The sequence below is a fragment of the Streptomyces sp. SD15 genome, assembly GCF_054462255.1.
Window position 1 is genome coordinate 1 of the sequence record NZ_JBTLMO010000004.1, and the last position, 57,671, is coordinate 57,671.

The 57,671-nt window shown below is 70.0% G+C and carries 41 protein-coding genes, 7 tRNA genes, 2 pseudogenes and 1 riboswitch; of the genes and pseudogenes, 22 read left to right on the forward strand and 28 right to left on the reverse strand.

Annotated features, from left to right (window positions below):
• Positions 1–469: 469 nt before the first annotated feature.
• A complete protein-coding gene (locus ACX28W_RS05005; RefSeq protein WP_458997536.1) occupies positions 470–1,018 on the reverse strand; it encodes a MarR family winged helix-turn-helix transcriptional regulator in 549 nt (182 codons plus the stop codon).
• A 151-nt stretch (positions 1,019–1,169) separates the two neighbouring features.
• On the opposite strand from ACX28W_RS05005, the gene ACX28W_RS05010 reads away from it, so the two are divergent.
• A complete protein-coding gene (locus ACX28W_RS05010) occupies positions 1,170–2,444 on the forward strand; it encodes an MFS transporter (protein ID WP_458997537.1) in 1,275 nt (424 codons plus the stop codon).
• 279 nt (positions 2,445–2,723) lie between these two features.
• Here the strand turns inward: ACX28W_RS05010 and ACX28W_RS05015 are convergent, their stop codons facing one another.
• Positions 2,724–4,385 carry an ATP-binding SpoIIE family protein phosphatase gene (locus ACX28W_RS05015; RefSeq protein WP_458997538.1) on the reverse strand — a complete coding sequence of 554 codons (1,662 nt, stop codon included), beginning with the start codon at positions 4,383–4,385 and terminating at the stop codon, positions 2,724–2,726.
• 276 nt (positions 4,386–4,661) lie between these two features.
• Positions 4,662–6,041, reverse strand: a complete 1,380-nt coding sequence (locus ACX28W_RS05020; protein ID WP_458997539.1) for an NAD(P)/FAD-dependent oxidoreductase — start codon at positions 6,039–6,041, stop codon at positions 4,662–4,664.
• Between the two features lie 374 nt (positions 6,042–6,415).
• Between ACX28W_RS05020 and ACX28W_RS05025 the strand changes: the two genes are divergently transcribed.
• Positions 6,416–7,195: a TetR/AcrR family transcriptional regulator gene (locus ACX28W_RS05025; protein WP_458997540.1), complete on the forward strand. Its 780-nt coding sequence runs from the start codon at positions 6,416–6,418 to the stop codon at positions 7,193–7,195.
• 398 nt (positions 7,196–7,593) lie between these two features.
• Positions 7,594–9,615 carry a sigma-70 family RNA polymerase sigma factor gene (locus ACX28W_RS05030; protein WP_458997541.1) on the forward strand — a complete coding sequence of 674 codons (2,022 nt, stop codon included), beginning with the start codon at positions 7,594–7,596 and terminating at the stop codon, positions 9,613–9,615.
• A gap of 15 nt (positions 9,616–9,630) precedes the next feature.
• Here ACX28W_RS05030 and ACX28W_RS05035 read toward each other — a convergent pair whose 3' ends face one another.
• Together ACX28W_RS05035 and ACX28W_RS05040 are read right to left on the reverse strand one after the other, a co-directional pair.
• Positions 9,631–13,044, reverse strand: coding sequence for an AfsR/SARP family transcriptional regulator (locus ACX28W_RS05035; protein ID WP_458997542.1), 3,414 nt, complete (start codon positions 13,042–13,044; stop codon positions 9,631–9,633).
• A 376-nt stretch (positions 13,045–13,420) separates the two neighbouring features.
• On the reverse strand, positions 13,421–15,517 hold the full coding sequence (locus ACX28W_RS05040) for an asparagine synthase-related protein (protein WP_458997543.1): 2,097 nt from the start codon (positions 15,515–15,517) through the stop codon (positions 13,421–13,423).
• A gap of 759 nt (positions 15,518–16,276) precedes the next feature.
• On the opposite strand from ACX28W_RS05040, the gene ACX28W_RS05045 reads away from it, so the two are divergent.
• From ACX28W_RS05045 to ACX28W_RS05060, 4 genes are all read left to right on the forward strand, one after another.
• Positions 16,277–17,701 carry an MFS transporter gene (locus ACX28W_RS05045; RefSeq protein ID WP_458997544.1) on the forward strand — a complete coding sequence of 475 codons (1,425 nt, stop codon included), beginning with the start codon at positions 16,277–16,279 and terminating at the stop codon, positions 17,699–17,701.
• 108 nt (positions 17,702–17,809) lie between these two features.
• A complete protein-coding gene (lhgO, locus tag ACX28W_RS05050) occupies positions 17,810–19,045 on the forward strand; it encodes an L-2-hydroxyglutarate oxidase (RefSeq protein ID WP_458997545.1) in 1,236 nt (411 codons plus the stop codon).
• Positions 19,046–19,195: 150 nt separating this feature from the next.
• Positions 19,196–20,044, forward strand: a complete 849-nt coding sequence (gene trmB / locus ACX28W_RS05055) for a tRNA (guanosine(46)-N7)-methyltransferase TrmB (RefSeq protein WP_458997546.1) — start codon at positions 19,196–19,198, stop codon at positions 20,042–20,044.
• A gap of 63 nt (positions 20,045–20,107) precedes the next feature.
• On the forward strand, positions 20,108–21,469 hold the full coding sequence (locus ACX28W_RS05060; RefSeq protein ID WP_458997547.1) for a PrsW family intramembrane metalloprotease: 1,362 nt from the start codon (positions 20,108–20,110) through the stop codon (positions 21,467–21,469).
• A 31-nt stretch (positions 21,470–21,500) separates the two neighbouring features.
• Here the strand turns inward: ACX28W_RS05060 and ACX28W_RS05065 are convergent, their stop codons facing one another.
• The 5 genes from ACX28W_RS05065 to ACX28W_RS05085 all read right to left on the reverse strand — a co-directional run bounded on the left by ACX28W_RS05065 (position 21,501) and on the right by ACX28W_RS05085 (position 27,092).
• Positions 21,501–22,445, reverse strand: coding sequence for an aldo/keto reductase (locus ACX28W_RS05065; protein WP_458997548.1), 945 nt, complete (start codon positions 22,443–22,445; stop codon positions 21,501–21,503).
• Positions 22,446–22,561: 116 nt separating this feature from the next.
• A complete protein-coding gene (locus tag ACX28W_RS05070) occupies positions 22,562–23,605 on the reverse strand; it encodes a M23 family metallopeptidase (protein WP_458997549.1) in 1,044 nt (347 codons plus the stop codon).
• 11 nt (positions 23,606–23,616) lie between these two features.
• Positions 23,617–23,772: riboswitch (cyclic di-AMP (ydaO/yuaA leader) on the reverse strand.
• A 254-nt stretch (positions 23,773–24,026) separates the two neighbouring features.
• Entirely contained in the window at positions 24,027–25,154 is a 1,128-nt protein-coding gene (locus ACX28W_RS05075; RefSeq protein WP_458997550.1) for a PP2C family protein-serine/threonine phosphatase, read from the reverse strand.
• 635 nt (positions 25,155–25,789) lie between these two features.
• Positions 25,790–25,863: transfer RNA gene (locus ACX28W_RS05080), tRNA-Met, on the reverse strand.
• Positions 25,864–25,949: 86 nt separating this feature from the next.
• A complete protein-coding gene (locus ACX28W_RS05085; protein ID WP_458997551.1) occupies positions 25,950–27,092 on the reverse strand; it encodes a dihydrofolate reductase family protein in 1,143 nt (380 codons plus the stop codon).
• A 69-nt stretch (positions 27,093–27,161) separates the two neighbouring features.
• Between ACX28W_RS05085 and ACX28W_RS05090 the strand changes: the two genes are divergently transcribed.
• The 3 genes from ACX28W_RS05090 to ACX28W_RS05100 all read left to right on the forward strand — a co-directional run bounded on the left by ACX28W_RS05090 (position 27,162) and on the right by ACX28W_RS05100 (position 29,529).
• The gene (locus ACX28W_RS05090) at positions 27,162–27,671 is read left to right on the forward strand and encodes a MarR family winged helix-turn-helix transcriptional regulator (RefSeq protein ID WP_458997552.1); all 510 of its coding nucleotides are present in this window, start codon (positions 27,162–27,164) and stop codon (positions 27,669–27,671) included.
• Between the two features lie 143 nt (positions 27,672–27,814).
• Entirely contained in the window at positions 27,815–28,441 is a 627-nt protein-coding gene (locus tag ACX28W_RS05095) for a GTP cyclohydrolase II (RefSeq protein ID WP_458997553.1), read from the forward strand.
• A 689-nt stretch (positions 28,442–29,130) separates the two neighbouring features.
• A complete protein-coding gene (locus ACX28W_RS05100) occupies positions 29,131–29,529 on the forward strand; it encodes a hypothetical protein (protein ID WP_458997554.1) in 399 nt (132 codons plus the stop codon).
• 239 nt (positions 29,530–29,768) lie between these two features.
• On the opposite strand, the gene ACX28W_RS05105 is transcribed toward ACX28W_RS05100, so the two are convergent.
• The 8 genes and pseudogenes from ACX28W_RS05105 to ACX28W_RS05140 all read right to left on the reverse strand — a co-directional run bounded on the left by ACX28W_RS05105 (position 29,769) and on the right by ACX28W_RS05140 (position 36,851).
• Complete coding sequence (locus tag ACX28W_RS05105) at positions 29,769–30,647, reverse strand: GNAT family N-acetyltransferase (protein WP_458997555.1); 879 nt, start codon at positions 30,645–30,647, stop codon at positions 29,769–29,771.
• Positions 30,634–31,062: a hypothetical protein gene (locus tag ACX28W_RS05110; protein WP_458997556.1), complete on the reverse strand. Its 429-nt coding sequence runs from the start codon at positions 31,060–31,062 to the stop codon at positions 30,634–30,636. The genes ACX28W_RS05105 and ACX28W_RS05110 overlap by 14 nt, the downstream gene beginning before the upstream one ends.
• 104 nt (positions 31,063–31,166) lie before the next feature.
• Positions 31,167–31,239 (reverse strand) — tRNA-Lys (locus ACX28W_RS05115).
• Positions 31,240–31,348: 109 nt separating this feature from the next.
• Positions 31,349–32,929: an amino acid permease gene (locus ACX28W_RS05120; protein WP_458997557.1), complete on the reverse strand. Its 1,581-nt coding sequence runs from the start codon at positions 32,927–32,929 to the stop codon at positions 31,349–31,351.
• Between the two features lie 48 nt (positions 32,930–32,977).
• Positions 32,978–33,202: a hypothetical protein gene (locus ACX28W_RS05125; protein ID WP_458997558.1), complete on the reverse strand. Its 225-nt coding sequence runs from the start codon at positions 33,200–33,202 to the stop codon at positions 32,978–32,980.
• Between the two features lie 43 nt (positions 33,203–33,245).
• Positions 33,246–35,235 (reverse strand): annotated as a pseudogene (locus ACX28W_RS05130) (DEAD/DEAH box helicase).
• A 607-nt stretch (positions 35,236–35,842) separates the two neighbouring features.
• Complete coding sequence (locus ACX28W_RS05135) at positions 35,843–36,367, reverse strand: hypothetical protein (protein WP_458997559.1); 525 nt, start codon at positions 36,365–36,367, stop codon at positions 35,843–35,845.
• A gap of 133 nt (positions 36,368–36,500) precedes the next feature.
• Complete coding sequence (locus ACX28W_RS05140) at positions 36,501–36,851, reverse strand: metallopeptidase family protein (protein WP_458997560.1); 351 nt, start codon at positions 36,849–36,851, stop codon at positions 36,501–36,503.
• A gap of 105 nt (positions 36,852–36,956) precedes the next feature.
• Here ACX28W_RS05140 and ACX28W_RS05145 point away from each other — a divergent pair, with 105 nt between their 5' ends.
• From ACX28W_RS05145 to ACX28W_RS05180, 8 genes are all read left to right on the forward strand, one after another.
• The gene (locus ACX28W_RS05145; RefSeq protein WP_458997561.1) at positions 36,957–38,576 is read left to right on the forward strand and encodes a metallophosphoesterase family protein; all 1,620 of its coding nucleotides are present in this window, start codon (positions 36,957–36,959) and stop codon (positions 38,574–38,576) included.
• 80 nt (positions 38,577–38,656) lie between these two features.
• Positions 38,657–38,729: transfer RNA gene (locus ACX28W_RS05150), tRNA-Glu, on the forward strand.
• Positions 38,730–38,775: 46 nt separating this feature from the next.
• Positions 38,776–38,850, forward strand: a tRNA-Asp gene (locus tag ACX28W_RS05155).
• A 24-nt stretch (positions 38,851–38,874) separates the two neighbouring features.
• Positions 38,875–38,948, forward strand: a tRNA-Phe gene (locus ACX28W_RS05160).
• Between the two features lie 142 nt (positions 38,949–39,090).
• Positions 39,091–39,504: a hypothetical protein gene (locus ACX28W_RS05165; protein ID WP_458997562.1), complete on the forward strand. Its 414-nt coding sequence runs from the start codon at positions 39,091–39,093 to the stop codon at positions 39,502–39,504.
• Positions 39,505–39,593: 89 nt separating this feature from the next.
• Positions 39,594–43,562, forward strand: coding sequence for an ATP-dependent RNA helicase HrpA (hrpA, locus tag ACX28W_RS05170; protein WP_458997563.1), 3,969 nt, complete (start codon positions 39,594–39,596; stop codon positions 43,560–43,562).
• A 95-nt stretch (positions 43,563–43,657) separates the two neighbouring features.
• A tRNA-Asp gene (locus ACX28W_RS05175) sits at positions 43,658–43,732 on the forward strand.
• Positions 43,733–44,040: 308 nt separating this feature from the next.
• Positions 44,041–44,241, forward strand: coding sequence for a DUF6274 family protein (locus tag ACX28W_RS05180; RefSeq protein ID WP_458997564.1), 201 nt, complete (start codon positions 44,041–44,043; stop codon positions 44,239–44,241).
• A gap of 530 nt (positions 44,242–44,771) precedes the next feature.
• Here ACX28W_RS05180 and bldC read toward each other — a convergent pair.
• Positions 44,772–44,978: a developmental transcriptional regulator BldC gene (gene bldC, locus ACX28W_RS05185; protein WP_003949541.1), complete on the reverse strand. Its 207-nt coding sequence runs from the start codon at positions 44,976–44,978 to the stop codon at positions 44,772–44,774.
• 592 nt (positions 44,979–45,570) lie between these two features.
• The gene (locus ACX28W_RS05190; RefSeq protein WP_458997565.1) at positions 45,571–46,419 is read right to left on the reverse strand and encodes a hypothetical protein; all 849 of its coding nucleotides are present in this window, start codon (positions 46,417–46,419) and stop codon (positions 45,571–45,573) included.
• A 246-nt stretch (positions 46,420–46,665) separates the two neighbouring features.
• Between ACX28W_RS05190 and ACX28W_RS05195 the strand changes: the two genes are divergently transcribed.
• Together ACX28W_RS05195 and ACX28W_RS05200 are read left to right on the forward strand one after the other, a co-directional pair.
• Complete coding sequence (locus ACX28W_RS05195; protein WP_458997566.1) at positions 46,666–47,760, forward strand: Leu/Phe/Val dehydrogenase; 1,095 nt, start codon at positions 46,666–46,668, stop codon at positions 47,758–47,760.
• 322 nt (positions 47,761–48,082) lie between these two features.
• Positions 48,083–48,340, forward strand: coding sequence for a DUF3073 domain-containing protein (locus tag ACX28W_RS05200; RefSeq protein WP_458997567.1), 258 nt, complete (start codon positions 48,083–48,085; stop codon positions 48,338–48,340).
• A 213-nt stretch (positions 48,341–48,553) separates the two neighbouring features.
• Here ACX28W_RS05200 and purM read toward each other — a convergent pair whose 3' ends face one another.
• The 8 genes and pseudogenes from purM to purS all read right to left on the reverse strand — a co-directional run bounded on the left by purM (position 48,554) and on the right by purS (position 56,695).
• Positions 48,554–49,651, reverse strand: coding sequence for a phosphoribosylformylglycinamidine cyclo-ligase (purM, locus tag ACX28W_RS05205; protein ID WP_458997568.1), 1,098 nt, complete (start codon positions 49,649–49,651; stop codon positions 48,554–48,556).
• A 35-nt stretch (positions 49,652–49,686) separates the two neighbouring features.
• Positions 49,687–51,213 carry an amidophosphoribosyltransferase gene (gene purF / locus ACX28W_RS05210; RefSeq protein ID WP_458997569.1) on the reverse strand — a complete coding sequence of 509 codons (1,527 nt, stop codon included), beginning with the start codon at positions 51,211–51,213 and terminating at the stop codon, positions 49,687–49,689.
• Positions 51,214–51,274: 61 nt separating this feature from the next.
• Positions 51,275–52,066 carry an META domain-containing protein gene (locus ACX28W_RS05215; RefSeq protein WP_458997570.1) on the reverse strand — a complete coding sequence of 264 codons (792 nt, stop codon included), beginning with the start codon at positions 52,064–52,066 and terminating at the stop codon, positions 51,275–51,277.
• A gap of 87 nt (positions 52,067–52,153) precedes the next feature.
• Positions 52,154–52,951, reverse strand: coding sequence for a maleylpyruvate isomerase family mycothiol-dependent enzyme (locus ACX28W_RS05220; protein WP_458997571.1), 798 nt, complete (start codon positions 52,949–52,951; stop codon positions 52,154–52,156).
• A 10-nt stretch (positions 52,952–52,961) separates the two neighbouring features.
• Positions 52,962–53,159: pseudogene (locus ACX28W_RS05225) on the reverse strand (M23 family peptidase); the annotation flags it as partial.
• Between the two features lie 289 nt (positions 53,160–53,448).
• Positions 53,449–55,725, reverse strand: a complete 2,277-nt coding sequence (gene purL / locus ACX28W_RS05230; RefSeq protein WP_458997572.1) for a phosphoribosylformylglycinamidine synthase subunit PurL — start codon at positions 55,723–55,725, stop codon at positions 53,449–53,451.
• The gene (gene purQ / locus ACX28W_RS05235) at positions 55,722–56,435 is read right to left on the reverse strand and encodes a phosphoribosylformylglycinamidine synthase subunit PurQ (protein WP_458997573.1); all 714 of its coding nucleotides are present in this window, start codon (positions 56,433–56,435) and stop codon (positions 55,722–55,724) included. The genes purL and purQ overlap by 4 nt, the downstream gene beginning before the upstream one ends.
• Entirely contained in the window at positions 56,432–56,695 is a 264-nt protein-coding gene (gene purS / locus ACX28W_RS05240; RefSeq protein WP_005482678.1) for a phosphoribosylformylglycinamidine synthase subunit PurS, read from the reverse strand. The genes purQ and purS overlap by 4 nt, the downstream gene beginning before the upstream one ends.
• A 362-nt stretch (positions 56,696–57,057) precedes the next feature.
• Between purS and ACX28W_RS05245 the strand changes: the two genes are divergently transcribed.
• Entirely contained in the window at positions 57,058–57,375 is a 318-nt protein-coding gene (locus ACX28W_RS05245) for a histone-like nucleoid-structuring protein Lsr2 (RefSeq protein ID WP_362071803.1), read from the forward strand.
• A 194-nt stretch (positions 57,376–57,569) separates the two neighbouring features.
• Positions 57,570–57,641: transfer RNA gene (locus ACX28W_RS05250), tRNA-Gly, on the forward strand.
• The last annotated feature ends 30 nt before the right edge of the window (positions 57,642–57,671 follow it).

A 57,671-nucleotide genomic window follows, 5' to 3' on the forward strand; every position in this document is an offset into this window, starting at 1 on the left:
TTCTCAAGGAACGGACGCTTCCTTTGTACTCACCCGAGAGACTCTCTCAGGCTTTCCTCCGGGCGCTTCCCTTCGGTCTTGCGTTTCCGACTCTATCAGACCGTTTCCCGATCCGATTTCCTCGGCGCTTTCCAGGTTTCCGCTTTCGCGTTTCCCTTTCCGGCGGTTCCGACTCTATCAGATCCTTTCGGGCCTGATTCCCAGTCAGCGGGAGTTGTCTTCGCGGCTGTTGGGCCGTTCCGACGTTTCAAACTTTAGCGGATCCTCTCGGCAGTTCCCAATCGGACTGCCGTGTCCCAATCGAATTGAATCCGGACGCGCCGAATTTACCCCGTTTGGGTGATCGTGCTGATGGTTTGGGTGCCGCTACTGCGGCGGAGGTGCTACTGCAGAACCGTTACGGCTCTGTGGCAACTCGAAGAACTTTACGGATCCCGTAGGGGGATGTCAATCCATCCTGTCAAGATCTTTAATCGAGGTCGCTGAGTCGGCCGCTCGCGTCCGGCTGGGCGTGCTCCACGCGTCGGAGGAGGCGGGTCAGGACGTCACCCAGGACGCCCCGTTCGTCCGCGGAGAGGTCCTGGAGGAGGTCCTCCTCGAACACCATGGCGAGGCGCATCGCTTCCAGCCACTTCTCACGGCCCTCGTCGGTCAGCTCGACGATGACGCGTACGCGATTCGACTCATCGCGTTCGCGCGTGACGAGGCCCTCCGCCACCATGCGGTCGATCCGGTGGGTCATCGCGGCCGGCGTCAGGCCCAGCCGCTTGGCGAGGTCGCTCGGGCCCATGCGATACGGAGAGCCGGACAGGACGAGGGCCTTGAGGACCTCCCACTCGGCGTTGCTGATGCCGAGGGTGGCGGTCTGGCGGCCGTAGGCGACGTTCATACGGCGGTTGAGACGGCCGAGGGCCGACACGATCTTCTCGACCTGGGGGTCGAGGTCCTGGAATTCGCGCTGGTAGGCGGCGATCTGTTCTTCGAGTGTCGGCTCACTGACGCCGGGGGTGTCGCCCATGGCCGCAGTATGGCACGGCCTCGCTTGGCATCGAAGTCCTTCACCATGTAGAGTTCAACTTCTAACTTTAGCTTCGAAATCTTCGGGCCTGCATCATTGAATCTCGCGCCTGAAGGCTTCACGACCAAGGCAGGTGAAAGTGACCAGGGCGATGGGCGCAGCGATGCGCCGGATCCACGTGGGCAACGCACTCGGCGCGTTCGGGCTCGGCTTTACCGTCCCCTTCCTCTACGTCTATGTGGCGCAGGTGCGGGGACTCGGCTCCATGACGGCGGGCGTCGTGCTCGCCGTCTTCGCCGTGGCCGCTCTCGTCGTACTGCCGTTCGCCGGGCGAGTCATCGTCCGGCGCGGTCCGCTGCCGGTCCTGCTCACGGCTCTGGTCACCGCCGCCGTCGGAGCGCTGAGCCTGGGGCTCGCGAACAACGCGACGACGGTGCTGCTGTCGGCGGCGGCGCTCGGCGCCGGACAGGCCGTGATGCAGCCGGCCCTGGCGACGATGATCGTGGACTGCTCCTCGGCCGAGACGCGGTCGCGCGCCTTCGCCACCCAGTTCTTCCTGCAGAACCTTGGGCTCGGTGTCGGAGGTCTGATCGGCGGACACATCGTCGACACGAGCCGGGCGAGCTCCTTCACTCTGTTGTTCGCGATCGAGGCGGCGATGTTCCTGCTGCTCGTCGTGATCATGGCGACCGTGCGAATGCCGCACGCGCCGCGGATCCACGGTGACACGCCGCAGGCCAAGGGCGGCAGCTGGAAGCAGCTGCTTGGAAACCGGGCCATGGTGCAGCTGTCCGTGCTGGGCTTCGTACTGTTCTTCGCCTGCTACGGACAGTTCGAGTCGGGCCTCTCCGCGTACGGTGTCGAGGCCGCCGGGATCTCCACCTCCGCACTGGGTACGGCGATGGCGGCGAACACCGCGATGATCGTGGTCGCTCAGTTCGCGGTGCTCAAGTTCGTCGAGCGCCGGAAGCGGTCCCGGGTGATCGCCTCGGTGGGGCTCATCTGGGCCGTCGCGTGGTTTGCGGCCGGGTATGCGGGGCTCGGGCACGGAAGCCGGACCATGGCGACCGCCGCGTTCATCTCTACGTACGCGCTCTTCGGGCTCGGCGAGGCGCTGCTGTCGCCGACCGTCGCGCCGCTGGTGGCCGACCTGGCGCCGACGGGCCTGGCGGGGCAGTACAACTCCGCGTTCGCCCTGGTGAAGCAGCTCGCGCTGGCCGTCGGTCCGGCGGTGGGCGGTCCGATGGGGGCCTCGCTGCACGGGCCGTACGTCGTGACGTTCCTGCTGTTCTCGCTGGGCATCACGTTCCTGGCGCTGCGGCTGGGGCGGCAGCTCAGCCCCGTACAGGATCAGCCGTGGCTGGCGAAGAGCCGGGTGGTCGCTCAGGGTGGGGCGTCGGCGGAGCCGGTGCGGGCCGGCGCCTGACGGGCGGACGGCCGACGCGGGCGGCTGATGCGCGGGGCGCGAAGCCCGTGCCGCAGGCCAGGTCCAGGACCGTGGCTCCGGGGAACAGGTCGACTGCGTCGAGGACCGCGGTGGGTGGGGTGGGTCGCCAGGTGACGCGCGGAGGTGCTTCCGGGAGGGTTGCTCGCCCCCGCCGCCCCTACCCGTTCCCGTCCCTTGGGGGCTGCGCCCCCAAACCCCCGCCATCGCCCGAAGGGCTCGTCCTCAAACGCCGGACGGGCTGGATACCCCGGCCGGAGCTCAGCCCTCCCCCCGCGGCAACGCGAACTCACACCACACCGCCTTCCCACCCCCAGGCGTCCGGCGCGACCCCCAGCCGGAGGCGATCGTCGCCACGATGGCGATGCCTCGGCCCGCCTCGTCGGCGGGTTCGGCGCGGCGGCGGCGCGGAAGGTGATCGTCGCCGTCGGTGACCTCGATGATCAGGCGACGGTCGGTCCGGCGCAGACGCAGGCGCATGGGCGGGGTGCCGTGCTGGAGGGAGTTGGCGACCAGTTCGCTGGTGGCGAGGACGCCGAGGTCGTGGAGGTCCTGAGGGAACCGCCAACTCGTCAGCACGCCGGAGGCGAAGGCACGCGCGCGTGGGGCCGCTTCGACACCGCCCAACAGCTCCAGGGCGGCGTTGCGGAAGAGCTCGCTGTCCGGGCCCGTGCGGGCGGGGTGCTGGAGGACCAGGACGGCCACGTCGTCGTCGTGGTCGGCCGTCACTCCGGCGGAGCGGACGAGGCGGTCGCAGACCACCTGGGGGGTGCCTGTGGCGCCCGCGAGGGCGCGCTCCAGCGTAGCGATGCCTTCGTCGAGGTCCTCGTCCCGGCGCTCGACCAGGCCGTCGGTGTAGAGGACGGCCGTCGAGCCGGGTCCCAGCGGCACCGAGCCCGAGGAGTGCATCCAGCCGCCGGTGCCGAGCGGCGGTCCGGTGGGTTCGTCGGCGCGCACGACGGTGCCGTTCTCGTCGCGGACGAGGATCGGGAGGTGGCCGGCGGACGCATACACGAGGCGGCCCTCGTTGGGGTCGTGGACGGCGTACGCACACGTGGCGATCTGGTTGGCGTCGATCTCCGTGGCGAGGCCGTCGAGGAGCTGGAGGACCTCGTGCGGGGGCAGGTCGAGGCGGGCGTACGCGCGTACGGCGGTGCGCAACTGACCCATGACAGCCGCGGCCCGCACCCCGCGGCCCATGACGTCGCCGATGACGAGCGCCGTGCGGCCGCCGCCGAGGGTGATCACGTCGTACCAGTCGCCGCCGACCGCGGCCTCGGTGCCGCCGGGCTGGTAGGTGGCGGCGACGCGCAGGTCGTCGGGCTCCTCCAGCTCCTGGGGGAGCAGGGAGCGCTGGAGGGTGACAGCGGTCTCGCGCTGGCGGCGCTCGCTGGCGCGCAGTCGCTCGGCGGCCTCGGCGTGGTCGGTGACGTCGGTGGCGAAGATCAGTACGCCGCCGCTCTGGCCCTCAGCTTTCGGGGAGGTGTCCACGGGCGTGCAGGTGAACGTGTACGAGCGGCCGCCGGGCGCCTTGCGGGACTTGACCGTGCGTGGCTTGGCGCTGCGCAGCACCTGGTCGAGGAGCGGGAGCAGGCCGAGTTCGTCCAGCTCCGGCAGCGCCGCGCGCGCGGGCTCGCCGACGGGGCGTACGCCGAAGGCCGCCGCATAGGCGTCGTTGACGTACGCGACGCGGTGCTCGCGGCCGTGCACGAGGGCGACGAGGGCCGGGACACGGTCGAGGACCTCGCGCACCGGCAGGTCGTCGACGGCGGGGACGGGCGGCGGTTCCTCGGTCGGCTGCTCGGCGCGGGCCGCGGGCACAGAGCCTTCCCCTCGCCGGTCCGGGGAGGCCGTGTGCTCGGTCCGCGCTGCGGCGCGGCGCTGCGTTCCGGGGAGCCGGGCGCTCCAGCGGGTGAAATTCACCGAATCCTTGCCTCGTGATTGTCGTCTCCGGTCGGCTCCGGATCCGGCCGGGGGACCGGCCCGCGGCCGGAGCCGCTGGGGCACTGCGTCCCCGGGAGGAATCCGATCGAGTCCGGTCGATGTCCGGTCGGAATCCTGGGGAATGCGGCGCTTGGGAAGAAGCCTCGTGGGGTTCGAAGAGCGAGCGGTCGGCCCGCCCAAGGTCGGGGACCAGTCTGGCCGACCGGACCGACATCCGTCAGACGCCTTCCTGATCCCTGGAGTTCCTGGGTCCGGTCAGGACGACCCCTTCGGGTCGAGCTTCGGGTCGAGAGGAGGCTTTCCACCGGCCGCGAGTTCGAACTCCGCTCGGGGATGTTCGAGCGAACCGAGCGACACGATCTCCCTCTTGAAGAGCCCCGCCAAGGTCCATTCGGCGAGCACACGGGCCTTGCGGTTGAAGGTCGGGACCCTGCTCAGGTGGTAGACGCGGTGCATGAACCAGGCAGGATAGCCCTTCAACTTGCGCCCGTAGACGTGTGCGACGCCCTTGTGCAGCCCCAGGGACGCGACCGAGCCGACGTACTTGTGGGAGTACGTCTCCAGGGGCTCGCCACGCAGGGAGTGCGCGATGTTGTCGCCGAGGACCCTGGCCTGGCGCACCGCGTGCTGGGCGTTGGGCGCGGTCTCCTTGCCGGGCTCCTCGGCGGTGACGTCGGGTACGGCGGCGGCGTCTCCCGCGGCCCACGCGTGCGTGGTGCCGTCGACGGTCAGCTGGGGGGTGCAATTGAGGCGGCCGCGCTCGTTCAAAGCGAGATCGGTTGCGGCGAGGATCGGGTGCGGTTTCACGCCGGCGGTCCACACGACCGTACGCGTGGGGAAGCGGGCGCCGTCGCTGAGGACGGCGATCCGGTCCGCGCAGGAGTCGAGGCGGGTGTGGAGGCGTACGTCGATGTTGCGGCGGCGCAGCTCGGTGACCGCGTACTTGCCCATCGCCTCGCCGACCTCGGGGAGGATGCGGTCCGAGGCTTCGACGAGGATCCACTTCATGTCCTCGGCCTTGACGTTGTGGTAGTAGCGCGCGGTGTAGCGGGCCATGTCCTCGAGTTCGCCGAGTGCCTCGACGCCGGCGTAACCGCCTCCTACGAAGACGAAGGTCAGGGCGGCGTCGCGGATCGCGGGGTCGCGGGTGGAGGAGGCGATGTCCATCTGTTCGATGACGTGGTTGCGCAGGCCGATGGCCTCCTCGACGGTCTTGAAGCCGATGGCGTAGTCGGCGAGACCCGGGATCGGGAGGGCACGCGAGATCGAGCCGGGGGCGAGAACGAGTTCGTCGTACGTGATCTGTGCCGCGCCCGCGCCTTCCTCGTCGGTGGCGAGCGTGGTGAGGGTCGCCGTGCGCTTGGCGTGGTCGATCGCGCGGGCCTCACCGATGACGACCCGGCACTGGTCGAGGACCCGGCGCAGCGGGACGACCACATGGCGCGGCGAGATCGAGCCCGCGGCGGCCTCGGGAAGGAACGGCTGATACGTCATGTAGGGGGCCGGCGAGACGATCGTGATCTCGACCTCGCCCCGCTTCAGTTCCGCCTTCAACTTCCGCTGAAGGCGCAGAGCGGTGTACATCCCTACGTAGCCGCCACCGACGATGAGAATGCGCACTGGTTCCTTCACCATCCCATGACGCACCCAGCTCTGGCGTTTGTCCACAGGCTCGACAATTTGTGTGACCGGCCGCGGAGGGCTCCAAGGGGTGACCGATTTGCCGGGGTGCAGGATAAGTGTGCAGGTCAGCGAGGTTGATCGCAGGGTTCGGAGGGGGCGTAATCGGGAGGTAACCGACCCGTACTCCGATCGGGGGGCGCTCCGTGCGGAACCTGCCCCTTCTGAATTGACCCCCTCTCAACTATGTTCGTGTGTCGACGGGGTGTAGGGGGATGCGCTCGACGGGTCCGCACGGCGGGCACGTGAAACAAGCTTGTTCCGCGCGCTCCGGCTTCCAATGGCGGGGAGAGTCTCCGGGGGGAGACGTCATTACCGGGGGAACGCTTATGCATATTCAGGACTCTCATTGGTCGTCGGCGTCTGCCATCGCATCCGGTGGCAGGGTCGGCGCGGCAGCGGGCGGCCATGGCCGCGGTCCGGGAGACGGATCGCGGACGACGCCGCTGCGTGTGGACGCACAGCGCAATCTCGAGCACGTACTGCGCGCGGCGCGCGAGGTCTTCGGCGAGCTGGGGTACGGCGCGCCGATGGAGGACGTGGCGCGGCGCGCTCGGGTCGGTGTCGGCACGGTGTACCGACGCTTCCCGAGCAAGGACGTCCTGGTCCGTCGGATAGCCGAGGAGGAGACCTCTCGGCTCACCGACCAGGCGCGCGCGGCGCTCGGCCAGGAGGACCAGCCGTGGTCGGCACTCTCGCGCTTTCTGCGCACGTCGGTGGCCTCGGGTGCCGGGCGGCTGCTGCCGCCGCAGGTGCTGCGGGTCGGCGTCGCGGAGGACGGGGACATCGCGGACGAAGCACGGGTGCCGCAGCAGCGCTCCCAACTTACTCCCGAGCTGCGGCTCGTCGAGCAGCGGTCGGTGCCCGAGGAGGAAACGGTCACCGCGTTGGCCGACGACGCCGGTGCGGCCGCGCTGCTCGAGGTGGTGGGCCGGCTGGTGGATCGGGCGCGTGCGTCCGGCGAGCTGCGGGCGGATGTGACCGTCGCGGACGTCCTGCTGGTGATAGCCACGGCGGCACCCTCGCTGCCGGATGCCGCCCAGCAGGCCGCGGCCTCGGCCCGGCTGCTGGACATCCTGCTGGAGGGGCTGCGCTCGCGTCCGGCGTGAGCGGTTTCCCGGCCTTCTCCGGAGTGCGGAGGCAGGTGCGGGTGCGGCCGGGCGCGGCCTCGGTGAGCGGATCCGGAGGGAGCGGTCGGCGACTCCGGCGGTTTGCGACGTCGGCGGTTTCCGGTGCGAGCGGTTTCGGGGGACGGCGGTCCGTGACGCGGGTATCGCTCCACCCGCTCACGGGCAGGTCGGATCATATCGATATATTCCGACCATATCGTCAACTCCGGTGCGGGGAGCATTGATTGACTATTCCCCGAACGGGTGACCGCTAGTGCTGTCGTGTGGCAAATCCCCCCGGACGAGTGGTTGGCCCGTGGGGCGGAGTCCCGTCCCTGAAGCGTGTGGCACTCTGTCCCGGTATTCGGGTCCGAGTGTGCAGGCGGGGGCTTTCCGCGATGAGCGTTGACGGGCGGGACGAGTCACTCGGTGACGGTGGCGCGGAGGCCGGCGGGCCGCCCTCGCAGCAGGTGCCGAGTCAGGGCGGGCCGTCCGGGCGCGCTCTGGGACCTACTGGCAGTGCGGGCCCTTTGGGCACTCCGGGCGCCCCGGGGGATCCCAGTGTTCCGGCACAGCGCGACCGGCTCGATCGACGTGACGGGTACGAGGGGCGCAGGGGGCGTGAGGGCAGCGTCGTGCCGCCTCCCGTCGAACTGCCGCCCTCCGACGCCGATCTGATCGATCGGATGCGCTCGGGCGACGACACGGCGTACGAGGAGCTGTACCGCCGCCACGCGGAAGCCGTCCGTCGGTATGCCCGCACCTGCTGCCGGGACGGGCACACCGCGGAAGACCTCACCGCCGAGGTGTTCGCCCGCATGCTCCAGGCGGTGCGCGGCGGCCACGGCCCCGAACACGCCGTACGCGCCTATCTGCTCACGACCGTCCGCCGCGTCGCCGCGAACTGGACCAAGTCCGCTAAACGGGAGCAACTGGTCGACGACTTCGCGGTGTTCGCCGCGCAGGCCGTCCGTACCTCCGAAGTGTCGGACGACACTGCGTCCATCGGCTCCTTCGGAGCGGGCCTCGACCTGGGCGCCGACGTACGGGCGATGCAGGAGGCCGAGCAGTCGATGGCCATGCAGGCGTTCCGCTCGCTGCCGGAGCGATGGCAGGCCGTGCTGTGGCACACGGAGGTCGAGGACGAGTCGCCGAGCGAGGTCGCCACGCTCTTCGGGCTCGATGCCAACGGCACGCGGGTGCTCGCCAGCCGTGCCCGTGAAGGGCTCAAGCAGGCCTACCTCCAGGCGCATGTGAGCGCGACGCTCACCATGGACGAGGAGTGCGCGCGCTACGCCGACCGGCTCGGCGCGTACGCCCGCGGCGGGCTGCGCACCCGGGCCGAGCGCGGGCTGCGCAAGCACTTGGAGGAGTGCGCCAAGTGTCGGCTGGCCGCGGGCCAGATCAAGGAAGTCGCCAGCGGGATCCCCGCGGTCGTGCCGGTTGCGGTCATCGGTTGGTTCGGTGCCGCCGGGTACGCGAAGGTCGTCGCGCTCATCGCTGGTGGCGCCGGAGCGGGTGCGGCCGGGGCGGCGGGCGCGGCAGCGGCGGGCGGCAGCTCCGGCGGGGCGAGCGCCAGGGGCGGCGCGGCGGCTTCGGAGGGGCTGGGGGCGCCGGTCAAGGCCGGGATCGCGGCGGGAGTCGTCGCGGTGGCCGCCACGGCGGTGGCGCTCGCCCTGGCGGGCAATGACATCCCGGCCAAGAAGCCCGAGGCCAAGCACGCCACCTCACCGGCCGTCGAAGTGCCGCAACCGGCGCCGCCACAGACACCGTCGAAGAAGCCCGCGCCGAAGCCGCCGGTGGTGGCTCACGCGCCGATGCCCATCCCGACCCCGACGCCGGCCCTGACGCCGACCCCGACTCCGAAGCCCACGCCCAAGCCGTCCCCCACCCCGACGAAGGCGAAGCCGAAACCCACGCCCACGCCGACGCCGACGCCGACGCCCACCCCGACACCCACTCCCACCCCGACGCCGCCGCCCGCTCCGGTCGTCTACCAGTGGAACGAGCTGCAGTACGGCCTCACCGGCGACCACACCAAGCCCGAGATGCGGCTCCGTGAGAGCAGTTGGGTGTGGCAGCGCTGGGGGGTGTCGATCGCGGACCAGGAGTACGCGCATGGCGTGACCGTCCATGGTGCGTCCTCCGTCACCATCGACCTCAACCGCAGTTGCTCGGCCTACGACGCGCTGGTCGGCGTCGACGACCTGACGATGGGCCTCGGCCAGGTGAGCTTCTCCGTGTACGCCGACGGGTCGCGCCTGTGGCAGTCGCCGCTGGTCAAGGGCGGCGACCACGCGATCCCCGTCCATGTGAACCTCACCGGGCGCAAGACGATCCGGCTGGTCGTCGAACCGCGCACGCCGTTCGACGCGACGGCACTGGCGGACTGGGCGGAGTCGAAGTTCCACTGCCAGTGAGTCGGCGTCGGCCTGTCAGTCGGCGACGTGCTCCTTCAACGCCTCCGCCAGGTCACCCAGGGCGTCGTCCGTGGTGAAGCCCGTCCCCCGCGTGCGCTCGGACTCGTGGCGGCCTGGTCCGAGTGCCGTGTGTGCGGCAGCCTCGGCTCGGTCGGCGTCGGCGCACTCCGATACGGGACGGGGGTGGGCACCGCGCCACCGCGTACCGGCGGCGAGCAGGCGGACCGCGCGGGGATGGTCGCCGAGCTTCGACAGGAGGGTTGCCGCGCTCTCGACGAGACCCGCCATCACCACATCGGAGCACTGCCCCGCCACTGCCGCCAGCAGGGCGTCCACCATCTTCGGCAGACCGCGCTCCGGGCCGGACTCGGCGGTCGTGATGAGCGCCTCGATCCAGTTCAGCGCCACCGTGAACTGCGGCGGCGGGCTGCCGTGGGAACTCTCCACGCACGCCTGCTTCCACATTTCGCGCGCCAGGCCGGCCTCGCCGTCGTCCAGGGCCAGCTGGGCGCGCAGCATGTGGATGAACGCGCGGGCGTCCGCCACCCCGTACCGGTCGGCCGCGGCGCTCGCTTCGTCCAGGGCGGTCAGTGCCTGCGACCGCTCGCCCTCACGGCAGGCGATCTCGGCCAGCCGCGCCAGGAGGAAGGGAGTCTCGGCGTACGCCCCCACCTCGACGGCGAGCCGCAGCGCCTCCCCGTACTCGGCCTTCGCCTCGTCGTGGAGACTGCGTGCCATGGCCGCCTCCCCGGCGGCGCTGCACACCTGGGCGCGTATCCAGCGGTCGCCCACTCGCTTGCTGATCACGCGCAGCTCCGCCAGGTCGTCGTCCACGCCGGGCATGCCGCCCGGAGCGTCGACGACCCTGTGCGTACGGAACATCAAAGTGGCAGCGATCTCCCACTCGCCGCCGTACGAACGGCAGTTGGCGACCGCGGCGTCCATCACCGAACGCACGTCGTGCGAACCGCTCAGGAAGAAGGAGGCCATCGGCCAGACGATGCCCGGCACACTCGCCGCGTCCGGACCGCCCCTCTCGAAGAAGTCCCGCACCTGGGTGATGTACTCCCGCAGACGCGGGTGCACCCGTCCGTCCAGCGGCTCGAGCTCCACCAGCATGAACAAGTGCAGCATGCGCACCCTCATCCGCATGCGGTGCAGCGGATGGGACTCCTGCCGGTCGGGGGCGTCCAGGAAGGCCGTCAGCGGGTCGAAGCGGTCCAGCCCGGCGAGCTGGACGGCGCCGTCAGCACGGTCGGCGCCGTGTCTCACGCTCTCCCCGAGCACGCCGGCGGTCGTATCGAGCGCCACGCCCAACCGCAGTACGCGATCCGTCCATTCCACGCCCTCACGGCGGAAGTTGCGCAGCCACCAGAACCAGCCCATGGCGAGGACGAGGGCACCGGCATCCTCCTCGGCGCCGGCCACGACCGTGCGAGCGAGTGCGGCCCGGATGTTGTCGAGTTCGGCCTCCAGGCGGCGGATCCAGGGCAGTTGCTCGGCGGAGCGCAGCAGCGGGTCGGCCTCCTCGACGAGGCCGCGCACCCACGCGCGGTGGCGCAGTTCGGCCGCGGCGCGCAGCTCGGGGATCTCGGTGGCGCGCTCGGTGGCGTACTCGTGGATCGTCTCCAGCATGCGATATCGCATGCCGGAGCCAGTGCCACCCCCGTCACCCCCGTCGTACGGGGTCGCCACGGCCAGGGACTTGTCGACGAGCGCGCCGACCAGGTCGGTGGCGGGGCCGGTGCACACGGCCTCCGCGGCGGCGAGGTCCCAGCTGCCCGCGAAGACGGATGCCTCGCGGAGCACGGTCCGCTCCTGCTCGTCGAGCAGGTCCCAGGACCAGTCGACGACGGCGCGCAAGGTCTGCTGGCGGGGCAGCACGGTGCGGCTTCCGGAGGTGAGGAGCCGGAAGCGGTCGTCGAGCCGGTCGGCGATCTGGCGAGGCGTCAGCAGCCGCAGGCGCGCGGCGGCCAGCTCGATGGCCAGAGGAAGACCGTCGAGCCGTCGGCAGATCTCGTCCACCGCCCCGAAGTCGCGGAACGCGGCGTCGTGGGCCACGTCGGGACGCACGGCCACCGCGCGCTCCAGGAAGAGCCGGCGTGCGGGGTCGGGCAGCAGGGGCTCGACCGGGCGCACCAACTCGCCGGGCACGCCGAGGGGTTCACGGCTGGTGGCGAGAATCGTGAGCCCCGGGCAGCGGGTGAGCAGTGTCTCGGCGAGGTCGGCCGCGGCGCCGATGACATGTTCGCAATTGTCAAGGATCAGGAGCTGGCTGCGCGGGGCGCAGTACTCGACGAGCAGGGTGAGCGGGTCGGCCTGGCCCGCCACCATCTCGTTGGTGATCAGTACGGTCTCGCGCAGACCGAGGGCGCTGACCACCGCGCCCGGGACCGCCTCGGGCCGGTCGAGCGGGGCCAGCTCGACCAGCCACGCCTGCGGAAGCCCGGCGGCGGCTTCCTCGGCGAGGCGGGTCTTTCCCGAACCGCCCGGTCCGGTCAGCGTGACCAGGCGTGACCTCTGCACATCCGAACGGATGGCCTCGAGTTCGGGTTCCCGACCGACGAAGGAGTTCAGACGGGGACGAATGTTGCCGTTTCGCTCCGGTGGGGTGGTGGGTTTCGGCGTGGGGGCGGGCGGGGTCGTGCGCGCGGCGTTCCCGCGGAGCCGCGCGGCCCATCCCACCGGTCCGTCCGGTCCATCCGGTTCGGGCCGTTGCTCCAGCAACTCCGCGTGCAGTGCGCGAAGTTCCCCTCCCGGATCCGCGCCAAGACCGTCCAGCAGGGCGCGGCGCACGCTCTCGTAGGCGGCCAGCGCGTCGGCGACGCGGCCCGCGTCGCGCAGGGCGCGGATGAGCAGGGCGTGCAGCGCCTCGTCGTACGGGTGTGCCGCCGTCAGCTCCTTCAGCTCCGGTACGACGTCGGGGGCGCGGCCCAGTCGCAGGTCCGCCTCGATGCGGGAGCGCGTCGCCTCCAGGCGGAGCGCCTCCGGGCGGGTTGCCGCGCCGCGGTCGGGGAGGTCCGCGAGGGCCGGGCCGCGCCACAGGGCGAGCGCTTCGCGCAGCTTGCGGGCGGCGGTCGGGGCGTCTTCGTGGTCGAGGGCCGCCCTGCCCTCCCGGACGAGTCGCTCGAAGACGAACAGGTCCACGTCCGCCTCGGTTGCCCGTAGGCGGTAGCCGCCTGCCTCCGATGTGACCGCGTCCCTGCCGATCGCGCGGCGCAGGCGGCCGACCAGGGCCTGCAGCGCGGCCTGGGCGTCCAGTGGTGGATTGTCCGCCCACACCTCGTCGATCAGGGTCTCCGGGGCGGCGGTGTGGTCCGCCCGCTGGGCCAGGGCCGTGAGCAGGGTGCGGACTCGTGGGCCGCCCACCGTCATCGGGGTGCCCTGTTCGTCCTCCGCCTGGGCGATCCCCAGGATTCTGTACCGCACTCGCCCATTCTCACGGGGTCGGTGGACAGGAGCACGGGGTTTCCTCGGCAAGCCGTGACGGTGGCGGAGGTGTGGTGGGTTTTGTTCGCCCCCGCCGCCCCTACCCGTCCCATCCGTTCCTGGGGGCTCCGCCCCCAGACCCCCGCCAGGGGCGCTGCGCCCCCCTGGACCCCGCTTCGCCCGAAGGGCTCGTCCTCAAACGCCGGACGGGCTGAAGATTGCCGCCCGGGGCCGAAAACATTCAGCCCCGGCCGGGGATATCCAGCCCGTCCGGCGTTTGAGGACGAGGCCGTTCAGGCCGAAGCGGGGGTCTGGGGGCGGCAGCCCCCAGGGCGGCGGCGAGGAAGCCGTAGGCCGCCCAGCCTCTCACCCCCGACTAGCCGCGGCGCGCGGCCCCCGCCCCCAATGCTCGTCCTTGCGGCACGATCCCCGCGGGCACGGCCCGCTGGCGCGCGGGCGTTCCTGTCCAGCATGTCCCGCGGCGCGCCAACAACCGGCGCAACCACAGCTCCAGGGAGACGAGGTCGGCCAGCCCGTCCAGGGGAAGTGGCTCACCGGCCGCGGCCGCCCGGAGGGCCTTGCGGACGACACGCGCCTCGACCAACCCGGCCTGCGCGAGCAGCGGCGTGTCGAACAGGGCGATCAAGGAGTCCGCGGCCACCCGCAACCCGGTACGCGCGGCCGTCGCCGAGGACGCGTGGGACGGCGCGCCCCAGCCGGGCGGCAGGTCGGCCACCCCGGCCCCCTCCAGCACCGTACGCAGGATCGCCGCGCGAGCCCCGGGCTGGACGCGCAGTGCCTCGGGGAGGGCGCGGCAGGCACGGACGACCTGGTTGTCCAGGAACGGCGCGTGCAGCCGCTGGAAGCGGATCTCGGCGGCCTGTTCGAGGACGCGGAGATCGGCGGCATGGCGGGCGAGTGCCGCACGGGCGCGGAAGTCACCCGGCCGCTGCCCGATGCCGACCCCCGGTCGACCTGCGGCTTCTTGCAGGCGAACCGATACTTCAGCTAGGGCCTCACCGGTCAGCCAACGCGCCGCGGGCCCGGGCCTGGCCCAGGTGAGTGCGGCGAGCGACGCCCCCACGGCACCGCCGGGTTCCTCGAACCGCCGGTGCAGCAGCCGGTCGGCGAGGACGTCGACACCGGCCCGGTACGGCGTGCGGGCCAGTTTGCGCGCCGCGCCGTACACGCGCGCGGGGACCATGACGGACCCGTCGGCCTTGGCCAACGCGGCGACGGGCTTGACCAGATGGCGTCTCTTGCGGTCCATCAGCAGGTCGGCGAGGCGGGCCGGGTGCGCGTCCAGGACCTGTCGGGCCCCGTATCCGGTGAAGTGGTCCGCGCTGCCCGAGGAGAGCCGCGCGCGGTGCCGGGCCGCCGTCACCAGCGAGGGGCCGGGCTCGTCCGTCAGCGGCCCCTCCAGGTCGGCGTACGGGAGCACCTCTTCGCCGCCGGCGACGACCACATGGTGCAGCCGGGGGTTGGCGGCGAGCGTCCCGGCCCGTTCCAGTTCGGCTTCCCGGCCGCTGACGGCGAGGTCGTTGAAGGTGACGGCGAGGAGGCGCTCGCCGGCGCCGGTGCCGTGTCCGAGGACCGTCCCGGGTGCTCCGGGAAGCCCGGCCGCGAGCAGGGCCAGCGTGCCCGAGGCGGGTCCTCCCGAGAGGTCGGCGCCGATGCCGGGCACGGGCATCCCGCGCGCGGCGCGCCGTTCGGCGGGGCCCATCCCGGGTACCGGCCCGGGGTCGATGTCCGTCCCGGGGACGTGCCGGGGAGCGGCGAGGCGGGCGCGTACGGCCTCCACCAGCGCGTCCCGTACGCCGTCCACCGCGCTGGCGGGATCGGCGGAGGGTGCGGCGACGGCGAGGGAGGCGACGGGCTCGTAGCCGGCGATCTCGCGGGCGCCCGTGCGCAGGACCAGGGCGTGCCCCGGCGGAATGCGTCGCACGCCTTCGTAGGGGGTCGAGTCGTGGACCGCGGCCGGTACGTCGGGGGCGGCGAGCAGGGCCGCCAGGTGCCCGAAGTCGAGGTTGGCCTCGATGAGGTCGGCGAGCGGCAGCGCGGCGGTCGCGTACGCCGTACCGCTCGCCCAGGGGGTGTAGAACACGGGCCGCGCGCCGGCGAGATCACCCACGACGGTGACGCGGCGGCCGGCCTGGACGACGGCGGTGTAGCTGCCGGACCAGGCGGTGAGATGACGAAGTGCCCCTCCGCGCGCGGCGAAGAGGCCGACCCTGAGTTCCTCGTCGGTCGCCCCGCAGGTGCCGAGCACCGCGATCCGGTTCTGTGCGTCGGCCTTCACGACGCGCACCTCGTCGGGGCGCCAGTCTCCTACCGCCCAGAGCGGATCGGGATCGCCCCACAGGAGTTGGGAGCCCACCGGGTGCACGGTCTCGCCGTCGTTTCCGGTGGCGCCCGCCGAGCCGATCTCGGGCGCTCTGGTGGCGGTACTGCTCCACCCCACCAACCACCGCATCGCCGCCTCCACAGGCTGTGGACAACCAGTGCACCGTACGAACTCGGCACCATGCTGCCACGAAGAGTGCGCGCGGGAGGGCCGCTGCGGCGGCTTGCGCTCCCTGGAGTGCGCCCCCGCGAATATGTTCGCGCCGCCACGAAGCCACTGCAAAGCCGTTGCGTCGCCGATGCGAAGCCGTTCCAGAACACGTGCGAACGCCCGCTCGAAGCAAGGTGATCGCGGGCGAGCGAGGGACTGGTGGGGCGGATCTGCGACGCGAATGCGCCCCCGATACGCTCCCCGAAAACACCCTACGCGCCCTCAAGTGACGTGGTAGGAGCGTTAATTGGCCCTGAGAGGTACCGTCGGTTTTCGGCCAATTCGGCCACGGATGGACAGGCTCGCGCACGCTCCGTACAGGCCTTGCGCACCGCTCCGACAACGCACAGTCCGGGAGGCGGAGTTCGCCCCCCGGACCGGTCCGCCGCCCGCGGGGATGTAGGCGACGGTGTCCCCCAGCCCACTGGATCCAGTACAGCGGGCCGACCCACGCACGATCCATGGAAGCGCTCCCCCCGGTGGCCGGAGAAGAGCGCACGGACGGGCGCACGGCCACACAGCGGGAGCACACCGCAACCGTCCGTACTTCCGTACGGACCACATTCCCGCCAACCGGAACAACGCCCCTTAACGCTTGGGATGCGGCGAACTACGCTGGGTTTACGAATGCCGCATGGTTATGCCAGCGCGGCAGCCGTCTGTGTCGAGGGGTGGCGCATGTCCAGGGAGCAACGCGGGCCGAACGAAAAACTCGGCGCCGTTCTCGCCCTCGCGGGAATCAGCAACGCAGGGCTCGCGCGGCGCGTCAACGATCTTGGTGCTCAACGCGGGTTGACTCTTCGCTACGACAAGACGTCCGTGGCGCGCTGGGTGTCGAAGGGAATGGTGCCGCAAGGTGCGGCGCCGCACCTCATCGCGGCCGCCATCGGACAGAAGCTCGGCCGCCCGGTGCCGCTCCACGAGATCGGTCTGGCGGACGCGGACCCCGCGCCCGAAGTGGGCCTCGCCTTCCCCCGTGACGTCGGACAGGCGGTGCGGTCGGCCACCGAGCTGTACCGCCTCGACCTCGCCGGGCGCCGGGCGGGCGGCGGTGGCATATGGCAGTCGCTGGCCGGATCATTCGCAGTGAGCGCTTACGCAACTCCCGCTTCACGGTGGCTGATAACCCCGGCCGACAGTTCGGTGGCACGCGACGCGAACCCTGCGGAGGGCTCCGGAGCGGCGCTGAAAGTCGGCCACAGCGATGTGCAGAAGCTCCGCGAGGCAGCCGAGGACGCCAGGCGCTGGGACTCCAAGTACGGGGGCGGCGACTGGCGTTCGTCCATGGTGCCGGAGTGTCTGCGGGTCGAGGCGGCACCGCTGCTGCTCGGCTCGTACTCGGACGAGGTCGGCAGAGCGCTCTTCGGCGCGAGCGCCGAACTCACCCGCCTCGCCGGGTGGATGGCCTTCGACACGGGCCAGCAGGAGGCCGCCCAGCGCTACTACATCCAGGCGCTGCGCCTGGCCCGAGCGGCCGCGGACGTCCCCCTGGGGGGCTATGTGCTCGCGTCGATGTCGTTGCAGGCGACATACCGGGGCTTCGGCGACGAGGGCGTCGACCTCGCCCAGGCCGCCCTGGAGCGCAACCGGGGCCTGGCCACGGCCCGCACCATGAGCTTCTTCCGCCTCGTCGAGGCGCGGGCCCACGCGCGCGCGGGTGACGCACAGGCGGCCGGCGGAGCCCTGAAGGCCGCCGAGGGCTGGCTGGAGCGGGCCCGGGACGGTGACCACGACCCGACGTGGCTCGGCTTCTACTCGTACGACCGTTTCGCCGCCGACGCGGCCGAGTGCTACCGCGACCTCAAGGCGCCACGTCAGGTCCGCCGCTTCACCGAGCAGGCTCTGTCGAAGCCGACGGAGGAGTTCGTACGCTCCCACGGTCTGCGCCTGGTGGTGTCGGCGGTCGCCGAGCTCGAGTCGGGCAATCTGGACGCGGCATGCGAGCAGGGCGTGCGGGCGGTGGAGGTCGCCGGGCGCATCTCCTCGGCGCGCACCACCGAGTACGTGAAGGATCTTCTGCACCGGCTGGAGCCGTACGGCGACGAACCGCGCGTGGTGGAGCTGCGGGAGCGGGCACGACCGCTGCTGATGACCCCGGCGTAGGCGCTCCGCGCCCTGTGAAGGGCGCGGCACGGCACTGCTTCCGGTGCCTGTGGTGCATTCCCGCGCTTCCCGGTGCCTCCTGGGTTTGAGGGCATTGTCAGTGGCGCAGTGCACTATCGAAGCCGGGAGGTGGAGCAGGTGCGGATCGTTTACGACTGCGATGTGCTGGTGATCGGCGGCGGGATCGTCGGCCTGTCCACGGCGTATGCGATCACGCGCGCCGCGCCGGGCACGCGGGTGACGGTGCTGGAGAAGGAGCGGGGGCCGGCCCGCCACCAGACAGGGCGCAACAGTGGAGTGATCCACAGCGGGATCTACTACCGGCCGGGCTCGCTGAAGGCGCGGTACGCGGTGCGGGGAGCCGCCGAGCTGGTCAAGTTCTGCGCGGAGTACGACATCGCGCACGCCATCACCGGCAAGCTGATCGTCGCCACGGAGAAGGCGGAGCTGCCCCGGTTGCACGGTCTGGTGCAGCGCGGGCGGGAGAACGGAATTCCGGTGCGGGAGCTGGGACCCGCCCAGATGGCGGAGTACGAGCCGGAGGTGCGCGGACTCGCCGCGATCCATGTCGGCACGACCGGCGTCTGCGACTTCGTCGCCGTCGCCCGGCAGCTCGCGGAGGCCTCCGGAGCCGAGATCCGATACGGGGCCGAGGTCGTCCGCATCGATCGGCGGCCCGCGCTCGGAGTCGCCGTCCGCACGGGTGCCGGGGCGGTCCTCCGCGCGCGCGTGCTGGTCAACTGCGCGGGGCTGCACTCCGACGAGATCGCCCGGCTCGCGGGGGACGAGCCCGGGATGCGGATCGTGCCCTTCCGGGGTGAGTACTACTCGCTGGCGCGTCCCGAGCTGGTCCGCGGACTGGTCTATCCGGTGCCGGACCCCGCCTTCCCGTTCCTCGGGGTGCATCTCACCCGGGGGATCGACGGGGGCGTCCACATCGGGCCCAACGCGGTGCCCGCGCTCGCCCGGGAGGGGTACGGGTGGGGTGTCGTCCGCCTTCGCGAGGTGGGCGCGGCCCTCGCCTGGCCCGGCTCCTGGCGAATAGCTCGGCGGCACTGGCGGTACGGGGCGGGGGAGCTGCGGCGGTCGGTGTCCAAGGCGGCCTTCACCGGGGCCGTGCAGCGGCTGCTGCCCGCGGTGACGGCGGACGACCTTGTGCCGGCCGCGGCGGGGGTGCGGGCGCAGGCGGTGCTGCGGGACGGGACGCTGGTGGACGACTTCCTGATCAAGGAGGGGGAGCGGACGGTGCATGTCCTGAACGCGCCGTCGCCTGCCGCTACGGCTTCGCTGCCGATCGGGAGGGAGGTTGCCCGGCGGGCGTTGGGGGCGTTGGGGGCGTGGTGAGGGTGTGACGGGTGGTCCGGTGCGGTGGTGGCCGGGGCGAGTTCTTTCGCCCCGGCCGCCCCTACCCTCCCCGAAGCCGAGAGCTTGGGGGAGGGTAGGGGCGGCGGGGGCGAATTCCACAACCCCGGCCCCCGTAAAATCGACCCCACTGTGTCTGACTCCCTTGACTCCCCCGAAGAGCCCCAGGCCGCTCCCGCCGCCGGAGGCTCCCCGCGTCGTGTCCGTGCCAAGGGCGAGCCCCGGTTCCCCGACGGGCCGAAGGCCGATCCGGCCGGGTCGCACTTCGAGCGGCGGATCCGGAGTTTTCAGCCCCGGCGGAGCCGGGTGACGGCGGGGCAGGCGGACGCGTTGCAGCGGCTGTGGCCCAAGTGGGGGCTGGACATCGACGGGCAGCGGGTCATCGATCTGGCGGAGCTGTTCGGGGGCGACCGTCCCGTCGTACTCGAAATCGGGTTCGGGATGGGCGAGGCCACCGCACAGATGGCAGCCGAGGACCCGGAGACCGGAATCCTGGCCGTCGACGTGCACACACCGGGCCAGGGCAACCTGCTGAACCTCGCGGACCAGAGCGGCCTGACCAACATCCGAGTCGGCAACGGCGACGCGATCATCCTGCTCAGGGAAATGCTCAAGCCCGACTCGCTCGACGGCCTGCGCGTGTACTTCCCCGACCCGTGGCCCAAGAAGCGGCACCACAAGCGGCGGCTCATCCAGCCGGAGTTCCTCACCCTCGCCGCGACCCGCCTCAAGCCCGGCGCCCTCGTGCACTGCGCGACCGACTGGGAGCCGTACGCCGAGGAGATGCTGCACGTACTGAGCACGCACCCGGACTTCGAGAACACCCAGCCGGACGGCGGTTACGCGCGACGTCCGGAGTTCCGGCCACTGACCCGTTTCGAGGGCCAGGGACTGGACAAGGGTCATGTGGTGAACGACCTCCTCTTCCGGCGCGTACAGCACCTAGACCAGCAAAAAGACCAGCACGCCTCGGGCGGCTGAAACCCCTGCGGGCCGCACCGGGACCGTCGCGGGCAGCGCCCCTCCCTCGTTAGGGTCAATGCCGTGGCGACCTTTCCCGCGTACCCGACGTACCCCAGCGGTCCTGCCGGGGGTGCGGCCGACGGTCGGTCCGACGGTGCGCTGCGGCACGCGCACTGGTGGCAGCACAAGTGGGTGCGGTACGGCGCGCTGATCTCCCTGCTCGCGCTCTCCGGCCTCGTCATCCTGGCCCTGGTCCGCCAACAGACCGGCACCGAGGGCTTCCTGGTGGGGCTCGGCCTCGCCGTACTGCCCGTCCCGCTCCTCATCGCCGCGTTCCGCTGGCTGGACCGGGTCGAGCCCGGCCCCTGGCGGAACCTGCTCTTCGCGTTCGCCTGGGGGGCATGCGCGGCGGCGCTGATAGCGATCGTCGCGAACAGCTTCGCGACCCGGTGGATAGCGACCGCCACCGCCGACCCGTCCAGCGCCGACACGCTGGGCGCGACCGTCATAGCGCCGATCGTCGAGGAGTCCGCGAAGGCCGCGGCCGTCCTGCTGATCTTCCTCTTCCGCAGACGGGACTTCACCGGGATCGTCGACGGGGTCGTCATAGCCGGAGTCACGGCGACCGGCTTCGCCTTCACCGAGAACATCCTCTACCTCGGCAACGCCTTCGGCACCGACCAGCTCAGCGGCGACCGCGGACTGGCCTCCGTCACCGCCGCGACCTTCTTCGTCCGGGTCGTGATGTCACCCTTCGCGCACCCGCTGTTCACCGTGCTCACCGGCATCGGCTTCGGCATCGCGGCGCTGTCCGCCGACCGCCGGCGGCTGCGCCGGGGCCTGCTGCCCCTCGCCGGGCTGCTGCTCGCGATGGGCATGCACGCCGTCTGGAACGGCTCGTCGAACTTCGGGGAGTACGGGTTCTTCGCGGTGTACGGCGCGTTCATGGTGCCGGCGTTCGGGTTGCTCACCTTCCTCGTCATCTGGACGCGGCAGCGGGAGCTGAAGACCGTGCGGACCGAACTTCCGGCGTACACCGCCGCCGGGTGGCTGACCGCGCCCGAGCCGTACGCGCTCGGATCGATGCGGGCACGGCGACTCGCCCGCGAATACGCCGCCCGTCGCTTCGGCAAGCCCGCGGCGCGCTCGGTCGCCCAGTACGAGGCGTACGCGACCTCGCTCGCGTTTCTGCGGCACCGGGGGCGGCTCGGCCGGGCCGACGCCGACTTCGTCGTACGGGAGCGGGAATTGCTGCACGAGCTCTGGCGCCGCCGGGAGGTCGCCCGCCCCTCCCTCGCGTACGCGGCACGGGCGACGGCCCCGGTCGTGCCGGTACCGGTACCGCCCCCGTGGTCCGGGTACGGCTACGGCGGCAACCACGGCTACGGCCACCCGCCGGCGCCGTATCCCGCCTACAGCCCTTACAACCCGTATCAGTCGTAAGGGCCCGTACGCGGGATACGGTACGGCGGCCTCAGGCCGACGCCTCCGTCAGTTTCGCCAGCTCCGCGTCCGTGAGCACCAGGTCCGCCACCCCGAGCAGCGCCGGGAGCTGGTCGACCGTGCGGGCCGAGGCGATGGGGGCCGCGACCGTCGGCTGGGCCGCGAGCCAGGCCAGGGCGACCGTGGCAACGGGGACGTCGTGGGCCTGGGCGGCCTCGTCGAGGGCGGCCAGGACCCGGATGCCCCGCTCGGTCTCGAGGTGCTCGGCCGCGCCCTCGGCACGCGCCGAGTCGACCGTCGTACCCGGGCGGTACTTGCCGGTGAGGAAGCCGGACGCGAGGGCGTAGTACGGGACGGCGGCCAGGCCGGCCCGGGAGGCGATCTCCTGGAGCCGGCCCTCATAGGTGTCGCGCGAGACGAGGTTGTAGTGGGGCTGGAGGGCGACATAGCGCGCGAAGCCCTCGCGGTCGGAGAACTCCAGGGACTCCGAGAGCCGTTCGGGAGAGATGTTGGAGGCGGCGATCGCACGAACCTTGCCGGCCCGGACCAGCTCGTCGAGCGCGCCGATGATTTCCTCGACCGGGACCGAGGTGTCGTCGAAGTGGGTGTAGTAGAGGTCGATGTAGTCCGTGCCCAGGCGGCGCAGCGAGGCGTCGGCGGCGGCCTTGATGTTCGCCGGGGCCAGCCCCTTGTACTCGGGGTGGGCGCTGACCTTGGTGGCGAGGACGACGTCGGAGCGGTTGCCGCGGGCGGCGAACCACTGGCCGATGATCGTCTCCGACTCGCCGCCCGAGTTGCCGGGAACCCAGGCGGAGTAGGCGTCAGCGGTGTCCACGAAGTTGCCGCCCGCCGCGGCGTACGCGTCGAGGACGGCGAAGGACTGCGTCTCGTCGGCGGTCCAGCCGAAGACGTTGCCGCCGAGGGCGAGCGGGAAGACCTCGAGGTCGGAGGAGCCGAGCTTGCGAAGAGAAGTCATGCTCAACTTCAACATGCGTACCGGACGCGTATATTCCGCACGCAAGCCGGCCCCACCGGAGAGATCAGGACGGAAAGATCAGAGCCGAGAGATCAGAGCCGAGATCAAGGCTGAGATCAGGGGGTCAGGCCCTTGCTCCGCAGCCACGCCATCGGGTCGATCCCGGTGGAGCTGCCGCCGGTGTGGACCTCCAGGTGGAGGTGCGCCCCGGTGACGTTGCCGGTCGCGCCCACACGCCCGATGACGTCACCCGTGTTGACCTTCTGCCCGACGCTGACGCCGATCGAGGACTGGTGGGCGTACCACAGCTCCGTACCGTCGTCGAGGGTGAGGATCGTGCGGTAGCCGTACGAGCCGGACCAGCCCGCCTCGGTGATCGTGCCGCTGTGGATCGCCTTGATCGGCGTGCCCGTGGGCGCGGCGAAGTCGAGGCCGGTGTGGTAGCCGGAGGACCACAGGGAGCCGGCCTGGCCGAAGGTCGAGGTGAGGGTGTACGAGGAGGTGGGCAGCGCAAAGCTCTTGGCGAGCTCGGCGAGGCGCGCGGCCTCGGCCTGCTCCTTGGCCTCCTGCTCCGCCTTCTCCTTCGCGGCGGCGGCCTTGGCCTCGGCCGCCTCCTCCGCCTTGGCAGCCTGATCGGCGGCCTTCTTCGCGGCGGCGGCCTGGGCGGCGGCCTGGGCCGCCTTGTCGACCTGGTCCTGCTGCGACTCCGCCTGCTGGATGATGCGGGCACGCAGCGCCTCGCCCGCGTCCTTGCTGCCCTCCGAGGCGTCGGCGCTGGTCAGGCCGGCGCTGGTGAGCGGTGTGGCGGAGCCCTTGGGCGTGCTGGAGCCGCCGTCGTCGGATATCAGGGCCTTGGCCGAGTCGGTGACCGAGGACAGGTCGGGCAGCGAGATCGACACCGGCGGCTTGCCGGGCGCCGCGGTGGCCATGCCGCCCGCGCCGACGGCGGCTATGACGCCGACGCCCAGGACCGTGGAGCTGCGCGCGAGTCCGCCCCCGCGCTGCTTGGAGACGCGGTGCCGGCCGCGGACGGGACGGACGGAATCCTCGGTGGGATTCCACTCCTCCCAGGGGCCCTCGTCGTTGCCGTATGCGTAGCCAAAAGTCTGAGTGTCGTTCGGCGCGAACGAAGTGGGCTGGGCGGGCCGGTTGGACGCCACGTGGGCGTGCTCCTTTCCTTCCTTCTCGCCTACCGGGTTAGCTGACGGGTTCGGAGCAGGAAGGTCTCCTACGCGCGTCAACCGCGGTATCTCACCGCGAAAGACGCTCGATTCACCCCAAATTGGTGGTTCCCCGGTTCCCTTGCGGGATTCGGCGCGTGCGCACGGAGCCATCTCTTGTGACGGCTGGGACGACCGCGCTGCGTTATCGAACGTTAATAGACTCGGGCACCGGATTCCAAGCTGTTCGGACTGATCGTTAACAGCTTTTGGCCAGGACTTACGGGTGATGACCGGCGAAAATCGGGCGAGTTGACCACGCCTCACCGAAACACGTTTACTTGACGGCGTGTCAGTTGTTATGCGGAGGGGCGTCGACCGATCACCCCTCGTGACAACGATCAAGAACCGCGCGCAACAGTCACGGACGCCGTACCGCGAGCAGCGCCATGTCGTCGGTCAAGGCGCCGCCCGTATGCCGGCGGACCTCCTCGGCGAGCGTGGCCAGCAGCGCGTCCGGGCCGCCGAAGACCCGCCCGGCCAGACGCGCCGCCGGATCGTAGAAGTTCCCGTGCCGGTCGCGGGCCTCGGACAGGCCGTCCGTGTAGAAGAGGAGCATGGCCCCGCGTGGGAAATCCACCTCCTCCCCACGGTCCGGCCAGGTGCCCAACTCGCCCATGCCGAGCGGCAGTGCGGGGTCCTCGGCGGCGAGCTCGACCAGCGAACCGTCCTCGCGCAGGAGCAGCGGCGGCGGGTGGCCGCGGCTGACGGTCCGTACGACGCGGCCTCCGTGCGGGATCTCCGCGAGGACGGCCGTGGCGAACCCCTCGGAGATCTCGATGCTGTCGCGCCGGGTGGCCTCGCGCGCCAGCGCCCGCTCAAGGCGCCCCGCGATCGCCTCCAGCGTCGCCTCCTGCTCGGCGGCCTCCCGGAACGACCCGATGACCACCGCCACGGCGCCCACCGCGCCCATACCCTTCCCGCGTACGTCGCCCACCAGCAGCCGTACGCCGTGCGGGGAGTCCTGCACGGCGTACAGATCGCCGCCGATGAACGCGCCGGCCTGCGCGGCCTCGTACCGCGCCGCGACCTCGAGCCCGCCGATCCGCTCCTCGGGCTCCGGCAGCACGGCACGCTGGGCCGCCTCGGCGATCTCGCGGGCCGAGGCGAGCCGTTCGCCGCCGCGGCGTACAAGGTTGTTGATGAGCACGGCCAGCACGGAGACCGTCGCCACCGTGAACGTCTCGGTGATCGCGTCCACGGTGAAGGCGAGGCCGAACCGGAGGTGGATCGCGAGCACCACGACGACCGCCGCGGCGCCGGTCAGCACCGTGCCGCGCAGCGAGAACAGCGGCGCGGCCACGAGCGGTGCGGCCGTGAAGAGGGGGCCCGCGGTGTACGCCGTCGGCGTGAGGTACTCGTAGAACGCCCCGGCGACGACGAGCAGCGCGGGCAGCGCCCGGACGAAGGCCCGCACGTACGAGATTTTCCGCCGCTTCCCCTCGGTGGGGCACGGAGTCGGCTCGCCCTGCGGCCTCGGATCGGACACGGAGTGCCTGGGCACCTTCCGGCCCGCCCGGTCGTCGGACCCTCCAGCCCGCTGCGCACCTCCTCGCTGCCCCACCCGTCCAGGTTTCCCGGAGCGGGGGCGGGGGGCGAGCGGGGTGGGCCGACCGAGGGATGCGTGACAGCGGGAAGTCCCCGCACCCGACCCTCCGCGGCGACCGCCCCGCAGCGCGCCGCGTCCCGCAGGATCACCTGCTGCGGGCGCCCGTGACGATCAGCGGCTCGCACCCCAGCCGGTCCGCGCGCATCCCTCCCGCCAGGAGCATCCTCCCGCCACGAGAGATTCCGTACGCGAAGCACCAGCCGGACCGCCCGGACGGCGAGCCCCGGGGAAGGGACCGTGGTGGTACCCGGCCGGGGCGATGACGGTCCCGTCCCGCGGCGCTAGGCCGGGGCCGCCGTGGCAGGCCCCGAGGGACAGCGCGCCCACGGCGAGCAACAAGGCGGGCACCGGTCCGCGCCGTTCCATCCAGCGAAGGCAACTCATAGTGAGCGCAAGACTACCGACCGTCGAGGCGTGAGAAAGCGGCGCGAGAAAGCGGCGTGCGCGCGGATGCGGAAAGCCAAAAAACCGAGGGCCGGAACTCATGAATCTGAGTTCCGGCCCTCGGCCTTCAGTAGCGGGGACAGGATTTGAACCTGCGACCTCTGGGTTATGAGCCCAGCGAGCTACCGAGCTGCTCCACCCCGCGTCGTTGAAATTAGTGTACGCCATCCGCGGGGTCCGAAGCACACGCGTTTACGCGCACCCCTCCTGCCGTTCATCCGGGCGGGTTCCTCACGGGGAAAGAAGGTGCCGGTTGGGTGCCACCGCCCGCTCCTCGTACTCCGGCAGTACGACGACATCCGCACCCGCGGCCACCAGCAGCCCGGTACCGTCGGCCGCCGCCACGAACGTGTCGGGCTCGCGCCACGCGGTGACGACCCGCCGTACTCCCGCGTCGAGGATCAGCCGGGCGCAGGGAGCGGGCCGGGAGGCGCGGCGGGCGCACGGTTCGAGGCTGCTGTAGACGGTGGCGGAGCGAAGGCGCGGATCCGCGGGATCGATCTTGGCGAGGGCCGCCTCCTCCGCGTGTACGACGGCATCGCTCCCCTCCCGGGAGTGCCCACGGGCAAGCTCGGTTCCGTCGGCCGCCACCACGACCGCTCCCACGCTGAACGCGGTCCGCGACGGCGGGCACAGTTCCGCCAGCTCGCACGCGAGCCGCAGCCAGTGCCGGTCCGCGGCGGAGGCGAGAGCGCCGACGCCGGGGGCCGTGGGGGCGTATCGGATGAGGACGACGTCGCCGACCGGGCGCGTCTCCACCAGCCGCATCCGGCCGGGCGGGTACCCACCGCGCCCGAAGAGCCGCGGCGCGTCCGGCTCCCCCACGAAGAGGGGCGCGACGGCGAGCTGCAACTCGTCGGCCAGCCCCTGCCGCATCAGCTGGGTGTGGACCCGGCCGCCGCCCTCGACCATGAGGCGCCGCACCCCTCGTACGTCATGAAGGTGTTCGAGCACGACGCGCCAGTCCAGTTCGGCGCCCGTCAGGACGACGTCGACCCGGTCCAGTCCGCGCAGGGCGTCGGCGGCCCGTTCGGCCCCCTTGTCCGTCGTGTAGACGACCTTCTCGCCGCCCGTGTGCCAGAACTGCGCGTCCGGGTCGAGGTCGCCGGATCCACTGACCGTGACCTTCAGCGGGTACTCCGGGCGCCCGGCGGCGACCCGTGCGGCGCGTCGCTCGGCGGAGTTGACGAGGAGCCGGGGGTTGTCCGCGCGGAGCGTGCCCGCGCCGACCAGGATCGCGTCGCTGGACGCCCGTACCTCGTCGACCCGGTCGAAGTCGGCCGGGCCCGAGAGCAGCAGCCGCTCGGGCCCCGTGTCGTCCAGGAAGCCGTCGAGGGAGACGGCGGCGGACAACAGGACGTAGGGGTGGGGCATGGGGCACGGCCTCCGGATCTCGACACCTCTCGGTGGTTCAACTTTTAAACAATACCTAGACTGAACGGCATGACGACCCGCTGGCTCACCCCGACCGAACAACGCGCCTGGCGCTCGTACATCGCCGCCTCCTCGCTCCTCGAGGACACGCTCGACCGGCAACTCCAGGCCGAGGCCGGTATGCCCCACCTTTACTACTCCATCCTGGCCATGCTGTCCGAGGCACCGGACCGGCGGCTGCGGATGACCGACCTCGCGGAGATCCTGAAGATCACCCGCAGCCGGCTGACGTACGGCGTGAGCCGGCTGGAGAAGGACGGCCTGGTGCGCCGCGAGGGCTGCCCCAGCGACCGGCGCAGCCATGTCACGGTCCTCACGGACGAGGGGATGGCCGTACTGGAACGTACGGCGCCCGGTCATGTGGAACAGGTGCGGACGGCGCTCTTCGATCATCTGACCCCCGAGCAGGTGGGGCAGCTGGAGGAGATCTGCGGGAGCATCACGCGGGCGATCCAGGGCGAGCATCCCGGTGACGGCGGGGAAGATCTGCCCTGGCGGCGGCGTTCCTGCTCATCGTGAGGCGCGAGCCGGGTGTGCCGCGACACGCAAGAAGACCGCCGCGCACACGAAAACGTATTGCTTGAACTTTAAAGCAGCATGTAGTGTCTGCTTCGAGGATGTGCTTCAAATCTGAAGCACTGACCTGAAGCCGGAGAGACAACATGCGCGACTTCCCCACCGCCACGGTGCGCACCCGCGTCGCTGTGCCCCTGCGTTTCGGCGACGGCTACTCGGTCGGCGCGGACCTGGTCACCTTCCACGGCCTGGCCGACGGCAAGGAACACCTCGCCGTCGTGCTCGGCGAGCCCGGAGCGACTCCGCTGGTGCGCCTGCACTCCGAGTGCCTGACCGGCGACGTCTTCGGCTCGGCCCGCTGCGACTGCGGCCCGCAGCTGCGCGAGGCGGTGGAGCGGATCGCGGAGCGGGGGGGCGTGCTCCTGTACCTCCGTCAGGAAGGCCGCGGCATAGGCCTCTACAACAAGCTCGACGCGTACGCCCTCCAGGACCAGGGTCTCGACACCTACGCCGCCAACGCCGCACTGGGCCTGCCCGAGGACGGCCGCGACTACACAGCGGCGGCGCAGATGCTCCAGGCCCTCGGCATCGACGACCTGGACCTGCTCTCCAACAACCCCGACAAGGCCGACCAGCTCCGCGACCTGGGCGTCACGGTCTCCCACCGGGTGCCCACGGGCGTCTTCACCACCGCCCACAACGTCCATTACCTGCGCGCGAAGGTCCTCCAGACCCAGCACACGCTGCCCCTGCCGGAACTCATGGCGCGCTGACGCCCTCGCCCTCGCCGTCGGCGCGTGGAGGAGCTCTCAGAGGCTCAGTGCCCCCAACAGTGGGCAGCGACTTTCCACTTACTGCCTCACTCACTTGATGAACTGCTGAACACCCGCCTGCATCCCACGCTTTGATCCTCGGACAGGCTCAGCAGTACCGCCGTTCTGCCCGGGCAAAGCCGTCGCTGAAGCCATTGGCGTAGCCACGGGTGTAGTCGCGGTTCTTGCCGCGGAAGTCTCCCCCGCGCCGATCCCGTCGGCAGTCCTTTCTGGCATCCGCGTAGCCATCCCGGAAGCCGTCCCTGTAGCCCCGCCGGTAGTCCTCTTGGCTGGAAACAGCTGTAGACGCACTCGCGTGGGTCTCGCTCGGCGCGGCCGCCGAAGCCTGCTGCAGGCCAACCGGCGTAAGAGCAAGGATGAGAGCCGAGCTCAAGACGACGGATCGCTTCCAATGGCTAGCGTTCATGGCCATGCCCCTTAGTCACATAGGTTACATACGGTTCATTCCACTAGGCCTCGACGGCCTGCGCCAGCTCGTCCGACGCGGGCGACCGAAGCGGTCCGGCGGCAGTCCACGACAGCCCTGGTACGCCGTCAAAGACGTCGCCGCCCTCGACGAACCAGGGGGCAGGAGTCAGGTACCACCTAGCGGATGATGTCCCCTCAGGCACAACATCCCAGGGGGGATCATGCGCATCCGCACCACCATTGCGGCCGTCACCGCCGCACTCGCCGTCACCCTCGTCGGCTGCAGCAGCGACGACAAGGCCGAGCCCACCAAGAGCAGCACGCCGAAGGCGACACAGTCCGTCGACCACAGCGAGGCAGAGAACGCCGTCGGCATCCCGGCCGAGCCCGACGCGGCAACACGCACCGCACTCATCGAGGTCCTCAAAGCCATCAACCCCGCGCTCGTCACGGACGAGGACGACGCCATCGACAACGCGCGTAACCAGTGCTCCACCATCACCGGCGGCGGCAACGCCGACCAGACCGCCAAGGCCCGGTTCTCCACCTCCGAGCACGAGGTGACCGACGCCGAGGCCCAGGCAATCAATGCCGCGCTCAAGGCAAGCCTCTGCTCCTGACGCGCACAGGGGTCCCGAACGGGGCTGCCGCTCTCCCGCCCCAGGTGCACGCGGCAGCAATTGAGGGATGCGGTATCCGCAAGGACCGTGACAGCGCCCAGCCCTAGGGCACTGGGCGCCGGTCAACTTCGGGGAGAGCGCATGGCCGGACGCGGCGAACTCACCGGCTGGGTGCCGGCGGCGTAGTCCCCTGACGGCGGCGGTATCCGCTGTGCCTGTCACGGAACCCTCCAGAATTCTTAACTGACTTCCGGTGCGGCACCTGAGAAGTCGTACACAGCCCAGTCGGTAACCGGGACGTACCCGACGCGTTGGTAGAGGGCGTTGCTGGTGGGGTTGGCAGGGTCCGCGAAGAGCACGACGTCCGTCGCACCTGCGGCCAGCGCGGCTCTGCTCACCTCGACCGTCACAGCGCCCGCGTAGCCACGACCCCGGAGGTGAGCCGGGGTGTAGACGGGGTCCACCCGGACCATGCCGGCGATCATCGAGGTCACGGCCGCCATGGAGACGGGAGTGCCGTCCGGGGTCTCCCAGAACGTGAAGTGTCTGTCGGCGAAGCGCGAGCCGGCCCAGGAGCCGGCGTCCACGGCGGGGACTTCTCCGACGGTGTCGACGAACTCGCCGCACCAGCACACGCGTTGCTCATGGTCCTGCTCGCCCACCACTCGACCCCGACCCTCTGGGAGCGGCTCCGGAGGGGTGAGCGTGCCGAGACGGTACAGACGGATCCGCTTGCCGAGTGTCGGCGCTGCGCCTGTGTGCCGCTGCCATGCCTCGGCGAAAGCAGTGGCGGTGCTGTGGACCGCTCCGACGTAGGGAAGGGAGTGCCCGAGTGCGGCCAGGTGGGCGGCGAGGGTGTCGGCATCGTCGGGGGTGAGGGGGGTGAGGCTCAGGCCGCGGGACGGGAGGCGGTAGAAGGTGGCGTGAACCTTGCCCACTCGCTCCAGTCGGCCGAAGACGGGGGCTTGGGCGCCGTCTGCGTCCGCCCCGCTTGTTCGCAGTTTCTCGGTCACCGTCAGCGGCATGGTGTGCAGGGCAGGACGCGAGCGCAGGAAATCCCCGGCTCGGGCGAGAAAGGCGTCGACGTCTTCGGTGAGGTGCCAGTCATCCGGTCGCATGCTTCATGATTTCCCATGCTGTCGGCGTGCGCCCGTGGTTTCCCGCTGAGGCGAGGCGGCAGGAACTCGTGTGGCATGAACGGAAGTCGGTCAAGAACTCTGGAGGGTTCCGCGACGGGGCACAGCGAACACCGCTGCCATCAAGGGACTTCGCCGTCGGCTCGTTGCTGAACTTCTTCAGCGAAATTGCGGCGTAGAACACCAGGGAACCGAGGCGCCCGCGCCATGCCTGTACTGCAAGGCTGGGCACCTCGGCGTCTCGTTCGGCAAACCCAAGACGGCGTCCGGTGAAGACCGCGTGATCGATCTCGACGAGGACGCCGTCGGTGCCCTGCTCGCGCCCCAACCTTTCGATCTCGTACCGTGCCGCCGCCGCACCGCGCCCGATGCGCCGTCCGGTGACCAGCGTGACCACTCGGTGACCACCCCGGCGGCGGATTCGTCCGCCGAGCGGGCCCCGGAAACGACGGAACCCCCGTCGACGCAGGTCAACGGGGGTTCCGACCCCGAAGGGTGCGGTAGACCCTGTGGGACTCGAACCCACAACCAATGGATTAAAAGTCCACTGCTCTGCCAATTGAGCTAAGGGTCCACGCGCCGGCGCGCATCCATCCCGTGCCGATGCATCACCGAGCATAGCGGGACGAGGCCGGGACTCCGATCGGGTATCGGTGACCCGGCCGTGCCGAGTGTCCGCAAGATTACGGATCGACCGGTTCCGGGGCGCCCGCGCGGGCCGCCTCGCGGGCGATCGTGCGGGCGTGGTCGGGGTTGAGGAACCAGTGGCGGGCCGAGGCCAGCCACCAGGTCGCGGCAAAGCCGAGGACGACGAGAACGGCGACCGGAGCGTAGTTGAAGGTCTCCCAGGTGACCGGCGAGACCTGCGGCAGCATGAACAGAACGGTGATGACGGCGACCCAGGCGACCGAGACGACGCCGATCGCGCGCGACCACCGCCCCAGATGCCACGGCCCCCGCTCGAACGCCTCGCCCTTCCGCAGCCGCAGCAGCGTCGGGATGACGTACGCGATGTAGAGCCCGATCACCGCGATCGACGTCACGGCCGCGTACGCCGTCACATTGATCAGGTACGGCAGGCCCAGCACCAGGGCCCCCAGCGCCGCCAGCCACACCGCGGCGACCGGCGTGCGCGTGCGCGGGCTCACCGTGTGCCACACCTGGGAGAACGGCAGCGCCCCGTCACGCGAAAAGGCGTAGATCATACGGCTGTTGGCGGTCACGGACGCCATTCCGCAGAAGAGCTGCGCCCCGATCACGACCAGGAGCAGCAGCTTGCCCGCCGTGGCTCCCAGCGCGTCGAGCAGGATCTGCGCCGGCGGCGCGCCCGTCGGCGAGCCCAGCGCTCCGTCGTACGACTGGATGGCGAAGGTGAAGCCGAGGAGGAGGACGAATCCGGCTATCCACGACGTCCAGATGGACCGGACGATGCCCTTCGGGCCCGCCGTCGACGCGTCGTGCGTCTCCTCGGTCATGTGGGCGGAGGCATCGTACCCGGTGAAGGTGTACTGCGCCATCAGCAGGCCGACGAGGACGACGTACACGCCGCTGCCCCAGCCCGTGTTGTTCACGAAGTGCGTGAAGACGAAGGACGTCGACTGGTGCTGGTCCGGCACGAAGGTGAGCGCGCCCACGATCAGCGCGACGCCCAGCACGTGCCACCACACGCTGATGCTGTTGAGGAGGGCGACGATGCGGACCCCGAAGGTGTTCAGCAGCCCGTGCAGGACGAGGATCCCGGCGAAGAGCAGGATCGTCCGGCCCGGCGTGATCTCGAAGTCGAACTGCAGATTCAGATACGCGCCCAGGAAGGACGCCGCGCCGAAGTCGATGCCGGCGGTCACGGCGACCTGCCCGAGGACGTTGAACCACCCCGTGAACCACGCCCAGGCCGCGGCCGACCGTTCCGGCGCGAGCCGGTGGGCCCAGAAGTACAGCCCGGCCGATGTCGGATAGGCCGAACAGATCTCGGCCATCGCGAGTCCCACGAACAGCGTCATCAGTCCGACCGCGACCCACCCCCAGGTGATCACGGCGGGACCGCCGGTGTTCATGCCGAACAGATACAGCGTCAGGCAGCCCGACAGGACCGAGATGATCGTGAAGGAGACCGCGTAGTTGGAGAACGCCGACATGCGGCGGGCGAGAACCTGCGTATAGCCGAGCTGGGCAAGCCGTTCCTCGTCGGAGAGATGTCCGTCGGAGAGTTTTCCGGCAGGGAGATTTCCGTCCGACAGCCCACTCGCTATGGCGTCATCTGTCATGTCCCCAGCGATTCCCTCGCCGGGGGCATGACACACGTCACATCCTGGCTAGAAAATGCCCTTGCAGCCCTGCCGGCCGCCGGCGATCTTCACCCGTGCCGCGAACGAACCCTTGCCGGTGCCGCTCTGCCGGTACAGATTGCCCGCGGTGTCCCGCGCGACCGGGTCCGCCCTGCCGTCGCCGGTGATGTCCCCGGCGCCGACGACGACGTTGTACGACCCGGGCCAGTTGACGGAAAACGCAGTGGCCCCCACCGGATCGGTGGGGGCCACTGCATGTCACTGCGTCACGAGGACGTCACTGCGTCACCAGGCGTCAGCCGTTGCGCTTCCAGCGCGGCTTCTCGTCGCGGCGGCCGAAGGAACCGGTGCCGGCGCCGCGGTGGTCGTCACGACGGCCGTACGGGCGGTCGTGGCTGCCGGAACGGAAGCCACTGGAGGGACGGTTGTCCTGGCGGTCACGGTTGAAGGGACGGTCGCTGCCACGGTGGCCGGCGCGGTCGTCACGACGCTCGAAGGTACGACCGCCACGGTCGCCGCCGCGGTCGTCACGACGGTCACGGTTGAACCCACCGCGGTCGCCGCCACGGTCGTCACGACGCACGGTCGCCGCCGCGGTCGTCACGGCGGTCACGGTTGAACCCACCGCGGTCGCCGCCACGGTCGTCACGACGCTCGTAGTTGCCCCGCTCGTCGCGGCGCTGACGCGGCTGCTCGTAGGACGAACGCTCGGCAGGCTGCTCGGACACGGCGGTCGCCTCGGCCGGAGCCGCGGCCACGGCCTGCTCGGCGATGGCCTCGGCGGCGGCGGCAACGGCCGCCTCCGGGTCCTCGCCCCGCTCACGCGCGGCACGGGCGACCAGCCGGTCGGCCTCACCGCGCAGCTCGACCGCACGGCGCTGCGCGCGCTCCAGCTCCTTCGTGAGCTGCGACACCTCGCGCTCGGCCTGCTGTGCGGCGTCGCCCGCCGACTGGGCCTGGACCTCGGTCATCGAGCGGGCGCCGGTGATCTCGGCGACGTCGGGCTCGAAGGCCGTACCGGAGTTGATGATGTGACGCGCGGCGTCGACGCCCGCGTCCTCCATCAGCCGGAAGATCTGACGGCGCTGGTGCGGCAGGGACAGCGACACGACGGTGCCGGAGCGGCCCGCGCGAGCGGTACGGCCGGAGCGGTGCAGGTAGTCCTTGTGGTCACCGGCAGGGTCGACGTTCAGCACCAGGTCGATGCCGTCGACGTGGATACCGCGGGCGGCGACGTCGGTCGCGACGAGCGCGTTGACGTAGCCGTCCTTGAAGTCGGCCAGCGTCCGGGTCCGCGCGCCCTGCGTCATGCCGCCGTGCAGCGCGTCCGCCTTCACTCCGGCGTCGCGCAACTGCTCGGCGATACGGTCGGCGCCGAGCTGGGTGCGGACGAAGATGATCGTGCGGCCCTTGCGGGAGGCGATGGCCGCCGTGACCGGCGCCTTGTCCTTGGGCTTCACGATGAGGATGTGGTGCGACATGGTCGTGACGTTGCCCTGGGCGCTGTCGACCTCGTGCGTGACCGGGTTGGTCAGATAGCGCTTGACCAGCGTGGAGATCTCGTTCTCCATGGTGGCCGAGAACAGCATGCGCTGGCCGCCGGCCGGGACCTGGTCGAGCAGCTCGGTGACCTCGGGCAGGAAGCCCAGGTCGGACATCTGGTCGGCCTCGTCGAGAACGGCGATCTGGGTGTTCTCGAGCGAGCAGGCGCCACGGTTGATGATGTCGCGCAGGCGGCCCGGGGTGGCGACGAGGACGTCGACGCCGCGCTCCAGGGCGTAGATCTGGTTGCCCATGGACGTACCGCCGCAGACGACCTTCATCTTCAGGCCGAGGACGTCGCCGTAGGGCTGGAGCGCGTCCGCGACCTGCATCGCGAGCTCACGGGTCGGCGTGAGGATGACCGCGCGGGGCTTCTTCTTCTCGGTGTGGCCGCCGGCGAGCTGCGCCAGCGTCGGCAGACCGAAGGAGAGGGTCTTGCCGGAGCCGGTGCGGCCACGGCCGAGGATGTCCTTGCCGGCCAGGGCGTCCGGGATGGTCGCGGCCTGGATCGGGAACGGGGTGGTCACGCCGTTCTGCGCGAGCTTGCGGACGACGCCCTCGGGGAGACCGAGGGAGGCGAAGGTGATCTCGGGGGTTTCGGGAGCCTCGGGAGCGGACTCGACGGCCTGGGCCGTCTCGACGGTCTCGACGGTCTCGACGGTCTCGACGGCCTGGATGCCCTCGTTGTTGTCGCCCTCGTTGTTCTCGGGCACGACGACGTGATCAGTACTGGAAACAGACATGCGAAATGCGAACCTTCCGGAGTTCTTTCGGCACGCGCCCAAACTCCGTGAAGTCGCAATCGACCGCCTCTATGCGGTCCGGCCACGGCAAGGGAGAGTACGCGCCACACGCGGCGCTCTCTGCAATGGCGCCGGGCAAATGGGATCAAACGATCTACCACCATACGCACCCCCCACCCCCGAAGGCAAACCGAGCCCAAAGGAGCAGGTCAGGGAGGTTTGGATGGTCCGCCCATCCGGCGTTCGAGGACGAGGCGCGTCCCGGCGGGGGCGGCGGAGGCCCACCTGGAGGGCAGCCACAGAAGCCCTCTCAGGGACGCCACGGAGACCCGTCCGGGGAAGGTCGCGGAGGCCCACCCGGGGTGGGTCGCGAAGACCACGCGGGGACGGTCGCAAAGACCACGCGGGGACGGTCGCGAAGACCACCCGAGGACGGTCACAAAGACCACCCGGGGACGGTCGCAAAGACCACCCGAGGACGGTCACAAAGACCCACCGAGGAGCGGCGACTGACACACCCAGCGGGACGAGGGGCGAACGTCTCCAACGGGACGGGGTCGTACGCCCCCGGCGCAGCACGGGCGGACACGCCCGCTGGCCGCGCGGACTACACCGGCTCCCCGGCCCGCGGCGCCGGCTCCCGCTCCACCAGCTGCGTGGTCTGCTCGTGCGCCGACGACGACGGCTCCGCCGTACTCGGCTCGGACGACGGCGACACGGGGGGAGGAGGCGGAGGGGGCGGCGGAGGGGGCGTCGGCTCAGCCGTCGCATCCGGGGCACTCGGCTCCCCCGTCGACGGCACGGGCTGCTCCGGCTGCCCCTGCCCGCCCCCCTTCCCCGTCGCCTCGGCGGACGGCTTCGCGCCCTTGGACGCCGACGCGGACGGAGAAGCCGACCCGGACACCGATTCACCGGGCTTGAGCGAGGTGCCTCCCTTCGCCCCCGTCCCTCCGTGGAACCCGTCACCGCCGCTCACCGCGGACCCCCCGTCCGGCGCCTCGCCGCCCCGCCGCCCCGCCGAGTGCGAGGGCCCGGGGCTGCCCCCGTCGTCGCCCACGCTCATACAGCCGGCGGCGGCCGCGACAGCCATGACCGTGGCGGCCAGACGGACGGGTACATACAAGGCGCGCACTGGCAGCCACCTCCGAGGGCGAGGTCAGGGGTCCCCCTGCCCAACTCCCGCCGCCCACAAGAAGACACGCGCGCCGAGCCCCGGGAACCGGCCAAGCCCCGAACCCCGGAACCCGACACCTCCCCCGGCCGACTCACCCGTACCCGAGCGCGTGCAACCGCTCGTCATCGATCCCGAAGTGATGAGCGATCTCATGCACGACGGTCACCTCGGTCTCCGCGACCACGTCCTCCCGCGTCTCGCACATCCGCAGGGTCGGCCCCCGGTAGATCGTGATCCGATCCGGCAGCACCCCCGCGTACCACTCCCCGCGATCGGTCAGCGGAGTCCCCTCGTAGAGCCCGAGCAGCTCGGGATCGGACGAGTCGGGCTCGTCCTCGACGAACACCGCCACGTTGTCCATGAGCCGCGTCAGGTCCGGCGGAATCCGGTCCAACGCCTCGGCGACCAGTTCCTCGAACTCCTCGCGCGTCATCTCCAGCACACGGCCATTGTCGGGTACGACGGCCTCGTCCGTGCGTCGGCGACGGCCCCCGTACGAGACTCACGGCACCGCATACACACCCCAGCCCCTGGGCATACGGGACCAATGGCCCGCGTCCCCGCTGCCGCAACCGCTCTCGTCACCACCCTGGTCGCCGCCCTGCGCCGGGTGCGGACGAGCCCCCGCGCCCTGACCCGGGCCCGCCGCGCCCGCCGCCGTACGCACCCCGTGACCGAACTCGGCCGACAGCCTCACCCGTTCACCCGGGCGCTCGGCCTGATGACCGTGGTCCTCCTCGGCGCCTGGCTGGGCCTGCTGATCGTGGGCAACGTGCGCGTTCCGGTCGGCCCGATGAACACCACGATGACCCTGCGCCCCTCGGTCACCGGCGGCACGAAGATCAACGTCTCCCCGCTCGGCGCCCTGGAGCTGAACAGCCACGTCGCCCCCGTCCGCCTCGACGTGAACGTCGACCAGCTCGACCCGGACCGCGCCCAGGCCCTGGTCGACCACCCGGAGCGGCTCTCGGGCCTGGAGGACGAGGTCGCGCGCGACGTCGGGCACGGCACGCTCGACCTGGCCGTGCGTTCCTGCGTCGCGGTCGTCTCCGGAGCGACGGCCCTCGGCCTCGCGGTCTACCGCCGCCCGCGCCGGGCCATGGCGGCCGGCGGTCTGGCCCTCGCCCTCCTCACCGCCTCCGGGGCGACCGCCGCCGCCACCTGGAACCCCGAATCGGTCCTGGAGCCGAAGTTCTCGGGGCTCCTCTCCTCCGCCCCCTCCCTCGTCGGCGACGCCCGCAGCATCGTCAGCGAATTCGATGTCTACCAGGAGGAGTTGGCACGCCTGGTGACGAACGTGACGAAGCTCTACGACGTCACGTCCACGCTCCCGACATACGAGCCGGACCCGACCACGATCCGGGTCCTGCACGTCTCCGACATCCACCTCAACCCGGCGAGCTGGAAGATCATCGCGTCGCTGGTGAAGCAGTACGAGATCAATGTGATCGTCGACTCCGGCGACACCATGGACCACGGCACGTCGGCCGAGAACGGCTTCCTGGACCCGATCGCGGACCTGGGCGCGCCCTACGTCTGGGTCAGGGGCAACCACGACTCCCTCGTCACCCAGCGCTACCTGGAACGCATGAAGAACGTGCACGTCCTGGACGACGGCCGGGCCCTCTCGATCGCCGGCCTGCGCTTCGCGGGCATCGGCGATCCGCAGTTCACCCCCGACCGCACGGCCGTACCGGGCGCCGCCGCGACGCAGGAGCTGGCCGGCGCGCGCCTCGCGACGGCCCTGCGCGACCAGCGGGCGGCCGGCACCCCCGTCGACATCGCCATCGCCCACGAGCCGTCGGCGGCCCGGGAGACGGACGGCGAGGTGCCACTGGTCCTGGCCGGCCATCTGCACCACGAGGAGATGGAGGTCATGAAGCACGGCACGCGCCTGCGCATCGAGGGCTCGACCGGCGGCAGCGGGCTGCGCGCGATCGAGGGCAAGTACCCCGACCCCATCCAGGCCTCGATCCTCTACCTGGACCGGGACAGCCGCCGCCTCCAGGCCTGGGACGAGATCAAACTGGGCGGCCTGGGCCTGACGACGGCCGAGGTCAGCCGCCACCTCCCGAAGGAGGTACTCGATCAGCGACGGGGCCGAGGGCAACCGGACACACCGTCGTCCCCCGCGTCCTCCCCCGCCCCCTCCACCACCACCCCGTAAACCGTTTTGGCGATCCCTCCCGCCATCCCATATGCTTCTCACGTCCCCGACGCGCTGAGAAGCGCCCAGGCGGGCCGATAGCCCTCATCGTCTAGCGGCCTAGGACGCCGCCCTTTCAAGGCGGTAGCACGGGTTCGAATCCCGTTGGGGGCACGCAATACCGTGTGCGACACTGTTTACGCGTCGCACGCAACAGCTTGGTCCTGTGGAGCAGTTTGGAGTGCTCGCCACCCTGTCAAGGTGGAGGCCGCGGGTTCAAATCCCGTCAGGACCGCTGAGGTTTCACATGAAACCTCTCGGCTGGGTAGCTCAGTTGGTACGAGCGACCGCCTGAAAAGCGGTAGGTCGCCGGTTCGACCCCGGCCCCAGCCACAGCCAAGGCCCCGATCTTCGGATCGGGGCCTTGTTGTATTTCTGGTGCAGTATGCGATCACTTGGCATGCCCTGTGCAAGGCATTACGTTCTGGCTTGCCCACGCGGTGGTGCGGGGCGAAAACCAATGGTGGTGGGCAAAGTGAGCAAGGACGGGGCGAGGCCGATGCGGGAGCTCGACCTGGAGCGGTACCGGGCCCGGTACGGGCTGCAGGCGGTGCTTCTGAGCAACCTCGTGATCGCTGTCGTCGCGATCGTCGGCGTGTGGCGCCTGGACGGCGACAAAGCGGTGATCGTCGGGGTCCTGACCTCGGCCTTCACCGCGGTCAGCAGCATGACCACGGCCTACCTCGGCATCAAGGCCGTCTCCAACACCGCCAAGGCGATGTCCCAGTCCCAGGGCGACTCCACTCGCCGTGAGCCGACAACGCCCTCACAACCCCAGACACCAGCCGCAGCACCGGCCACAGCACTGGCCACCACACCGGTCACGACACCGGTCACGACACCGGTCACGGCACCGGTCGCCACAACCCTGGCGCCCCGCAGCAACTGACCGGACGCCCCACCCTGCCCGACCGACGAAGGCCTCCCCCACAAAAGGGTTCGCCAGGAATTTCGGCGAGATGAGATCCTGGACCGCGTATGTCTACGCATCCTGCCCCCGTCCTCGGCGATCTCGCCCCCCGCCTGGCCGAGCTGTCCCTGCGCGACGCGCACCGGCTCGGGCGCAGGCTCGAGGGCGCGCGCCGGATCCGCAAGCCCGAGGCCCGGGCCGCCGTACTCGCCGAGATCGAGGCGGAGGTCACCAAGGCCGAGGCCCGTATGGCCGAGCGTCGCGCCCGCGTGCCCGCCGTCACGTACCCCGAGCAGCTCCCGGTCAGCCAGAAGAAGGACGACATCGCGGCGGCCATCCGCGATCATCAGGTCGTCATCGTCGCCGGTGAGACCGGGTCCGGTAAGACCACCCAGATTCCGAAGATCTGTCTCGAGCTCGGGCGCGGCGTCCGCGGCATGGTCGGGCACACCCAGCCCCGCCGTATCGCCGCCCGCACCGTCGCCGAGCGGGTCGCGGAGGAGCTCGACACGCCGCTGGGCGAAGCCGTCGGCTGGAAAGTCCGCTTCACCGACCAGGTGAACCCGGACGGCACCTTCGTCAAACTCATGACGGACGGCATCCTGCTCGCCGAGATCCAGACGGACCACGAGCTGCGCGCGTACGACACGATCATCATCGACGAGGCCCACGAGCGGTCCCTCAACATCGACTTCCTGCTGGGATATCTCGCTCGGCTGCTGCCCAAGCGGCCGGACCTCAAGGTCGTCATCACCTCCGCGACCATCGATCCCGAGCGCTTCTCCCGGCACTTCGGCGACGCGCCGATCGTCGAGGTCAGCGGGCGTACGTACCCCGTCGAGGTCCGTTATCGCCCCCTCCTCGAAGAGGACGGCGACGACTCCGACCGCGACCAGATCACCGCGATCTGCGACGCCGTCGAGGAGCTCCAGGCCGAGGGCAAGGGCGACATCCTCGTCTTCCTCTCGGGAGAGCGGGAGATCCGCGACACCGCCGACGCGCTGACGAAGAAGAACTACCCCCGCGCCGGAGGCGCTCATGGGCAGGGCACCGAGGTCCTCCCTCTCTACGCGCGCCTCTCACACGCCGAGCAGCACCGCGTCTTCCAGCCGCACACCGGTCGCCGGATCGTTCTGGCGACCAACGTCGCCGAGACCTCGCTCACCGTCCCGGGCATCAAGTACGTCATCGACCCGGGCGCCGCCCGTATCTCCAGGTACAGCCACCGCACCAAGGTCCAGCGCCTCCCTATCGAGCCGGTCTCGCAGGCCAGCGCCAACCAGCGCAAGGGCCGCTGCGGCCGGACCAGCGACGGCATCTGCATCCGCCTCTACAGCGAGGACGACTTCAACGCCCGCCCGGAGTTCACGGACGCGGAGATCCTCCGTACGAACCTGGCGAGCGTCATCCTGCAGATGACCGCGGCCGGCCTCGGGGACATCGAGAAGTTCCCGTTCATCGACCCGCCGGACCACCGCAACATCCGTGACGGCGTCCAGCTGCTCCAGGAACTGGGCGCGCTGGACCCGACGGAGAAGGACGTACGCAAGCGGCTCACGCAGACCGGCCGCAAGCTCGCTCAGCTGCCCGTGGACCCGCGGCTGGCCCGCATGGTCCTGGAGGCCGACAAGAACGGCTGTGCGCGTGAGGTCATGGTGATCGCCGCCGCGCTCTCGATCCAGGACCCGCGCGAGCGCCCCGCCGACAAGCAGACGCAGGCCGACCAGCAGCACGCCCGTTTCAAGGACGAGACGAGCGATTTCCTCGCGTTCCTGAATCTGTGGCGGTATGTGCGCGAGCAGCAGAAGGAGCGGGGCTCGTCCGCGTTCCGTCGCATGTGCAAGCAGGAGTACCTGAACTTCCTGCGCATCCGCGAATGGCAGGACATCTACACCCAGCTCCGCACGGTCGCCAAGCAGATGGGCATCCATCTGAACGAGGACGACGCGGCCGACCAGAGCGTCCATGTCTCGCTGCTGGCCGGCCTCCTCTCCCACGTCGGCATGAAGGACGTGAAGGAGGGCGCGAAGAACGAGTACCTGGGTGCCCGCAACGCCAAGTTCGCGATCTTCCCGGGCTCGGCCCTCTTCAAGAAGCCCCCGCGTTTCGTGATGTCCGCCGAGCTGGTCGAGACGTCCCGTCTGTGGGCCCGCGTCAACGCGAAGATCGAGCCCGAGTGGGTCGAACCCCTCGCCGGACACCTCCTCAAGCGCACATACAGCGAACCGCACTGGGAGAAGGACCAGGCGGCCGTGATGGCGTACGAGAAGGTCACGCTGTACGGCGTACCGATCGTCGCCCAGCGGAAGGTCAACTACGGCCGCATCGACCCGGAGACGTCCCGCGAGCTTTTCATCCGCAACGCGCTGGTCGAGGGCGACTGGCGTACGCACCACAAGTTCTTCGCCGACAACCGCAAGCTCCTCACCGAGGTCGAGGAGTTGGAGCACCGCGCCCGCCGCCGGGACATCCTGGTCGACGACGAGACGCTGTTCGACTTCTACGACCAGCGGGTGCCCGAGCACGTCGTGTCCGGCGCGCACTTCGACTCCTGGTGGAAGCACAAGCGCCACGACGAGCCCGAATTTCTCGACTTCGAGCGCTCGATGCTCATCAACGAGAAGGCCGGGGCGGTCACGAAGGACGACTACCCCGACTCCTGGCGCCAGGGACGGCTCAAGTTCCGGGTGACGTACCAGTTCGAGCCGGGCGCGGACGCCGACGGTGTGACCGTCCACATCCCGCTCCAGGTCCTGAACCAGGTCACCGACGAGGGCTTCGACTGGCAGATCCCGGGATCGCGGGAAGAGGTGGTGACGGAGCTGATCCGTTCGCTCCCGAAGCCCATCCGCCGCCATTACGTTCCCGCCCCGAACTACGCGCAGAAGTTCCTGGAGCGGGCCGTGCCCCTCCAGGAGCCGCTGACGCTGACCATGGCGCGTGAGCTGAAGCGCATGGTCGGGGTGCCGCTGACGGCCGACGACTTCGACTGGTCCCGGGTCCCCGACCACCTGAAGATCACCTTCCGGATCGTCGACGAGCGGCGCCGCAAGCTCGCCGAGGACAAGGACCTGGAGGCGCTGAAGCTCCGGCTGAAGCCGAAGGCACGCCAGGCGATCTCGCAGGCCGCGGCGGCCACCGCCGAGCGCGAGGGCGGCGAGTCCCTGGAACGTACGGGCCTCACGGACTGGACGATCGGCTCGCTCACGCGCGTGTTCGAGACGCGCCGGGCGGGTCAGCCGGTGAAGGCGTACCCGGCCCTGGTCGACGACGGCGACACCGTCTCCGTACGGCTCTTCGACACCGAGGCCGAGCAGGCGCAGGCCATGTGGAAGGGCACCCGGCGGCTGATCCTGCGCAACATCCCGGTGAACCCGGCCAAGTTCGCCTCGGACAAGCTCACGAACGCTCAGAAGCTCGCCCTGTCCGCCAACCCGCACGGCTCGATCCAGGCCCTCTTCGACGACTGCGCGATGGCCGCCGCGGACAAGCTGATCGGGGATTTCGGGGGGCCGGCGTGGGACGAGGAGTCGCATCGGAAGCTGTACGACAAGGTGCGCGCCGAGATCGTCGACACGACGGTTCGTACGGTGGGCCAGGTGCAGCAGGTCCTTGCCGCCTGGCAGGCCTGTGAGCGCCGTCTGAAGGCCACCCGGAGCCCCACGCTCCTGGCGAACCTCACGGACGTACGGACGCAGCTGGACGCCCTGGTGAAGCCCGGCTTCGTGACGGAGACCGGCCTGCGTCGCCTCCCGGACCTGATGCGCTATCTGGTCGCCGCCGACCGGCGCCTGCAGCAGATGCCGACCGGCGTCCAGCGGGACACCTCCCGCATGGAGAAGGTCCACGAGATGCGGGACGAGTACGCGTGGCTCCTCGAGCAGCTGCCGCAGGGCCGGCCCGTCCCGCGGCAGGTCCTGGACATCCGCTGGATGATCGAGGAGCTCCGGGTCAGCTACTTCGCCCATGCGCTCGGCACGGCGTACCCCGTCTCCGACAAGCGCATCGTGAAGGCGATCGACGCGGCGGTGCCGTAACGGCGCCTGTACGGTGGGTGAGTTCGACCCCGGGCTCACCCTCCTGTAGAGTCTCTTTTCGCAGCACAGCGCAAGAACAAGTCGCTGCAAAGCCTGGTCCTGTGGAGCAGTTTGGAGTGCTCGCCACCCTGTCAAGGTGGAGGCCGCGGGTTCAAATCCCGTCAGGACCGCATATACGAAGAAGGCCCCGCAACCGGCAACGGTGCGGGGCCTTCTTCGTGTTCTCCCCACCCGCGCCCGTGGCGCAGCCGCAAGCGGACACAGCAACTCCCGTCAGGGCCTCCTCGAAGAAGGGCCCCGCGCAACCAGGCAATGGTGCGGGGCCCTTTGCCATGCCCTGCGAGAGCCGTGTCTTCGGACCCGGGCTCTCGCCCGTATGCCGCCCACCGATCCATCGGCGGAGCCTCCCGTGTCTTGACGGCGTCACATTCCGCGGGTACCTCAGAAGCCAGGGCACTCGACCCTCTGGAGGTGGCGTATGGCGGCGTCCGCTCGGCACGAGACGCGCGCTCTGCTGCGTGCCCATCTGTCAGCCGCCTCCGGGTACCGCCATCTGACGCGGCACTGCCCGATCTGCCACCAGCTCCTGAGACTGGCCATGGAGCCCTCTCCGCGCCGCGAGGAGGGCGAGGCGGCGGTCGAGACGGCGACCGAGGACGAAAGTCCCTCCAAGGCGTGACCAACGGCCGCGAGAGCGCCCCTCGCGCAACAGGGAGGCACAGGGGGCACTACCCCAACTCCTTTAGCGCAGACGCGTCATGGGCAACAAGGACCATGGCGTGTGACGGGAGTCACTGCATAGGTTTTTGAAACTGCGGAATTTACACCCTACCTACAACTGTTCAATTTAATATGTGCAATTGCACCGCTCACCGAGGGCTCCCACAGGAGATCCGACACCCCTCCCCAGACTCTGACAAGGCCACTCACAGATCGACCACTCGCGGACAGGGGCGATCGCCCCGCGAACGGAACTGAGCACCCCGCGCGAGCCCGGTGGCCCGGACGCATGCCCTGACCCACGGCCAGGGCACAAAAAAATCGCGCTGGACCCGGCGGAGTCCAGCGCGATCTACGACGCACCCTTGTCGCTTGTTCAATTGGGTCGGGCGTGGGCTCTGTTGGGGCAGAACCCGCGTCGCTTGGAGCTGTGATTCGGACGTCAGTACGGGATAGGGGTCCCGCCGGAATGTCCGATTATGCGATTGTTCAGGCCTCGCTGCGCTGCTGCGGGATACCCGCGAGCAGTGCGCGGACCTCCGCCTCGCGGTAGCGGCGATGCCCGCCGAGCGTGCGGATGGACGTAAGCTTGCCGGCCTTCGCCCACCGCGTGACCGTCTTGGGGTCGACACGGAACATGGTGGCGACCTCAGCCGGGGTCAGCAGCGGCTCGGCATCAGGGGTGCGAGCGGTCATGAGCGGCCTCCTCGGGAGAACCGAACCTTCTCGGTTCTTTCCTCTAAATTCTGCACCTTGACCCGCGTTGCCCGAAATGGCGGACGCGGGTCGAGTCGGTTATAGGACGAACGGCTTGTCCTCGGCACTACAACTACACCATCCGTCCAGCCGCGTCGGCCAAACCGATGGAATTGCCCTCCCAGGTGTTCATCAGCGACGGAAGCCGATGGACCATGCCATAGCGGACAGTCACGCCACTGTGACGATCAGTCACAGGGGCGATCAGGAGTCACCAGACCCCCCATAGCGTGCAATGCTGAGATTCCACCCATAAGTGGGTAGACGGGGCCTCCCCCAGGCTCCTTGTCCTATTTTGGCACGAGGAAGGGCAAGGGGCGCAAGGGTCAGGTAAGTGCTGTCCGTCACGCTTGGCACCGTCTTGACACCCTGTTGGCCCAAAAGCCCGGATCAGGACGTACGTCCCGCGGTGAGGGTTCTTCAACGTGCAAGGACCATACGCCAGTTCGACAGCCACGGGTGAGAAGCAGATCACACGGCTCACCCACATCATGTGACCCACGCGACGCGCCCACGACGCGCCCGACGCGCCTCAGTTCGCCGACTGCCGGTCCCTGACCGACCGCCAGCGTTCCACGAGCCGCCCGTACGCCTCGCCCGCCGCGGCCCCGTCCCCGCTGCGCAGCGCCTCGATGCCCGCCGCGACGTCCGCCGCCGAGTGGTCACCCTCGAGCTGCTCGGCCGGCAGGACGTGCACGAGCCCGCCGTAGTCCAGCTCGACCAGCGAGCGCGGATGGAATTCTTCCAGCCATCGCCCGACGTCCACCAAGCCGTCGATGAGCGGTCCCTCGTCGAGGGTGTCCTTGAGTGTCTTCAGGGCCCGCGCCGTCCGCCGCCGCGCCTGCACCATCGGCGTCCGGTAGCGCAGCACCGGCGCGGCTCCGTCGCCGCCCTCCCCCTTCTCGTACTCCCGCTCCTCGTCGGAGACGAGCACGAACCAGTTCAGCGGCACCTGCCAGGTCGACGTCAGGATCCACGGCCGGGCGTCGGGGTTGCGGGCCAGCCAGCGCTCGTAGTCCTGGGCGGCCTGGTGGCGTACGAGCGGGGGCAGGACCGCGTCCAGGACCGACGCCGGCAGTTCCTCGGCCAGCTCGCCCAGGGCCTGCCAGCCACGCAGCCGGGTGCGCCAGGGGCAGACGCAGAGCACCCCGTCGACGCTCAGGACGAACGCGTCGCCGCTCTCGTGCACCGGCACGGGGATCGGCGGGGTGGGCAGCAGGTCGGCCAGGGAGCGGCGCAGCTCGTCCTGGTACGAGGGGCGCTCGGTTCGCCGGGCGTAGCGCGACCAGTGGCCGCGCTCCGGCTCCGGAAAGGCGGCCAGCGGCTCGTACACGCGCAGATAGGACGTGTACGGGACGATCACCGAGGACACCTTGGGCACCCCTGCTCCCTCCTCAACGGACCGGACGTGAAACCCGGACGGGAATCCCGCTCAACCGCCACACGAGCGACCGGGAAAACACTGCAAATCGTGCCACGGTCGTGCGGATGTGTACTCCGGGAGAAGGTGATCCTGAACACTGCGCGGATGGCGGCCGGGCACAGGCTCTACCCTCGTGCCCACGGCGGCCCGCCAACCGCACGGGCACCGTCTCCGACCGCCGCTACTTACCTGGGAGTCACCACCGTGACCGACGTAACCGGCGCTCCTGCTGATGTACTGCACACCCTGTTCCATTCGGACCAGGGCGGTCATGAGCAAGTAGTGCTCTGTCAGGACCGCGCCAGCGGTCTCAAGGCCGTCATCGCCATCCACTCCACCGCCCTGGGCCCCGCCCTCGGTGGTACGCGCTTCTACCCGTACGCGAGCGAGGCCGAGGCCGTCGCCGACGCGCTGAACCTGTCGCGCGGCATGTCGTACAAGAACGCCATGGCCGGTCTCGACCACGGCGGCGGCAAGGCCGTCATCATCGGCGACCCCGAGCAGATCAAGAGCGAGGCACTGCTCCTCGCGTACGGCCGGTTCGTGGCTTCGCTCGGCGGCCGGTACGTCACCGCGTGCGACGTCGGTACGTACGTCGCCGACATGGACGTCGTGGCGCGCGAGTGCCGCTGGACGACCGGCCGCTCGCCGGAGAACGGCGGCGCCGGGGACTCCTCCGTGCTGACCGCCTTCGGTGTCTTCCAGGGCATGCGGGCCTCGGCCCAGCACCTGTGGGGCGATCCGACGCTGCGCGGCCGCACGGTCGGCATCGCGGGCGTCGGCAAGGTGGGTCATCACCTGGTGGAACATCTGCGCGAGGACGGCGCCGAGGTCGTGATCACAGACGTACGGGCCGACTCCGTACGGCGGATTCTGGACAAGCACCCGACCGGTGTCAGGGCCGTCGCGGACACCGCGGCCCTCATCCGCACCGAAGGGCTCGACATCTACGCCCCCTGCGCGCTCGGCGGAGCGCTGAACGACAACTCCGTGCCGGTGCTCACCGCGAAGATCGTGTGCGGTGCCGCCAACAACCAGCTGGCGCATCCGGGCGTGGAGAAGGACCTCGCGGACCGCGGGATCCTGTACGCCCCCGACTACGTGGTGAACGCGGGCGGCGTCATCCAGGTGGCGGACGAGTTGCACGGCTTCGACTTCGAGCGGTGCAAGGCGAAGGCGGCCAAGATCTTCGACACCACGCTGGCCATATTCGCACGTGCGAAGCAGGACGGGATTCCGCCGGCCGCCGCGGCCGACCGGATCGCCGAGCAGCGGATGGCGGAGGCGCGCCACCGCTGATTGCGGAGCAATCCGGAGCTGCTGATTCCGGCTTATTTCGCGCTTGTCAGGGACCCGCCGGGGGAACACTTGGAGAGAACTCTCACTCCTGTCGGCGGGTCGGGCGCCAAGAAGAGGTTAAAATCGCGGTTGACCAGCGAGGACAGGGCACCTCGCAGGTTCTGGGCCCAGGCGCGTCCTGCGGGCGACGTACCGTATGGGCGCGGGCTCAGGTACCGTGGAAGCCCTACGGACCGGTCTCTCCACGGAGAGTCCGTTCCAGATTATGAACGCGTGTCAAGACTCTGGGGCCACCGAGCCCCGTATCCGAGGGGGTCGAGCCATGGGGCGCGGCCGGGCAAAGGCCAAGCAGACGAAGGTCGCCCGCCAGCTGAAGTACAGCAGCGGCGGGACTGACCTCTCGCGTCTGGCCAATGAGCTGGGCGCTTCGACTTCGAGCCAGCCGCCGAATGGCGAGCCGTTCGAGGACGACGACGAGGAAGAAGACGACCCGTACGCCCAGTACGCGGATCTCTATAACGACGACGATGAGGACGAGGACGACCAGTCCGGTCCCCAGTCGCAACGTCGCGGCGCTTGACGCAACGGCGCTCCTCGCAGTTTCCGCGATCTCCCGTAACAGATCTTCCGGAGCAGATTTCTGTTGTTCGCAGCAGATTTCTGTTCACGGAAGCCCTGTGGGTGGATTTCTCGTAGCAACTGCACTTCGCCCGGTCCGGGGCTTCAGCGCCGGACCGGGTTTCGTGCTGCCTTGCGCTCGTACCGGGCCCGGGGCCGCACGGGCCCCGCGGGCCTACTTGGCGTAGTCCCCGACCAGGGCCGCGCCCGTGCTGTGCTCGCCACGCTCGGTGATCTCGCCGGCGATCCAGGCGTCCACACCGCGGTCGGCGAGGGTGGCCAGGGCCACGTCCGCCGACTCCTCGGGGACGACCGCGATCATGCCGACGCCCATGTTCAGCGTCTTCTCCAGCTCCAGACGCTCGACGTCACCGGTCTTGCCGACGAGGTCGAAGACCGGGGCCGGGGTCCAGGTCCCACGGTCGACGATCGCGTGCAGGCCGTCCGGGACGACACGGGCCAGGTTGGCCGCGAGACCGCCGCCCGTGATGTGGCTGTAGGCGTGCACCTGGGTGGTCCTGGTCAGCGCCAGGCAGTCCAGTGAGTAGATCTTGGTGGGCTCCAGGAGTTCCTCGCCGAGCGTGCGGCCGAACTCCTCGATGCGCTGGTCCAGGCTCAGGTTCGCCCGGTCGAAGAGGACATGCCGGACCAGGGAGTACCCGTTCGAGTGAAGACCGGAGGCCGCCATGGCGATCACCGCGTCACCCGTACGGATGCGATCCGGGCCGAGCAGTCGGTCGGCCTCGACCACACCGGTGCCCGCGCCCGCGACATCGAAGTCGTCCGGGCCCAGCAGACCCGGGTGCTCGGCTGTCTCGCCGCCGACGAGGGCGCAACCCGCGAGGACACAGCCCTCGGCGATGCCCTTCACGATGGCCGCGACACGCTCGGGGTGGACCTTGCCGACGCAGATGTAGTCGGTCATGAAGAGCGGCTCGGCACCGCACACCACGATGTCGTCCATGACCATGGCGACGAGGTCGTGGCCGATGGTGTCGTACACGCCGAGCTGCCGGGCGAGGTCGACCTTCGTGCCCACGCCGTCCGTGGCGGAGGCGAGCAGCGGACGCTCGTAACGCTTGAGGGCCGAGGCGTCGAAGAGGCCGGCGAATCCGCCGAGGCCGCCGAGAACCTCGGGGCGCTGCGTCTTCTTCACCCACTCCTTCATGAGCTCTACGGCGCGGTCGCCCGCTTCGATGTCGACGCCGGCAGCCGCGTAGGAAGCACCAGGGGTGCCCGTCGACGCAGTCGACTGATCAGATACAGCAGACATTGCCTGGGATCTTTCGGGTTGGTGATACGGGGCTCTTACGGGCGACGGATGGCGTCGGCCGCGGCCGTGGCGGCGGGACCTGCCGCCAGCTCGGTCTCCAGCAGCTGCTTGCCCAGCAGCTCCGGGTCGGGGAGGTCCATCGGGTACTCACCGTCGAAGCAGGCCCGGCACAGGTTCGGCTTGGCGATCGTGGTCGCCTCGATCATGCCGTCGATGGAGATGTACGAGAGGGAGTCGGCGCCCAGCGAGGTACCGATCTCCTCGATGGTCATGCCGTTGGCGATCAGCTCGGCGCGGGTCGCGAAGTCGATGCCGAAGAAGCAGGGCCACTTCACCGGAGGAGAGGAGATCCGGATGTGGACCTCCGCCGCACCCGCTTCGCGCAGCATGCGCACCAGCGCGCGCTGGGTGTTGCCGCGCACGATCGAGTCGTCGACGACGACCAGGCGCTTGCCCTTGATGACTTCCTTCAGAGGATTCAGCTTCAGCCGGATGCCCAGCTGGCGGATCGTCTGCGAGGGCTGGATGAAGGTCCGGCCGACGTACGCGTTCTTGACCAGACCCGCGCCGAAGGGGATGCCGCTGGCCTCCGCGTAACCGATCGCGGCGGGCGTCCCGGACTCCGGAGTCGCTATGACCAGATCGGCGTCCACAGGGGCTTCCTTGGCCAGCTTGCGGCCCATCTCGACGCGCGAGAGGTACACATTCCGACCGGCGATGTCCGTGTCGGGGCGGGCCAGATACACGTACTCGAAGACACAGCCCTTGGGCTTCGCTTCCGCGAAGCGTGAGGTGCGCAGACCGTTCTCGTCGATGGCGACGAACTCGCCCGGCTCGATCTCGCGGACGTAGGCGGCACCGCAGATGTCGAGGGCGGCGGACTCGGAGGCGACGACCCAGCCGCGCTCCAGGCGGCCGAGGACCAGCGGGCGGATGCCCTGCGGGTCCCGGGCGGCGTACAGGGTGTGCTCGTCCATGAAGACGAGGGAGAAGGCGCCCTTGACCTGCGGGAGGATCTTGGCGGAGGCCTCTTCTATGGTCAGCGGCTTGCCGTCGTCGTCGACCTGGGCGGCGAGCAGGGCCGTGAGCAGGTCGGTGTCGTTGGTGGCCGCCACACGCGTGGTGCGGCCGTCCTGCTTGGGCAGGTCGGCGACCATCTCGGCGAGCTGCGCCGTGTTGACCAGGTTGCCGTTGTGGCCGAGCGCGATCGAGCCGTGCGCGGTGGCACGGAACGTCGGCTGGGCGTTCTCCCAGACGGAGGCGCCGGTGGTCGAGTAGCGGGCGTGTCCGACCGCGATGTGACCCTGGAGCGAACCGAGAGAGGTCTCGTCGAAGACCTGGGACACGAGGCCCATGTCCTTGAAGACGAGGATCTGGGAGCCGTTGCTGACCGCGATACCCGCGGACTCCTGGCCCCGATGCTGGAGGGCGTAGAGCCCGAAGTAAGTGAGCTTGGCGACCTCTTCCCCTGGAGCCCAGACGCCGAAGACGCCGCAAGCGTCCTGGGGGCCTTTCTCGCCGGGGAGCAGATCATGATTGAGTCGACCGTCACCACGTGGCACGCCACCGAGTGTAGGCGAGATCGACCACTGGTCCGAATTGGGGATACGGGACCTTGATGGATCACTCGTCGGCGACAGCGCCGACACTCGTGCCGTTCTCGCTGGTCAGCGCGAGGGAGCGGTGATCCAGTTGGTAGGTCACAGTGCCGTCGAAGAGGCTCAGCAGGGTCCTCTCCGTGTCCATGAGTGAGCCGTCGCACATCATCCGGGTGGTCTTCGGCGTGCCGAGGGTGATATGTCCGTCGCGGACGGTGGCCTTCGCGGACACGTCGTTGCAGCCGAGGTTGCCGGACAGGGTGCCCCGCTTCTCGTCCAGGACGAAGTGCGCCTTCGCTCCCGCCGGGAGGGAGTGGGCCGTGTCCCCGTCCCCGAGCGACGTGATGGTCCACCTGGTGCCGTAGAGGGGGGCGTCCTGCTCCTTGGAGAGGCTGACCCGGTCGCCGTCGTCCGTGGTGAGGGTGAGCTTGTCGCCCTTGACCGCCGAGGTGAGCGTGTCGTCGGCGAACGTGCGGCTCAGGCTCGCCTCGAAGGTCATCGGCTCCTTCGGGCAGCCCATGTCGGTCATCTGGATCTCCCCGAAGTCGACGCGGTCGCCCTTGAGGGTGGCGGTCGAGCCGAAGCCGTTGCAGCCGAAGTTGCCGCTGACCTTGCCGCCTTCGGCGATCTTCAGATACGCGCTGCCCGGTGACTGGCTGGTCTTCCCGTCCACGGTGAGGCTGTCGACGGTCCAGTGGACGCCGGTGACGGGCGGCGAACCCGAAGACCCCACGGAATCGCTGCCGGTCTCGGCGCCGCAGGCGATGGCGAGCGGAAGCAGGGTCAGGACGCTGAGGGTCAGTCGCTGCTTGTCCATGGCGGTGGGACGGGAGTGGTGGGGTGGTTGGTTCCCTTCGGCACCTGAAGGTCAGCCCATGAGTCAGCTCATGAGTCAGGCCACGAGTCAGCCCATGAGGGGCAGGATCCCGCTGAGATCCGCCCGTTCCCCGCTCGCGCTGACCTTGGCCTCGTCCAGGGCCGTCTTCCACTCCGTACGTCCCGTCGCGAGCCGGATCCAGGTCAGCGGGTCGGTCTCCACGACGTTCGGCGGCGTACCCCGGGTGTGCCGGGGGCCCGCCACGCACTGCACGACGGCGTACGGCGGGATCCGCACCTCCGTCGACGCGCCGGGCGCCTTCACGGCGAGCGCGTCGGCGAGCAGCCGGGTGCAGGCGGCGAGGGCCTGGCGGTCGAAGGGGATGTCGGTCCCGGCGGCGCGGTTCAGATCGTCGGTGTGGACGACGAGTTCGACGGTGCGGGTGACGAGGTAGTCGGCGAGGGTCATGGCGCCGGTGCGCGCGGCGAGCAGCCGGTCGTCCGGGGTCGTGGCCAGGTGCTCGGTGATCCGACTCTCGGTGCGGGCGTAGAGCGCGTCGAGGTCGAGGTTGCGCTCGGCGAGTTCCCGGCTGCCGTCGGCGATGTCGCCGGCCCTCTCCGCGGTCGCGAACGGCCAGTCGAGAAGAGCCAGTTCCTTGGCGGCGGGCTCCGGCCGGTCGATGTTCCGGCTGACGGTCTCGACGGCCATCGTGATGTGCGCGGCCAACTCCCGCACGCTCCAGTCCCCGAGGTGCGTGGGCAGCGCCAACTGCTCCTCGCTGAGGGCGTGTACGCCTTCTCGCACGTGCCCGAACTGTGCGAGCACCGCGGCGCGGATCTTGGCGGGGTCGTACGTACGGGTGCGTCGCTTTTTGGCCGAGGGCATGGCGCTGAGCCTAGGGCCTGTCCCGCTCGAGCTTTGCCGGAGTCATGAGCAGCTCGCGGGTGCGATGGCCGGGGTCACCTCGGTCGTGGGTCTCGCCGTTGGCGGGCACCCCGATGTCCCGCCGGCTGAACGGGATGCCGCGGGCCGAGTCCAGGTCCGGGTCGTCCATCAGCTGGAAGTGGAGATGCGGTTCGGTGGAGTTGCTGGAACAGCGGCTCGTCATACGCGGGGAAGGAGCCGTTGCGGCGGGCGATCGGCCAGAGTGTGGCGAATCCAGGACGGCGTTTCCCGTCATGATCGGACTCGGCGGTCTCGCGCCGGGGCCCGCTCCGGCTCACGGCCATCCCGAGGGTGAAGGACACCGTCAGCGGCAGCAACGCCCATGCCCAGGCGAGCGGGTAGCCGGGGACGAAGAGTCAGGTGCGGCCGGGGTGCAGGCACGCCGAAGGCCCCGCCCGGAGCGGACGGGGCCTTCACTTGCGTACAGCTGCAGGGCTCTACGCGAGCAGCGCCGGAATCGTCCCCTCGTGCGCTGTCCGCAGGTCGGTCAGCGGGAGCGCGAACTCGCCCTGGACCTCGACCACCGCGGTTGAATCGGACTCAGTCCCGTCCACGACGCCGATACGGGTGACGGGCAGACCCCGCGCGCCGCACATGTCGTTGAAGCGGAGCTCCTCCGAGCGCGGGACGGCGACGACCGCGCGGCCCGCCGACTCCGAGAACAGGAAGGTGAAGGCGTCGAGCCCGTCGGGTACGACGAGACGCGCGCCCTTGCCGCCGAGCAGCGCCGACTCGACCACAGCCTGGATCAGACCGCCGTCGGACAGGTCGTGCGCCGAGTCGACCATCCCGTCGCGGGAGGCGGAGATGAGGATCTCGCCGAGCAGCCGCTCGCGCTCCAGGTCGACCTGCGGGGGCAGACCGCCGAGGTGGTCGTGGATCACCTGCGACCAGGCCGAACCGCCGAACTCCTCACGGGTGTCACCGAGGAGGTAGAGCAGCTGCCCTTCCTCCTGGAAGGCGACCGGCGTGCGGCGGGCGACATCGTCGATGACGCCGAGCACGGCCACGACCGGGGTCGGGTGGATGGCGGCCTCGCCCGTCTGGTTGTAGAGCGAGACGTTGCCGCCGGTCACCGGGGTGCCCAGCTGCTGGCAGGCGTCGGCCAGACCGCGGATGGCCTCGGCGAACTGCCACATGACGGCCGGGTCCTCGGGCGAACCGAAGTTCAGGCAGTCGGAGACGGCGAGCGGCTTGGCGCCGGTCGTCGCGACGTTGCGGTAGGCCTCGGCGAGGGCGAGCTGCGCGCCCGCGTACGGGTCGAGCTTGGCGTAGCGGCCGTTGCCGTCCGTGGCGATGGCGACGCCGAGACCGGTCTCCGCGTCGATGCGGATCATGCCCGAGTCCTCGGGCTGGGCCAGGACCGTGTTGCCCTGCACGAAGTGGTCGTACTGGGAGGTGATCCAGGACTTGGAAGCCTGGTTCGGGGACGACACCAGCTTGAGGACCTGGTCCTTCAGTTCCTCGCCGGAGGCGGGCCGGGGGAGCTTGGCCGCGTCGTCGGCCTGGAGGGCGTCCTGCCACTCGGGGCGGGCGTAGGGGCGCTCGTAGACCGGGCCGTCGTGCGCGACCGTGCGCGGGTCGACGTCGACGATCTTTCCGCCGTGCCAGTAGATCTCCAGGCGGTCGCCGTCCGTCACCTCGCCGATGACCGTGGCGATGACGTCCCACTTGTCGCAGATCTCGAGGAACCGGTCGACCTTCTCCGGCTCGACGACCGCGCACATGCGTTCCTGCGACTCGCTCATGAGGATTTCCTCGGGAGAGAGGGTCGAGTCGCGCAGGGGGACGTCGTCCAGCGTCACGCGCATGCCGCCGGAGCCGTTGGAGGCGAGTTCACTGGTCGCGCAGGACAGGCCCGCCGCGCCCAGGTCCTGGATGCCGACGACCAGCTTCTCGGCGAAGGCCTCCAGGGTGCACTCGATGAGCAGCTTCTCCTGGAAGGGGTCGCCGACCTGCACGGCGGGGCGCTTCGACGGCTTGGCGTCGTCGAAGGTCTCGCTCGCGAGGATCGAGGCGCCGCCGATGCCGTCGCCGCCCGTGCGAGCCCCGTACAGGATGACCTTGTTACCCGAACCGGACGCCTTCGCGAGGTGGATGTCCTCGTGCCGCATGACGCCGATGGCACCGGCGTTGACCAGCGGGTTGCCCTGGTAGCAGGCGTCGAAGACGACCTCGCCGCCGATGTTCGGGAGGCCGAGGCAGTTGCCGTAGCCGCCGATGCCGGCGACGACGCCCGGCAGGACGCGCTTGGTGTCGGGGTGGTCGGCCGCACCGAAGCGGAGCGGGTCGACGACGGCGACCGGGCGGGCGCCCATCGCGATGATGTCGCGCACGATGCCGCCGACGCCGGTGGCCGCGCCCTGGTAGGGCTCGACGTACGACGGGTGGTTGTGCGACTCGACCTTGAAGGTGACGGCGTAGCCCTGGCCGACGTCGACGACACCGGCGTTCTCGCCGATGCCGACGAGGAGGGCGTCGGACTGAGGGGCCTTCTCGCCGAACTGGCGGAGGTGGACCTTCGAGGACTTGTACGAGCAGTGCTCGGACCACATGACGGAGTACATGGCGAGCTCGGCGCCGGTCGGGCGGCGGCCGAGGATCTCGACGACCCGCTCGTACTCGTCCTTCTTCAGGCCCAGTTCGGCCCAGGGCAGCTCGACGTCGGGGGTCGCGGCCGCGTTCTCGACCGTGTCCAGAGGCGTGCGGCTCATGCGGTGACCAGCTTCTTGAGGATCGAGGTGAAGAAGGGGAGGCCGTCGGTGCGGCCGGACCCGATGAGGGGCTCGACTGCGTGCTCGGGGTGCGGCATGAGGCCTACGACGTTCCCGGCCTCGTTCGTGATCCCGGCGATGTCACGCAGCGAACCGTTCGGGTTGCTGTGCTCACTGGGGGGATACCCCCCAGACCCCCCGCCGACGTACCGGAAGACGACCCGGCCCTCCGCCTCCAGCATGTCGAGGGTGTGCTCGTCGGCGACGTACCGCCCGTCCATGTTCTTCAGCGGGATGTGGATCTCCTGGCCGGCCGTGTAGTCGGCGGTCCAGGCGGTGTCCGCGTTCTCCACCCGCAGCTTCTGGTCGCGGCAGATGAAGTGGAGGTGGTTGTTGCCGAGCATCGCACCGGGGAGGAGGTGCGCCTCGGTGAGGATCTGGAAGCCGTTACAGATGCCGAGGACCGGCATTCCGGACTTCGCCTGCTCGATGACGCTCTCCATCACGGGCGAGAAGCGCGAGATGGCGCCGGCCCGGAGATAGTCGCCGTACGAGAAACCGCCGGGCAGCACCACGGCGTCGACCTGCTTGAGGTCCTTGTCCTTGTGCCAGAGCGCGACGGGTTCGGCGCCCGCGAGCCGGATCGCACGCTGCGTGTCCCGGTCGTCGAGGCTGCCCGGAAAGGTGACGACTCCAATACGAGCGGTCACTTTCCGGCCTCCGCGACTTCCTCGACCTTGACGGTGAAGTCTTCGATCACGGTGTTGGCGAGGAAGGATTCCGCCAGTTCATGGATGCGGGCGAGCGCGGCATCGTCCACCGGTCCGTCCACTTCCAGTTCGAATCGCTTTCCCTGACGTACGTCGGAGACACCTTCGAAACCGAGGCGCGGCAGTGCACGCTGCACCGCCTGGCCCTGGGGGTCGAGGATCTCCGGCTTGAGCATGACGTCGACTACGACGCGTGCCACTGGCACTCCCGGTGTGTGGTGCTGAGCAGGTCCCTTCAGACTACCCGCACAAAATTTCTACTCGCGTAGATTCGTAGAATCCTACGTGAGCCCGATCACGATCCCGCATCGACGCGGGGGGCTCCACGGAAAATCCTGGGAAAAACCGCAGAAGAGCGGTGGGACCCCATTGCCTTCGGACACGCGGAGGGATTTAGTCGGGCTTCACAATGCAATGCCGGGCACTGTACAAATGAATTGGCAATAGCCGATACTTTGCCCAATAACAGCCGGACAGCCGACATCTCTCCGCCCACCTTCATGACGTCCGCGCACGTCATGGCGCGTGATCGCAGAGGTGTCGCACGAAGGGACCGATATTCGTGGCGCAGCGTGTCGTGGTCACTCTCTCCGACGACATCGACGGCTCAGAAGCGGCGGAAACGATCGTCTTCGGACTGGACGGCAAGTCGTACGAGATCGACCTCAATCCAGCCAATGCCAAGAAACTGCGTAAGGTGCTCGCGCCCTACGTCGAGGCCGGCCGCAAGCAGGCGAAGTCCGGCAAGGCCTACACGCACACCGCGTTGACCCCCGACCCCGCCGCCGTCCGCGCCTGGGCCCGCTCGAACAAGATGGACGTGCCGCCGCGCGGCCGCATCCCCAAGAAGGTCTACGAGGCGTTCGCCGAAGCGCACTGAGTCAGTGCCTCACGGAGGGGCGGCGGCGGGCCTCCCCTCCGGTGGCCCTGGAAGCACTCGCTGCCCCTGGGGGCGTCCGCGGGACCCGCCACCGAGCCCCCGGAACAGCCGACTTGCGCTTACCCCCTGGTGATCAGCTAGAGTCTGGAACACGCCGAGGGGCAAGGCCGAAAGGCCGAATCCCAAGGAGTCACGCGGGTGTAGTTCAGTAGCAGAACATCCCCCTTCCAGGGGGAAGGCGCAGTGTGCAATTCCTGTCACCCGCTCTGCAACCCTTACCAACCACTGCGGTGGAT

Excerpts from the sequence above, each read along its gene's own strand:
- ACX28W_RS05030 (WP_458997541.1), top strand. The coding sequence starts at position 7,594 with ATGAGCGTTGACGGGCGGGACGAGTCACTCGGTGACGGTGGCGCGGAG.
- ACX28W_RS05200 (WP_458997567.1), top strand. The coding sequence starts at position 48,083 with ATGGGGCGCGGCCGGGCAAAGGCCAAGCAGACGAAGGTCGCCCGCCAG.
- ACX28W_RS05215 (WP_458997570.1), bottom strand. The coding sequence starts at position 52,066 with ATGGACAAGCAGCGACTGACCCTCAGCGTCCTGACCCTGCTTCCGCTC.
- ACX28W_RS05010 (WP_458997537.1), top strand. The coding sequence starts at position 1,170 with ATGGGCGCAGCGATGCGCCGGATCCACGTGGGCAACGCACTCGGCGCG.
- purL (WP_458997572.1), bottom strand. The coding sequence starts at position 55,725 with ATGAGCCGCACGCCTCTGGACACGGTCGAGAACGCGGCCGCGACCCCC.
- ACX28W_RS05105 (WP_458997555.1), bottom strand. The coding sequence starts at position 30,647 with ATGCGACCGGATGACTGGCACCTCACCGAAGACGTCGACGCCTTTCTC.
- ACX28W_RS05020 (WP_458997539.1), bottom strand. The coding sequence starts at position 6,041 with ATGGTGAAGGAACCAGTGCGCATTCTCATCGTCGGTGGCGGCTACGTA.
- purM (WP_458997568.1), bottom strand. The coding sequence starts at position 49,651 with ATGTCTGCTGTATCTGATCAGTCGACTGCGTCGACGGGCACCCCTGGT.
- bldC (WP_003949541.1), bottom strand. The coding sequence starts at position 44,978 with ATGACCGCTCGCACCCCTGATGCCGAGCCGCTGCTGACCCCGGCTGAG.
- ACX28W_RS05095 (WP_458997553.1), top strand. The coding sequence starts at position 27,815 with ATGCGCGACTTCCCCACCGCCACGGTGCGCACCCGCGTCGCTGTGCCC.
- ACX28W_RS05120 (WP_458997557.1), bottom strand. The coding sequence starts at position 32,929 with ATGACAGATGACGCCATAGCGAGTGGGCTGTCGGACGGAAATCTCCCT.
- ACX28W_RS05065 (WP_458997548.1), bottom strand. The coding sequence starts at position 22,445 with ATGACTTCTCTTCGCAAGCTCGGCTCCTCCGACCTCGAGGTCTTCCCG.
- ACX28W_RS05085 (WP_458997551.1), bottom strand. The coding sequence starts at position 27,092 with ATGCCCCACCCCTACGTCCTGTTGTCCGCCGCCGTCTCCCTCGACGGC.
- hrpA (WP_458997563.1), top strand. The coding sequence starts at position 39,594 with ATGTCTACGCATCCTGCCCCCGTCCTCGGCGATCTCGCCCCCCGCCTG.
- ACX28W_RS05025 (WP_458997540.1), top strand. The coding sequence starts at position 6,416 with ATGCATATTCAGGACTCTCATTGGTCGTCGGCGTCTGCCATCGCATCC.
- ACX28W_RS05145 (WP_458997561.1), top strand. The coding sequence starts at position 36,957 with ATGGCCCGCGTCCCCGCTGCCGCAACCGCTCTCGTCACCACCCTGGTC.
- ACX28W_RS05045 (WP_458997544.1), top strand. The coding sequence starts at position 16,277 with ATGTCCAGGGAGCAACGCGGGCCGAACGAAAAACTCGGCGCCGTTCTC.
- ACX28W_RS05100 (WP_458997554.1), top strand. The coding sequence starts at position 29,131 with ATGCGCATCCGCACCACCATTGCGGCCGTCACCGCCGCACTCGCCGTC.
- ACX28W_RS05090 (WP_458997552.1), top strand. The coding sequence starts at position 27,162 with ATGACGACCCGCTGGCTCACCCCGACCGAACAACGCGCCTGGCGCTCG.
- ACX28W_RS05040 (WP_458997543.1), bottom strand. The coding sequence starts at position 15,517 with ATGCGGTGGTTGGTGGGGTGGAGCAGTACCGCCACCAGAGCGCCCGAG.
- ACX28W_RS05005 (WP_458997536.1), bottom strand. The coding sequence starts at position 1,018 with ATGGGCGACACCCCCGGCGTCAGTGAGCCGACACTCGAAGAACAGATC.
- ACX28W_RS05220 (WP_458997571.1), bottom strand. The coding sequence starts at position 52,951 with ATGCCCTCGGCCAAAAAGCGACGCACCCGTACGTACGACCCCGCCAAG.
- ACX28W_RS05180 (WP_458997564.1), top strand. The coding sequence starts at position 44,041 with ATGGCGGCGTCCGCTCGGCACGAGACGCGCGCTCTGCTGCGTGCCCAT.